Genomic DNA, 57,671 nt, shown 5'->3' with positions numbered 1-57,671 from the left:
ATAACCCCCAGAGATTGGGTAAAGTTGAGGACGCTGGTACAGACGCGCCATGGCGCGTCTCTACAGGGGATGGGGGGAGTAAAATCGGGACAACGAGATTAGCAGCGATTTTTAATCGTTGTAAAAGCTGTTTGTAACAGGGTGCAAGGGGTTTAGCTGCGGTATCTTCAATGAAGCTAATCTGTCCTTGGCGATAGAGGTCTACCCATTTGGCTTGAAAACAGGGATCGTAGATCAGTTGTCCGATAATCGGTAAGGTTTCAGAGCTAATGGATTCTTCTGCTATGACGGCATCGCCTTCGGGTAAAAAACGATAAATCAAAGCCCGATCACATCCCAGTATTTCCCTAATTCCTTTGACCGTCACATCTAAAATATCACCTAATTCCAGAGGTCGGTGAATTTGTTGCGTAATTGCCATGATTTGATTCAGGGTTTGCTCTAAAGCAATTGCAGACATTGGTAGATGACCAAAGAGCATGGGAATAGCAGAAGATTAATATCTGTATTATTGACTACCTAACTTGCTTTTGGATCGGTTTCATTGAAAATGCGATCAAAAGGAATCATAACTTTATCAAAAATTTACAATTGTTTATTGAAAATTTAAAATTTCTTAAGGGTTTAACCCTACAGAAATCAAGCTTGACTACCACTTTGGCTCCGAATAATAGCGGCTCCAATCAAGTGCGCTAATCGTAATGCTTCTGGGACATTTCCGCAATCTGTTATCCGAGATAAAGCGAGCCCAATAATATCAGGATTTTCCCCACAAACTTGAAAGAAAAAAGGGGGATAAGTGTAGATTGTTCCAGCTTTTTTTAAATAGTGAAGTCGTTTTTCAGGTTCGGATAAATGATAAATTGCCTGTTCAATTTTATTAAAATTAGGATAATGTCGCATGACAGTAACACAGGGTTTTTGTAAACGATCAGCTAATTCAGGTAAATCAATTAAATTGAATCCGCCAAATCCAATCCCATCAATTAAAACTAAATGTAATTGAGGTAAAAATTTTTTATTAATTAATAGCTGACAAATTTGATCCGTTGCATCCCAACCATCTTGTTTGACTTGTCCCCAAACCATACCTTCAAAGCGAGTTCCTCCACAAACAACTCCGGCAATATAAACAGTTTGATCAATTCCCCGTTGAAAAGGGGCATCATCAAACCCAATCACCCGAATCACACGGTTGAGTTTCAACAGAGATTCTAATTGCATATCTGAATTAAAATACAGTTCAACTAGAAACTGTAAACTGTATTTTAATTCGGAGCAACGGCAGCTTTTTGTTGTGCCACTTTTTGATTATTTGCGTATTGAACGGCTCTATCTTCAGCAACGGTAAACTTCGGATGAGATTTGGGAACTTTCTTCATCAATTCACTGGCTTGTTGCCAGGCCGTTGCCACTTTTGTCCAATCCGCTTTGGTTTGAGCGGTTTGTGCTAAATTTGCTGCATTAGTCGCTGTTTTAACTGCTTCTGCAAACGGATCAGCCGGTGTTGCTGGAGGTGTACCCGGTTTTGGGGAAGCCGATGGGGTGGGTGCAGAGGATGTGTTAGAGGGTGCAGACTCTGAAGACGGGGAAGAAGCGGACGGGAGGAAGGGAAGGCGGAAAATTCCAGTCAAATGTAATCCGGCCAAGATCACCAAAAGTCCTAACCCACCTAACAAACCTAACAGCAAAACCTTACTTTTTGGCTGATTGGGTTCCACCTCTCGCGTCGTTTGATCGTGATCATCATCATCATCGGGATCATCATCCTCTTCAGGATTATAATCTGATACTGGATTACGATTCCCTGGAGGCAGGTAATCTTCTTCATCAACGATATCGTTATCGCCGATAATTTCGTCATCAATCTCATAATCTTCCTCTACATCTTCGTCATCCACTAGGGGAACAGAAGATTCATCTAAATGGACATCATCCACTGAATGAATAGAGGGAGGGGGTGGAGTTCTTAGAACAATTTCTTCTTCCCAAAAAGGTAAATCATCTCCAAACTGACGTCCATATACTTTAATCGTGTAAATTGTTTCAACGCCGAGGCGATCCATGCCATTGCGGACAAAGTTCACTAACTCTTTTTGATGGTTAGGAACTTGATCGCCTTCGAGCATGACATGGAGATAGCCGTTATCCCGCATGACATCGGCATTGATTCCTTTGGCTTTCAAGGAATGGTTAATTGCGTCTGCGATCGCTTTAGGATCACCGCTTTTCGCAAGTTCCCGTCGGCTTTGATCTTGGGGTGACATAGCTAAACCTCTTTTGGGGTAACGGTTCAAGCATTTCAATGATACTATCACTCATCAATCGCTGTGCAACTATTTTGTTGAAATCCAACAGCAGTGTTGTCCGTTGACCGTTGACGGTGCAATAGTCACGAAAGGAACTTTTAAAATTACTTCAACGGCCACCAGGAGACTTTATCACGGGTCGCACTATAAGTTTCTTTGAGTCCTTCGGGGTCAATGACTCGAATGGTGTCTTCTGAAGCATCATTAGATTTAGCTGCTTCAATTAATTTCACTTTTTGCATTCCTTTGAGGACTTGTTCAACAGTGCGGTGGTTTAATTGACAGGAACGGGCAATCACATCAATGGGTAAATCAAACGTATAAACGCCATCAGAATGAGGTTGATTTCCTAAACTGCGTTCTTGATAAACTAAGCCTCTTAATAAAGCAGCAACAGCTTGAGGCGGATAGGAACTGCAATTGAGTAAATGATACTGAAATTTTTCCCGCAGTTCAAAGAATTTATCATAACGCTCCCGCACGACTTCGCTATTTTCATAAATGGCTTTGAGGGTATCGAGGGGAAGCTTAATCACATCGGTGGTTTTGTAAGCTTCTACTAAGCTGGGAAATGCTCGACTCATCAGACCAAAACTAAACGGGAGATTTCTCATCCCGAAACATCCCCCCGGATAGCTAATGGTAATAATCCGGTCTAGGGGGGTACTGCGGATAATAATTGGCCCGCCACTAATAATAATGTAGAGAACATCTAAAAAAATATGAGGACGAAAAGCCGTATACACAGGACGGTTGGAATAAAGCTTTTCTACCGTGAGGTCTGGAGGAAGATATTGAGCCAACCATTTAATCTCTAAGTCTTTGAAGAGGTAGTTACTCTCAATCAAAAGTTTTGCTAACTCGATTGCTGCTGAAGGTGCTTGTGCTGCCATATTGTCCTTTCTTACTGCGACTTCACCGGATTGATCACCTATATCTGGCCTAGGGGTAGCAATGCTGGGTGTGCAGTTTCTTCCACAGTATTTCGGGGTTGAACATCACACCAAGAGGGCTGATTAGACATCCTCCGATTGCACCACTGGATCAACCTACTATTTATCTTGACATGGCAAACGCATTGACTGATAAATTCAATTTTTTAATTATTGTAATGTAAATGTATTGAAATTCAAACCGACTTACTATAGAATTCGAGTACAGTCAAAAATGAAAGGCTGTGTAAATGAATTCCAGCCTAATCTCAGGAGTATGATAATGCAAATCCGTTCATCGTTGTCCCCAAAACGTTCCTCTGCTAAATTCTTTGGTTGTGTCCTTACTGGATTGGCACTCAACACGATGGTGGTTGCTTGCTCTTCACCCAACACCGCCACTAATTCATCTCCTAACACTGCCAATAATCCAGCAACACCCCAAGCTCAATCGAATAAACCGATTAAACTCACCCTCGTATCCTACGCTGTCACTAAAACTGCCTATGAAAACATCATTCCCAAGTTCGTAGAGCAGTGGAAAGCTCAAACCGGGCAGACTGTAGAGTTTGAACAAAGTTATGGCGGCTCTGGCTCCCAAACCCGTGCCGTGATTGATGGACTTGATGCCGATGTGGTGGCTTTAGCTTTAGCTGGAGATACCGCCAAAATCGAGAAAGCCGGACTCATCCAACCGGGTTGGGAAAAAGAACTGCCCAATGATTCCATCGTGCATAAATCCGTTGCAGCTTTGGTGCTTCGGGATGCCAATCTGGGTGTCAAGGGATGGTCTGATTTGACCCGTGATGATATTCAAGTGATTACCGCCAACCCCAAAACTTCCGGTGGAGCCAAGTGGAACGTTCTGGCTTTGTGGGGTAGTGTTACCCAAGCCGGAGGAACGGAATCAGAAGCTCAAAGCTTTCTTGAAACTGTGTTTAGTCGTGTTCCTGTTCTGCCGAAAGATGCTCGTGAAGCCAGTGATGTGTTCTACAAACAAGGTCAAGGGAATGTCTTAATTAATTATGAAAATGAAGTGATTTTAGCATCTCAAAAAGGAGATAAACAACCTTATATTGTGCCGACGGATTATAACATTTCGATTGATAATCCTGTGGCTGTGGTTGATGCCAATGTAGACAAACATGGAACCCGCGCAGTGGCAGAAGCCTTTACCAAATTCTTATTTACACCTGAAGCACAACGAGAGTTTGCCAAAGTCGGATTTCGACCCGTTGAACCAACCGTTGAAGCGGAATTTGCCAGCCAATTTCCTAAAGTCGAAAAACTGTTTACTGTTCAAGATTTAGGTGGCTGGAAACAGGTAGATACTCAATTTTTTGCGGATGGAGCATTTTTTGATCAAATGCAATCTAAAATCGCTCAATCTAAATAGAAAATGGCACAATTTTGCTCCCCTGTATCACTCTATACTTCTTGATTTAAGGAGAATAAGATGTCTTTAAATTCAACAAAATTCGAGTCCGATGATACTAATTTATCTGTGTTTACTGCCAGAGAAAAGTATCAATTTATTTCTCGAATTCGAGTCAGAATTCCTAAAGAATACCATCAAGAACCCGTGATTTCTCGTCTAGCTTCTAATTACGGTTTAGAAGTGAATATTAGGGGAGCCATTTTAGGTCAGAATGCCCGGGAAGATGGTTGGTTTGATTTAGTCCTGAAAGGAACCCCCCAACAAATCGATAGTGCCATGATTTATCTTTCTGATCTCGATGTTGAAGTTTGGCAAGACTCAAAAACAGAAGTAGATGGCTGGTAAATAGTCAAGTATTTGTAGAGTATTAAGTATTTATGAGGATTCCTGTAGCCCAGTTTAACACTCAAAAACCCGCTTTCAATAACGCCTTAAAAAAACTTTGGAGGCGGTTTTCTTTTCCGTGGGTTTTTACCTTTTTCTATCTGATTGTCATGTTAATTCTGCCCTTTACAGCATTAATTAGACAATCCCTAATGGTATCTCCCCAGGAATTCTGGAATATTGCCTTTAGTCCCGTTGCTATTTCGGCTTATAACGTTAGCTTTGTAACGGCATTAGCCGCAGGGGCAATGAATGGACTGATGGGGACTTTAATCGCTTGGGTGTTAGTTCGTTATCAATTTCCAGGGAAAAAATTAATCGATGCTGCCGTTGATTTACCCTTTGCTTTACCGACTTCCGTTGCGGGTTTAGTTTTAGCAACGGTTTATAGCGATAAAGGGTGGATCGGACAATTTTTTGCCCCCTTTGGGATTAAAATTGCCTTCACCCGTTTAGGGGTTTTCGTTGCCATGTTGTTTATTTCGTTGCCTTTCGTGGTGCGAACTTTACAACCTGTTATGCAAGAAATGGAACGAGAAACAGAAGAAGCAGCTTGGTCATTAGGTGCATCTCAATTTCAAACCTTTTTAAGAGTTTTACTCCCCCCCTTAATGCCTCCTATTCTAACCGGAATTGCCCTCGGTTTTTCCCGTGCAGTAGGAGAATACGGTTCAGTGGTGATTATTTCTTCGAGTATTCCCTTTAAAGATTTAATTGCCCCTATTTTAGTCTTTCAACGCTTAGAACAATATGATTATGTCGGTGCAACCGTCGTTGGTGCAGTTTTATTGATCATTTCATTGTTCTTATTAGTGTTAATTAATACACTGCAACATTGGGGACGTCGTTATTCTCTCAAAAGTTAAGATTTTTTCCCTGATGATTCTTGTCTAATATTCATTGATGATTTACTCTTTATGTTATCCCGTTCATCCATCAAACCTGATAGTTCTCATCCTCTCCCTTGGGTTCAATGGCTTTTAATTGGCATTGCTTTACTCTATCTGGCTTTGGTTTTATTTATTCCAGCAATAGCCGTTTTTTATGAAGCCTTTCATAAAGGAACCCAAGAGTTTATCACCGCCATCAATACCCGCGATTTTCAAAGCGCAATGCAACTGACTTTAATCATTGCATTGATTGTTGTTCCTCTTAATACTTTATTTGGACTCTGTGCCGCTTGGGTGATTGCTCGAAATCAATTTCCGGGTCGTACCTTATTAATCAGTATTATTGACCTACCCTTTGCCATTTCTCCCGTGGTAGCCGGGTTAATGATTGTGCTGTTATATGGTCGTAATGGTTGGTTTGGTGCAGCGTTACAAAATGCTGATATTAAAGTATTATTTTCTCTCCCCGGAATGGTACTGGCTACGCTATTTGTTTCTTTACCTTTTGTCGCTAGAGAAGTGATTCCTGTTTTAGAAGAAGTGGGTTCAGAACAGGAAGAAGCCGCCCGAACTTTAGGAGCTCAAGATTTCCAAATCTTTTGGCGTGTGACCCTTCCCAATATTAAATGGGGTTTACTTTATGGTGTTCTATTAACCAATGCTAGAGCTATGGGTGAATTTGGAGCAGTCGCCGTTGTTTCTGGATTAATTGCAGGTCGAACTTTAACCTTACCAACCTTTGTGGAACAAGCCTACAAAAATTATCAAACCGAAGCCGCCTTTGGTGCCGCCACCATTTTAGCGCTACTCGCCTTAGTCACTTTAGTTCTCAAAGAAATCTTAGAGAGAAAAACCAGTCGTCGTTAACCTGTTTTATCACAATTAAAATTTCACTTTTTTTATTTTGAGGTGCTATGAGTATTATCATTAAAAACGTTTCTCAAGTGTTCGGTAATTTTCAAGCTTTAGACGATATCAACTTGGAAATTAAAGATGGAACATTAGTTGCCTTACTAGGGCCTTCGGGTTCGGGAAAGTCAACTTTATTAAGAGCGATCGCCGGATTAGAACCCCCCAACAGTGGACAAATTATTATCAATGGTAACGATACCACCCATTTAGATGTCAGAAAGCGAAATATTGGATTTGTATTCCAACATTATGCCCTGTTTAAACATCTGACTGTTCGCCAAAATATCGCTTTTGGTTTAGAAATTCGCAAACATCCTCGGCAAAAAGTTAAAGCCAGAGTTGAAGAATTGTTAGAATTAATTCAGTTAACCGGATTAGGAAATCGTTATCCATCTCAACTGTCTGGGGGTCAACGTCAACGGGTAGCTTTAGCTCGTGCTTTAGCGGTTCAACCCGAGGTTTTATTACTTGATGAACCCTTTGGAGCCTTAGATGCCAAAGTGCGCTTAGAATTGCGGAGTTGGTTACGACAATTGCATGATGAAGTTCATGTCACTAGCGTTTTTGTGACCCATGACCAAGAAGAAGCAATGGCGGTAGCCGATGAAATTGTTGTCATGAATCAAGGCAAAATAGAACAGGTGGGAACCCCCTCAGAAATTTATGATCAACCAGCGACACCTTTTGTGATGCAATTTATCGGAACTGTTAATGTATTACCCAGTCATGCTTCCCTTTTCCAAGATGTGGGCTTAGTGGCTCCTACTACTTCTAATATTTTTATTCGTCCCCATGATCTTGAACTTCACATCACCAATCACTTAGATTTGAGGTCTCCAGCTTTAGTTAAACGGATCACTCATTTAGGATGGGATATTCAAGTGGATTTAATCTTAGCTGATGAGCGTCAAATTGTTGCCCATTTAACGAAAGAACAGTTTACCAAACTACAACTTCAAGCGGGCGATGAAGTTTTTGTGGAACCGAAACGAGGATATAACGGTGAAACCTGCGAAATTCTACTAGCGGGACTTCAACAAGCATAAGGACTGCTATAGATGATAATGATTATATAGCAAGCAAATAACGTTAAAGAATGAATATTGAATTGGGTGATCGCACTGATTTATGAACCCAAATAACTGGAGTGCGATCACTATTCAAACAAAAAGAGGGGGTCAGAGGAAGAAGCCAGAAAAATCTAGCCCTAACATGAAATCACCGAATCTCAATGGCTGGACATGGATTCTGGTTATGTCATTGACCCCAATTGTTTAGCTGATAGAAACCGGCTGAGATTCCCGCTCAAAAAAGAGTTCCTTAGCGGTTTTTTCTGCTTTTAAAGCTCCATAAAAACCCGCTTCGGCTTCAATTTCATCTACCAACTCCCACGCTTCAGCCGCAGCTTTAGAATCATTACCAGAGGTGGCGGAAATAGAACGAGCATTCGAGATGGCTTCCTGAAGCTTTTGTTGGAGATAGGCTAATTTAGGATTTTCCAGGAAATCACCTTGCATTAAAATATCGGTGACTGAAATAATCCCCAATAATTCCCCTTGAATAACCGGAGCTCGCCAAATTCCTGTATTGGCAAATAAGCGGGCTACATATTCCAGATTCAGATCAGGATTGACCACAATACAAGGTTTACTCATAATTTCGTAAACTCGCACCTGTTTGGGGTCTTTTCCGTAAGCCACGACTTTAGCAATAATATCCGTTTCCGTGACAATGCCATAGGCATCTTCTGGATGACGAGCTTCAACAATCAGTGCCCGAACTTCTTTTAAGCGCATCAGTCGAACAGCTTCGGCTACGGTTGCAGAACCTCGAATTATGGCGACTTCTTGTGTCATAATATCCTTGGCTTTCATAATTTCCTCCTTGGGTTGTTCTAAGCCAAATTTAGGAGTTATGAGTAGCTGCAATAAACGGTTCTCAATTTGAGAACAAACTTGACTTCGATTCAATCAGATTGATTAGGAATCTCACAATAATCCCCATCCAACTAGCCTTGGATTGGGATTATTTCTTAAGTCTGATTGGATCATTTTTTCTGAAATACTGAGGAAGCTTGATATTAATAGCCAGGTTGAAAAAAAGTCGATTTTTCTTTCAGATAAAAATTTATGTCAAGCATTTAAGGCAACACTTTAACTTTAAAAACAGAGTATCATTAAAACTCCTAAGAAACAAGCCTTAAATTGTGAAATAATCATTAAAAAAGCATCAATAAATAAAAACAATAGAATTTCAATTATTTTCATAAATCTCCCTTACTTTACTAAAATAAAAAATTGGAACAATACTGAAGTAAATTCAATTAAACCTAAAGGTAGACACGCGGATCTGTCCCCAACTAAATCTTAATATTTTATCAGAGAATTTTATGGATAAAATCTCTACATTCTTTTAACCCCTTGTTAGAGATTAAACTTCTTTATTCCGACATTAAAAATAACCGTAAAGAATGTAACTGCACCAACCAAGGAAAAGGACGATCTTTTAAAGTTGCCCATTTTTCTTTAAAAACTTCAGCTTGTAAATGATAATCTTCCAAATTCTCCGGTGGAGAAGCTAACTTAAGATATAACGTGATCCGATGTTGGGTTTCATTGGTATTAGCTAACCAACAGGGAAAAGTATTGTCTAAACTTGGATCTGTAGGAAAACTTAATTGATGGGCACGAATTCCCACATAAGCTAGAGGTTCTTGAATGGGTTCAATTACTCGTAACCTACACCCCCAATCTAACGCTTCTATAGTTTGAAAATCGTGGCTAATTGCTCGAGAAAAGTTTTTACATTCAGTGAGTTGAGCCGTGCGAAAATTAGGAGGATGCTCAAAAATGTTTTGTTTAATATCAAATGCGATCGCTTTTCCCTGATCCATGACTAAAAGATTCTCACAAATTCGATAAGCCTCCTCTAAATTATGAGTAACAAATAATGTAACTCCTCGATAAAAAGATAACAGAGAAATTAATTGATGTTCGAGTTGACTTCGTAAATAGGTATCTAGGGCAGAAAACGGTTCATCTAATAATAATATTTCCGGTTGACTTGCTAAAGCTCTGGCTAATGCAACTCGCTGTTGTTGACCCCCCGATAGTTGGCGAGGATAACGATTTCCTAATGCTTCTAAATGAACCTGAGCTAACAAGGTTCCAACAGCAGCCTGAATTTGATTTTTAGACATTCCTTTGGGTAAGCCAAAGGCAATATTTTGAGCCACTGTCCAATGGGGAAATAAAGCATAGTTTTGAAATAAAAAACCCACCCGGCGCTCACAGGGGGGTAAATTAATTCCGTTTTCAGAATCAAATAAAACCTGTCCATTCAAAATAATTTGACCTCGATCCGGTGTTTCTATCCCCGCAATACACCGCAAAACCATGCTTTTTCCTGCACCCGATCCCCCCAACAATCCTAAAGGACGATCATCACTATTAAAAGCAACTTCTAACTCAAAACCTGGTAATTTCTTCTGAATATTAATCGATAAATAGGGAGGTGTTGAGGAATCGGAAATCAGGGAAGAGATCATAAATTCGTGATCAAGCTCTGATCTGAAATCCGACCTTTGGAAAGATGGGTTAGAATAGGGCCCTATCCCTTTCTTTTTCGTTCCATTTTCCCACAGGTTAACAACTGTAATGGCTGAGAAAGAAACGGTGAGAATCACTAACACCCAAATCCAAGCTTCTTTCATCGCCCCTGCTTCCACTGCGAAATAAATCGCCATCGGAATCGTTTGAGTTTCCCCTGGAATATTCCCCGCAATCATTAAGGTGGCGCCAAATTCCCCTAATGCCCGACAAAATGCCAAAATGGTTGCAGCTAGAATACCGGGTAAAGCCAAGGGTAAAGCAATTCGCCAAAAAATAGTAATTTCAGAACCGCCTAAAGTTCTAGCAACTTGTAAAAGGGTGCGATCAATTTGTTTAAAGGCCCCCAATGCGGTTTTGTACATTAAGGGAAACGCCACAACCGTTGCGGCAATTACGGCGGCATACCAAGTAAAAACCAAGTTGATATTAAAGGGCGATAATAGTTGTCCGAGGGGGCCGTTTTTACCACAAAATAGTAGTAATAAAAAACCCACAACGGTAGGCGGTAAAATTAAAGGGGAAATAAAAACCCCCTCAATAATTGATTTCCCCTTTCCCCGGTAGTTCAACATCCAATAAGCCGCCAGGATGCCTAAAAAGAAGGTAATGAATGTAGCAATTGAAGCGGTTTTAAGGGAAATCCAGAGGGGAGAAAGATCTAAAGACATGGGTTTAGGTAAATCACTTTAACTAGCTTTGCTAAATCCGTATTTTTGAAAGATTTTCATGCCGCGATCGCTCGCTAAAAACTGCACATATTCTTTAGCCGAGGCTGGATCTTTACTACTTTTTAAAACTGCAACTGGATAAACAATTGGGGAATGGAGATTGGCGGGTGCAGTTACCACAATTTTGACCTGATTTGAAAGTTTAGCATCCGTTGTATAAACAACCCCGGCATCAGCATTTCCACTTTCTACTGCCGCCAAAACATTTCGCACATTATTCCCTAAAACCAGTTTAGGTTTAATCGCGTCTAAAATCCCTAAATTTTTAAACACTTCTTCAGCATATTGTCCGGCGGGTACACTTCTCGGTTCACCTACAGCAATTCGCTTAATTTTAGCATCGGTTAAATTTCTAAAACTGGTAATACCTGTGGAATTTTTGGGAACAATTAAAACGAGGTTGTTGGTTAAAACATTACGCCGAGTTTCGGGAATAATCAGATTTTTTTCCTGTAAAGCATCCATCTGTTTTTTAGCAGCTGAGAAAAAGATATCCGCAGGGGCACCATTTTCAATTTGTTGTTGCAATGTTCCCGAAGCCCCAAAATTATAGTTAACAGCAACCTTGGAGTGAATTTGCTGATACGCGGGCTTAATTTCTTCTAGGGCTTCTTTTAAACTAGCCGCCGCCGATACGAGTAAGCTAGAGTGCGTTTGAGCTAACAGAGGCGTTTGGTTAATGACTCGAATCCCCATCGTTAGGATTAACGTCATTAAAATTGTGGCTAGAAACGTTACAAGCCGTCTTTTTTTCATTTTAGTAAAATATTAGAAACTGCTGGATTTGAAGAATAAAAACTGAGATTTTGAAAGCCGTTTTTAATTCTACAATTGATTATAGTATATTGATTTTAATCAAAAGATGTATAAACCAATACAATTTTATATCTTGTTTGTTTTTTTTATTTAAAATACCTTTTAAATAAAAATATATAGATTGGCAAAAACGAGGTGTTATTGTAGAATTATAATCGAGTAAGAGATCATCATCAATAAACGAAAAGTCCTAAAAGCTAGTATCCAGATAGGAACACGAAACTTTAACATAAGGATATTAACTTTACTGTTGAACACTTACTTCAGATTAATACAATATTTAGACTCAAGAGGTTATACCCATGAAAATTAGTGCTCGTAATTCTCTCAAAGGAACTGTCAAACAATTGACAGTCGGGGCAGTGAATACGGAAGTTGTAATTGAGATTTCACCGGGAGTCGAAATCGTCTCTATTATTACAAAATCCTCGGCTGAAAGTTTAGGGCTTACAGATGGAACAGAAGTTTATGCCCTCATCAAATCAACTGACGTGATCGTGGGTATTGAATAAAGGTTAAGACTTTAAATAGTCCTCAAAGCTCCCTGAAAACGGGGGCTTTTCAACGGACTTTAGAAAGGGGAGATAACTGAATGGAGTTCTAACCATAACCGAGGATAATCTTGTTTAATTTTAGAAAGCGGATCTCGGAGTAGGTTATTAGATTTAATAAAAACAACATCCATCAATCCCATATTTTCAGCAATTTCTTTGAACAAATGGGATTGCGATCGCAATTCAGAAATTAAAGTTTTAGGGCAATAAACTGCAACGTAGTAGAATCGTTTTTCTAGCCGTTGCACTGAAAAATCGAGAACTTTAACATAACAGTTATCCAAAAGTTGTCCGGTGTTAGGATATTCACGCTTCACAACTTGAATAAATTCTTGGGTAATTAGCTCTTGACTAATCATGGGAAGTTAGAGATTGAGAGTAATTTGAGATTGTAGGGGTTGAGTTTTTTAACCCAGATCCCCTAGAGGGTTGGGCAACCCAACCCCTACAAACTTAGACTAAATACGCTTCCTGATGGGTACGAATGGTACAATTTGAACGAGGATATGCAACACAAAGGAGAACAAATCCTTTTTCTATTTGTTCATCATCCAGAAAATTTTGTTCAGATTGATCAATTTCCCCTTCAATGACTTTTCCCACACAACTCGAACAGGAACCCGCAGAACAAGAGAAAGGTAATTCTATTCCGTTCTCCTCAGCAGCTTTAAGAATATAAGTATCCTCATCGACATCAATCACAGTATCCAATCCATACTTTTTGCTTTGTAAGCGAACTTGATAAGTTGTTCCCATGTTTTTACACCTTATAATGTATGTAGAAGTACCAAAAAATTAACTGCAAGGAACCGCAGCAGGGGTACAATCCCCAGCTTTGAAAGATTTGCCACAGCCACAACTACCAGAAGCATTCGGATTAGAAAACTTAAATCCAGACTCCATTAAACCATCAATGAAATCAATCTCTAATCCTTCTAATAAAGGGGAACTCTTCAGGTCAATATAAAATAGTACAGAATCCTCTTCAATTACCAAATCATCAGAGTGAGGTTGACTGGTAATATCCATTTTATATTCATAACCGCTACATCCCCCATCAGCAACAGAAAGCCTTACACCTCTACGAGTAGCAGTTTCATCTGAAGAGCCTTTTGCTCTTAGAAAAGCCCGAAGCCTGAATGCCGCTTTCTCCGTTAAATTAATCATGGTCAAATCTCCTAAATTGAATCAATAGATCAACTATTTTTGTGTGCCACAAACCGGACAATGGCGATCATGATAGGTATGAAGTTTAGAGAAATTCAAAGTCCCTAAATCCATCATTAACAGGTGAGAAAATAAGGGTTGTCCAAGCCCTGTAATCACCTTAATTGCTTCTAATGCAGTTAAACAAGCTAAGGTTCCAGAAACCGCACCTAACACCCCAAAACCCCGTTTATCCCATTCCGGTTTTTCAGGAAATAAACAAGATAAGCAAGGCGTTTTACCGGGAATAATTGTTGTTAAATACGCTTCCATTCCGTTCATGGCTGCTTCCACCATAGGTTTTTGCCAACGGACACAAGCTGCATTTAATAAATCCCGTTCTACAAAGTTATGGGCACAGTCTAAGGTGATATCAGCTTGTAACACTAACGAATCAACATTAGATGCCGTTACATATTCAGGAATAGCCTCAATTTCCACATCCGGGTTAATTGCAGCCAGGCTTTCTTTCGCTTTCTCAATTCGAGGTTTCCCCACCCAATCTTCTGTCATCAGAACTTGGCGGTTCATGTCATCTCGGCGTAAATTACCACCTCGAACTAATATTAACCGTCCAATTCCTGCAACTGCTAAATAAAGGGCTGCTGTTCCTCCTAACCCTCCCACACCTGTCACTAAAACAGTGCTGGTACGAAGTTTATTTTGGGCTTCTTCCCCAAAACCGGGAAGCATGATTTGGCGTTGATAACGTTCTAACTCAGTGGGTGTTAGGCTGAACATTTCAATCCTCCTTAATCTGACTCAATTTCTGAGAGTAAAACTACATTTTTGGGCTTTTCGTTGAAAACCTTGAAGAGTTTTTCCTCCACTGCGGTTGAAGTTAAAAATACGTTGTAGGCTTGTTGCAGTGCTTCACGATACTGATTGAGTTTTTCTTCAGGTTCGATATCGGGAAAAGCTGCATCAATTTTAGCCACTAATTGAGAGAATTTCTTCAAGATATGAAGACGGTTAACATTGACAATTTGCTCGTCAAAGGGGAGTTGGAAGAATTGGAAATATTCTTCTGCATCCATTAACTTTTTAAAGTCAGATAAGGCTTGGGTCATGATTAGGGTGGGGGTGAAAGATTTTCTATTGAGATTCCCGTGCTTTTAGCTGCTTTTTGAGAGCGTCTAACTCTCGATAAAGTTGATAGGTTCTGCCCGCAACTTCCATAATATTCTCGAAATCCGTTGGCAATCCTTCAGCTAAATCATGAAGTTCCATTTTTAATTGTCCACCTTGACTATTAAGACGCTTAATTTTTGTCTTTAATTCGTCAAGGGTTAAATCAGCTTGAACCATGTCAGTTACCAGTTATCAGTTAACAGTTATCAGTTACCAGTTATCAGTTACCAGTTATCAAATGTCATGAAATAGTTTGTTGTATTGGGTTTTTCTTCAAAAACTTATCAACCTTCACTGATGACTGATAACTGATAACTGAACACTGATTTCAAGCGTTAGTGACTTCTCGATATTTAGTCGCTAATTCAACAGCAGATTTCGTCAGTTTTTCGCCTTCTGCTGCTAATTTTTCCATAGATTCATAGCCAAAACGTTGAGCATCTCTGAGGGTTTTAGAAACGACTAAAAGATGACCGGAAAAAATTAATGCCCAACCGAATCCTTCATGGCTTAAGTTAATCACAACTTGGCATAATAATCCAGTTTCTTGTTCTACTAAAGTTGCGATCGCCCGATAAAACGCAGTAATTCTTAATTGGGTGATGGGTTCTACATCCCCTTCTACAGAAATTTTACGTTTTTGTTCTTTCGTTAAAATTAAGGGTTTCAGAATTAATTCATCTGACCAACTCCGATAAACGCCCATACTATCTTGAGCCCGAATTTGGCGAACTAATTCTTTCAAAAATGGAGTGTTTGTGATGGATATGATGGTTTCTGTTGTCATTGTTATTTTCTCCTGTGTTGTGTTGGATATTGCAAGTCAAGTCGAGGTTGTTCTATTTTAGGGTAGGGGTTGGGTTTGCCTAACCCTCTAGGGATCTGGGTTGGATAACCCAACCCCTACAGTTATTTTTCATCCCTCAAAAAAGCTTAATGTCTAATTATTCCTCCTCGAAATCCTCAAACGTTTTTTCCTTTTGCTGGAGTGCTTTTCGCAACCAAGGGGGAGGATTACCCTTTAAAGTTTGGACTAATTTATTGAGGATATCGGTAATTAAATCTTCTTCACTTCTAGCTTTTACGGGTGTAACTTTTTTGCGAATTAATCGCGCTGCGGCACTGCCTCCGATCGCGGAAACATAAACAATTGTACAATCCGATAAAGCTTCTAATTTAGGAACTAATTTATCCTCATTACCATCCTCTTTGAGGTCGCCATCAAAGGTTAAAGTATTAACAAATTCATATCCTTCTGTGGAAACCTCATAAACTGCCAGTTGTTTTGCCCAACCAAAATGAGCATTAATATGAACAGAATCATTGGTAGCAAAGGCAATTTTCATGATTTTCTCCTGTGTATAGCACGATAAGGGTTAACCTAAAACTTCTGTTTTTACCTTAGACTTGATCCCCCTAAATCCCCCTTATTAAGGGGGACTTTGATTGTTCTGTTTCTCTTCTTTCTTAAAGAAGTTTAGCTGTACAGTTCCCCCCTTATTAAGGGGGGTTAGGGGGGATCAAACCCCAACGAATGATGGCTGTTTTCTTCCTGTTCCAGAAGCAGATTCCCTAAATTGAATAAAAATTCTTTGGTTCCCCGATAACCTACGGTTGAAAAGTAACCATTTCCTAAGCGATCAAAGATGGGAATTCCTAGCCGATAAAGGGGAATGTGTAGTTTTTCACTCACGCCTTTAGCATTAGAATTAGAGATTAATAAATCAGAAGCGATCGCTAAATTTTCTAGGTCTTCTAAGTCACCAATTATAACAGATTCAACGGGAATTTTGTCAAGTAAAGGGGATTGAGTTGTGGTAATTGCAGCTTGAATTTCTGCCCCCATTTCCTGTAAAAACAGACTCGTTGAATACAGTAAATCTGGTTCAAGAGCTAAACAAACTCGCTTCCGACCAAAATAGAAGTGAGTGTCTAACATGGCATCCTGTAATTGGCGACGTTGACGACAATATTTTTCAGGAACCGGAGATGAACTCAACTGAGATAATTTCATTAAAAATTCATCAACCGCTTTTAATCCAGTAAGCCGAGGAAATACCTGATATTCAGTACCAAAACGTTGATGTAAAATCTCCGCCGCCCCCCGCATACTTTCTCCCAAAGCCAGGGTAAAATTCGAGGAACCAATACGCTTTAAATTCGTTAAAGTTGTCCCCCCCGTTGTCGTTGCGGTATAGCCTCCATCTGATAAGTGACCGTCTAAAGATGTGGAGAGGTCAGGAACAGCGATCGCATCAAATCCAAAAGCAGTAACAATTTCTTTAATTTCCTCAACATCTCCCGGCGTAAAAGCAGAACTTACTAATAGCGTTACTTGATTTTTTTGAGTTTCTCCAGCTACCGGAATTTCCCGAATAATACTTTCTACTGTAGCTGCATAACCATCTTGTAATGCTCCCTTAAAATCAGGTGTTGAAACAAAAATAATCGGAAAATCTTTTAATTCAGGATGTTCTTGTTTCACGGTTCTGAGGATACCCTCCATATCATCTCCCCGTGTTTCTGTTAACCCAGTTGTACAGAGTCCGATAATTTCTGGTTTTGCCTTTTCTAAGAGCGTTAAAATGGCAATTTCAACATTTTCTTCTCCGCCTAAAATTGTACTTACTTCCGTCATTGCCGTTGTACTTAACGGAATCGCTTCTCGGAAATGTCGCACCAGCAAAACTTTAGCAAAGGCGGTACAACCTTGGGAACCATGCAACAAAGGCATTGTTCCTTTTAAACCTAAAAATGCCAACGCTGCACCCAAAGGTTGAGATTGTTTAAGCGGATTAACCGCAACCGGTTTTTTAGGGGAGATTACAGTAGCCATAATACAGTTATCAGTTATCAGTTATCAGTTATCAGTTATCAGTTATCAGTTACCAGTTATCAGTTATCAGTTACCAGTTAACAGTTGTCAGTTATCAGTCATCAGCTATTCGTAATTCATAATTCCCAAGGGGCGGGTTGGCGAATTTGTTCCCAAATGGGGCTATATAAAGCTTCGTCTAATTCCCTTGCCATTTCCACCATTCCGACATAACCGGAATAGGGATGATGGCGTTCTTGGTTAATATCTAAAAAGGGAATTTTGGCTTTTAAAGCAGTGTATTGATTCCGACCTCCTGCAATTAACATATCTGCTTTTGTTTTGTCAATTACTTTCAGTAATTCAGCCGCATTTCCTTTTTCCAACATGATGCCATCTTTGCCCAGTAAACCTTTAATTTTTGCCTTATCTTCTTCCGTACTTTTCTTTGTGCTGGTGGCGACAACTTCCATTCCTAAATCTTTAGCGGCGGAAATAATCGACCAACTTTTAACCCCTCCTGTGTACAGAACTACTCGTTTTCCTTTTAAACGAGCTCGATAAGGCGCCAGTTGTTCATCTAACTTGGCTGTTTCCTCAGCAATTAATTGTTCGGTGCGGTTTTGTAAGTCTGCGTCCCCAATTTTTTGAGCAATGTTTCGCAAACAGCGATTCATGTCATCAATTCCATAAAAGGATTCTTCCAAATAGGGAATCCCATATTTTTCTTCCATTTTTCTCGCCATATTAATCAACGCCTTAGAACAAATCATGACGTTGAGTTTGGCTCGATGGGCGGTACAGATTTCTTGGTAACGACTATCCCCTGTAATTTTAGCCAGAACCCTAATTCCTAACTTTTCAAATAAGGGAAGAACGCCCCACATTTCCCCAGCAATATTGTATTCCCCGATTAAATTAATATCATAGGGTGTCGTATAATCGGGTTCGGCTGTACCAACAACATACTCTAATAAAGTTTCTCCCCCAATCCGATTTCCTAAGTTTTTACTCCCCACAAAACCCGGAGAATGAACCGGAATCACAGGAATTCCAACTTTTGTACTCGCCGCCTCACAAACCGCATCTAAGTCATCACCAATTAAGGCCGTTACACAAGTGGAATAAACAAAAACGGCTGCGGGTTGATAACGGTTTTTAACTTCCAAAATGGCTTTATAAAGCTTTTTCTCACCCCCAAAAATGACATCATTCTCACTTAAATCAGTGGTAAAGCCAATTTTGTACAGATTGGAACCGGAGGACAAACTGCCGCGACTGCCCCAGGCGTTCCCAGCACAGGCAATGGGGCCATGTACTAAATGAGCCACATCGGTAATCGGAACCAGGGCAATACTAGCACCATCGAAGGCACAACCCCCTTGGGCGGCACCGGGTTGGGCTTGTTGCTTACACGCTTTATTCTTCTTGTCGCCATCTTTTTTGTGATTGTGTTCGCAAGCCTTTTCCGCCAGCAATTCAGCAATTTTCGCGCTTGTGAGTTTCATAGGACAGGGGTGTGTTGTCGGTTGTCTGTGATTGCAAAAGGCAGAGGTTTCATTGATTCCCTGCCTCAATCTTTAACTGGCTTGTTCGCCACAAACATCAGCGAGGTAGGTGAGGGCGCGGAACCGCAGGGCAACGAATTCATCGTATAAAGGGTTGAGCTTACACAGGGGAGGGATGTGTAGCGTCCATCCGAGTAATAACGTGATGTTTCGTTCAAAGGGACATTGACCGGGGATAAGTTGACAGATCAGGTGGGCGAAGTTGCGATCGTGAATTTCTAATCCATCTATCCATTGACGCAACGGCCAGAGGATATCCAGCTTCTTATGAAGGGAGAAAGTAATCATAGCAGGAAGTCCAGAGTGAGAAGCTGTTGACTGTTAAGTGTTAGTAGAGACGCGCCATGGCGCGTCTCTACAGTGAGCAGTGACCATTAACGAATCAAGTCGTAAGAGATATCAGTTTTGGAAGGGATAATTGTGTTGCGATCGAGTTCGTCAAGGAGGGTATTGACAATCCAATTTAAGAGGTTGATCGTACCTTGGTATCCAAAAGTAGCATACCGATGCAAGTGATGACGATCAAAGATCGGATAGCCAATGCGGACGAAGGGGGTTTTAGTATCACGCCACAGATATTTTCCGTAGGAGTTGCCAATCAGCAAATCAACGGGTTCGGTGAAGAGGAGTGAACGCATATGCCATAAATCTTTACCCCCCCAGATCGTCGCTTCTTGACCATAGGGACTGGAATCTAACAACGCTTTTAACTCAGCTTCAAATTCTGGGTTGCTGTTGCTAACCACAATATGCACTGGTTCAGCCCCTAACTCCAGCAAGAAGCTAACTAAACCATAAACTAAATCAGGATCACCATACAGGGCAATGCGTTTACCATGAATCCAAGATTGAGAATCTGTAATCGCGTCTACTGCCCGTCCCCGTTCAAGTTCCAATTCTTGGGGGATAGGATTACCCGTCAGTTCAGATAAAGCCATCAAGAATTCATCGGTTCCCCGAATTCCAACAGGACGGGAAACGGAGGTTTTTTGTCCCCATTCTTTAGCAATATAATCCCGTGTTTTTGAGGTGGAATAAGCTTGTAATGCGATCGTTGCTTCTGCATTAATAGCATCGGCTGCATCGTCTAATTTGGTTCCCCCTTGATACATCCGATATTCCCCATCATTGGGCGAGTCGAGATAATCAGAATTATCCGCCAACAGGGTATAATTTGCCCCCATTAAAGACGCCATCCGTTTAACTTCCCGCAGGTTGCCAATATAGGTTTCAAAACCAGGGATTAAGTTAACTTTGCCATTGGTGGTTTCTTTCTTCTGACCTGCGGTTAAGTTAGACAGAATCCCCTTCATCATATTGTCGTAACCCGTGATATGGGAACCGACAAAGCTAGGAGTATGGGCATAAGGAACCGGGAAGTCTTTAGGCACAGAACCCGCTTCCTTGGAGTTGGAAATAAACGCCCCCAAGTCATCCCCAATTACCTCTGCCATACAAGTCGTACAGAGGGCAATCATTTTAGGTTTATATAGGGCGTAGGCATTCGCCAACCCATCAATCATGTTGTTGAGTCCACCAAACACGGCAGCATCTTCGGTCATGGAAGAGGAAACCGCCGAGAAGGGTTCTTTAAAGTGGCGAGTGAAGTGGGTGCGGAAGTAAGCCACACACCCTTGAGAACCGTGAACGAAGGGAAGGGTAGACTCGAAACCTACGGCGGCTAAAATCGCGCCTAACGGTTGGCAAGCTTTCGCGGGGTTGACGGTTAAGGCTTCACGGGCAAAGTTTTTATCCCGATATTCCCAGGTTTTTGTCCACTCAGCAATCCGGGCGACTTCATCCGGGTCGTGTCCACCTTCAAATTCTTTCTTATTGGTGAAAAGTTCCTGATATTCTTGTTCTTGGAACAGCGTTGCGTGATCTTTAATATTCTCTACATTCTGAGCCATTGTCTTTCTCCACTAATTGTTGAGGTGGTGGAACAGGCGAGATGCCTGTTCTTTTTATTAACTTATCTAGTGACAGGCAAGATGCCTGTTCCACTTTTATTTCTTCCAAGGGGCTTTGACTAAATCCCAGGTGGGGCTATTGAGGGCTAAGTCCATGTCACGGGCGAAGATCGCGAAACCGTCATAACCGTGATAGGGGCCGGAATAATCCCAGGAGTGCATTTGGCGGAAAGGCAGTGCCATTTTCTGGAAGACATATTTTTCTTTAATTCCAGAGGCTACGAGGTCAGGTTTTAAGGCTTTAACAAATTCCTCAAATTCATAACCTGTTACGTCGTCATAAATGAGTGTGCCACCTTCGACATAGTGGGTGGTGCGTTTGTAGTCGTCATTATGACCAAACTCATAACCCGTAGAGATAATTTCCATCCCCAGATCTTTGAAGGCAGGAACAACGTGGCGAGGACGTAAGCCTCCGACCATGAGAGCCACTTTCTTCCCTTGCAGACGGGGGCCGAATTTCTCAATAATGGCATCCGCTTGGGCTTGATAACGAGCAATAACTTCTTCTGCTTTCGCTTGGATGGTTTCGTCAAATTTAGCGGCAATGGCTCGTAAGGAGGCAGCAATTTCCGTAGGGCCAAAGAAGTTATATTCTAACCAGGGGATTCCGTAAGCTTCCTCCATGTGACGGCTGATATAGTTCATTGACCGATAGCAGTGAATCAGATTCAGCTTCACTTGAGGGGTGAGCATCATTTCTTGCAGTGTGCCATCTCCAGACCACTGAGCCACAACCCGCAAGCCAATTTCTTCTAATAAAATCCGGCTCGACCAAGCATCACCCCCGATGTTATAGTCCCCAATAATTGCCACATCATAAGGGCCAGGTTCAAAGCTGATGGTTCCTTCTTTTTTGGCTTTATCGGCTTTCGGGAATACCCAGTCGCGGATGGTGTCATTGGCGATATGGTGTCCGAGGGATTGAGATACACCCCGGAATCCTTCGCAGCGCACAGGAACAACAGTTTTGCCTGTTTGTTTCGATTTTGTACGGGCGACGGCTTCAATATCATCCCCAATTAACCCGATGGGGCATTCAGATTGAATACTAATCCCTCGATTTAAGGGGAAGAGTTCTTCGAGTTCATCAATCAGCTTGGAAAGTTTTTTGTCACCCCCGAAGACGATATCCCGTTCTTGGAAATCTGAGGTAAATTGCATCGTGCCAAAGGTGTCGATACCCGTTGTCCCGATGTAGTAGTTGCGACGACCTGACCAAGAGTAATAACCGCAACCAACGGGGCCATGACTAATATGGATCATGTCTTTGATCGGCCCCCAGACCACCCCTTTCGATCCGGCGTAGGCGCAGCCTCTAGTGGTCATCACACCTGGAAGAGATTTGATATTGGACTTCACACCACAATCCGATTTACCTTCTTCATAGACATTGAGGTGTTTTTCCCGTTTTTTACGGCTTTTTTCGGGATAGGAATCTAGGACTTCTTGAATCAGTGCTTTTGTATCAATTGGTACAGACGTGCCATGGCGCGTCTCTACATCAACCGTTGCCTCAGTTGTGGCTTCAGTGGTGGTTTCTGGATAGGTAATGGTTTCTGGAGGTGTCATAGGATTTCAGTATTAGAGAGTAGAGAATAAATTGCTGTTAGGAGGTAGGAAACAGGAGGAGATAGGAGGGAGATATCAACGGCTAATCCAAAGTTTCCTGTTTCCTGTTTCCTGTTGCTTGCTGTTAGACGGCTGCAACTTCTTTGGCAGTTTTGCCAACGAGATGCTCGTATTCTTTGTCGTCGCCCAGAATACCAAACTCGACCAGTAATTCTTCTAACTCATCCATCGATAAGGGGGTAGGAATGGTGAGTTTGGTATTTTCGTCAATTTTCTTCGCTAAAGCCCGGTATTCATCGGCTTGAGGGTGATCAGAGCTATATTCGATCACTGTCATCCGACGCAGTTCAGCGTGTTGCACCACATTATCACGAGGAACAAAGTGGATCATTTGTGTGCCGAGTTTATCAGCCAGGGCTTCAATCAGTTCGATTTCTTTATCAACTTTACGGCTGTTGCAGATTAAACCACCGAGGCGGACACCACCGGAGTGAGCGTATTTGAGAATCCCGCGAGAAATGTTATTGGCAGCATACATTGCCATCATTTCACCGGAGGTAACAATGTAAATTTCTTGGGCTTTGCCTTCCCGAATGGGCATGGCGAAACCACCGCATACAACGTCCCCTAATACGTCATAGCTGACATAATCTAAATCTTCATAGGCGCCATTTTCTTCAAGGAAGTTAATGGCGGTAATAATTCCCCGTCCAGCGCAACCGACACCAGGTTCTGGGCCACCCGATTCCACGCAACGGACACCACCCCATCCAGTTAACAACACTTCATCCAGTTCCAGGTCTTCAACGGCGCCGCGTTCGGCTGCTAGATGCAGAATTGTGGTTTGGGCTTTGCTGTGCAGCATTAAGCGGGTCGAGTCTGCTTTGGGGTCACAACCCACGATCATGATCCGCTTTTTCATTTCTGCTAACGCTGCGATCGTGTTTTGGGAGGTGGTGGATTTACCGATACCGCCTTTACCGTAGAATGCGATTTGTCTGATTTTGTCGCTCATGATAGTCTCTCTGTAGGATTAGTTAAAAGGTTTGTTTGGATCGAGTGGTTTGTAGGTGGGTTCTTGTCAACTGCAAACCAAGCTAGGGATTCTGTTTTGGATATAAGGAACGTCACCCGGCGGCGATCGCCCTTTCGATGGATAACTCATGGCTTTTAGACTTAATAAGGGTTAACGGCTTCAACGATTAAGGTGGGTAGTACCCGTTCTCGCAATTTGCCTTCAATGGCAACTTTTAAGGTGACTAAGCTGCTGGAACAGGAACCACAAGCTCCTTGCAGAATGACTTTTACTTTGTCTCCCTCAACGTCGTATAGGGCGACATCACCGCCATCCAAAGCGAGGAAAGGTTTAATTTCGGTATCTATCACCTGTTGAATTAAGGTGATTTTTTGTAAATTCGTCAGGAGGGGTTGAGGGCTGATTTCTGGGGTAACTGGAACTTCAAAATCAGGGTTTTGCCAAACCGCAGCAATTAAATCATCAATGTCGGCCAGACAAGACGTACATCCGCCCCCCGCTTTAATGTAATTTGTCACCTGTTCGGCATCGGTGAGTTTGTTTTCATGAATCACCTTTTTAATTCGGGTTTCGCTGATTCCGAAACAGCGGCACACCATAGCACTTTCATCTTCTTCATGGTTAGCCAGAGGGATGCCTTTGTAGGAGAAAATCGCCGCTTCTAAGGCTTCTTGTCCCATGACCGAACAGTGCATTTTTTCTTCGGGTAAACCTCCGAGATATTCAGCAATTTCACGGTTTGTGAGGTTTAACGCTTGATCAACGGTCATGCCAATGATGATTTCGGTTAAGGCGGAAGAAGAAGCGATCGCACTAGCACAACCAAAGGTTTGAAACCGAGCGTCTAAAATTTTATCGGTCTGTTCATCAATTTTGAGATGGAGTCTGAGGGCATCTCCACAAGCAATGCTTCCAACTTCTCCAGTGACAATTTTTAATCCAGGTTCGTTGCAATCTTCTATGGTTCCCTGATGTTGGGGATTATAGAAGAGATCCATGACTTTTTCTGTATAGTCCCACATAAGAATTCAGTTATCAGTTATCAGTTGACAGTTGACAGTTGACGGTTGCCTATTGCCTATTGCCTGTCTTTAACTTTGGGCAGTAGCAATTGCTTTTTCTTGTTCTTTTAACCAGGCTTCTTCGTCACTCTTGAAGGGAGATAATGCCCTTAACCGTTCTACAATTTCTGGCATTACCTTTAATACGGTGTCAATTTCTTCATCTGTTGTATATCGAGAAAGAGAGAAGCGAATCGAACCATGTAAGACAGAATAGGGTAGACCTAATGCTCTTAAAACATGGGAGGGTTCTAAGGAACCAGAGGTGCAAGCAGAACCCGAAGAAGCGCAGATTCCGTATTGATTGAGGGAGAGTAAAATTGCTTCACCTTCAATATATTTAAACCCGATATTGCTGGTATTAGGTAAGCGTTGAATCGGATGACCATTGACTTCACAATTGGGAATTTTTGCGAGTAAACCTTGTTCTAAGCGATCGCGCAATTGCTGTTCTTTTTTCACATCTGCCAAATGAACTAATGCTAATTCGCTGGCTTTACCGAGGGCAATAATTCCGGGTACATTTTCCGTACCCCCCCGTCGTCCCCGTTCTTGGTGTCCCCCTAACAATAACGGCCGGAAACGTACCCCTTTTCGTACATACAAAACCCCAATTCCTTTCGGTGCGTGTAGTTTGTGACCCGATAAGGTGAGTAAATCGATGGTGCTATTTTTTAGATCTAGGGGAATTTTACCAACGGCTTGCACCGCATCCACATGAAAGATTGCGCCTTTAGCTTTAACAATTTGCCCAATTTGTTCAATGGGAAAAACAACGCCTGTTTCGTTATTCGCATACATAATCGAAACAACTGCCGTACCACCCGTTAAACTAGCTTCTAATTCATCTAAGTCTAATTGTCCTTGACGATTAACTGAAAGATAGGTAACTTGATAACCTTGACTTTCTAATTGTCTGCACTGACTTAAAATTGCAGCGTGTTCAACTTCAGTCGTAATAATATGTTTTTTGTTGGGATTTGTGGCTAAGGCGGTGCGAATTGCCGTATTATTTCCTTCTGTACCACAACTATTAAAGATAATTTCTGTGGGTTCTGCTCCTAATAAAGCAGCAACTTGTTCTCTGGCTTGTTTAATGGCTTTACCCACTTGTCCGCCGAAGGTGTGCATTGAAGACGGGTTGCCATAATATTGTGTCAGGAAGGGTAGCATTGCCTCAGCAACTAAGGGATCTACCTGGGTGGTGGCATTGTTATCAAGATAAATAACAGACATGAGACGACTCCAATAAAGGGCGGCTGATGGAAGTTAAGAAATTACGGATTGGCTAAGATAGAATCGCTACAAACTTGCAGAGAAAACCATTTGTGGTAATATTCTGTGACTGCTTTTTCAATCACATCGTAGACTTCTATCGCTTCAATTCCGGCTTGTTTCAATTGTTCTTGAGGACAGTGACCAATCTTAGAAACCAGAACCGCCGTGCAACCTTCTAACATTTTTAAAATATTGTCGAGAGAATCTTCCTCGCCATAGCCTCCATGACAATATTGTTCAACTTTACGGTGTCCGACAAATTTAGCTTCGTTGGCATCCACTTCATAAATCATGAATTCTCTGGCATGACCGAAGTGTTGATTCACTAAACCACCGCCTTTGGTGGCAATAGCAACTAAAATTTTAGGAGAATTGGCAACTTTCTTGTGGGCTTTTGCAGTTTTGACTGTTCTTTGTTCGGCTTGAACTTGATCAATGGCTGCATGGACTTCTTGCCGTGTTTCTAAATTATATTCGGGTGTCATGTCTAGGAATTTGTCTTTGGTAAATTCCTGGCTGCGGTCTTCCCCTAAAAGTCCAACGGCATCAGCGCGACACTGGCGACAATGGCGCATCATCTTCATGTTGCCGGAACATTGATCTTGAACTGCCTTCAGTTCTTTAGGGGTTGGCCCTCGTTGACCATTTAAACCAAAGTAAGTGCCATGTTCGGGTGCGGAAATCAGGGGCATAATATTATGGAGAAAGGCTCCTTTTTCCCGAATCACTCGGTTAACTTCGGGGAGATGTTGATCATTAATCCCCGGAATCATAACAGAATTAACTTTACAGAGAATATCTGCTGCTTTTAAGGCTTCTAAGCTTTCCATCTGCCGTTCGTGCAGAATTTTGGCGGCTTCAATGCCTGTATAGCGTTTGCGATTATAACGAATCCAAGGATAAATTTTAACCCCAATTTCTGGGTCAACCATATTAATGGTTAGAGTTACATGATCAATATTCAGTTGTTTAATTTGATCAATATAGTCAGGTAACATTAAGCCATTGGTTGACAGACATAGCTTAATATCCGGGGCTTTTTCGGCAATGAGTTCAAAAGTGCGGAAGGTGTGCTTCGGGTTTGCCAAGGGATCGCCAGGGCCAGCAATGCCTAAAACTGTCATTTGGGGAATTTTTCCCGCAATTACCAGCACCTTATGGGCGGCTTCTTCGGGGGTCAGCAGTTCACTAACAACACCAGGGCGGCTTTCGTTCGCACAGTCATATTTGCGGTTGCAGTAGTTACATTGAATATTGCAAGCTGGAGCAACAGCAACGTGCATTCTAGCGTAATGATGGTGTGCTTCTTCGCTATAGCAGGGATGCTTGGCGATGCGCTGTTGGATTTTTTCGTCTACGGTCGTTTCAGAAGAAGATGAACTGCAACCACAGGAGCCGGACTTTTGGGATGTGGGAAGGGCATCGGGTTGCGCTTTCGCTTCTAGTTTCGAGAGAAGTTCTGTAGTAGGTGACATCGAAATCCGTAAGTCTAATAACGAACTGATTAATCGACGTAAGAACACTTATCGGTCAAGAAGCTAAGGTTGCCTTCTGAGTCGTGGACTTAAGTGCCTGACGTTATTGGATTTATAGCAGCCACCGTTTTAGGGGTTTGAGTTGTTCCCCCAGTTCAGATTTATTGAAATAATTGGAATTCTACTCAAGGCTTCAAAGCCCCTCTATATCAGGATCGAAAAAATATTTTGGGTATGGGGTACGAGTATTTTTTAGGGGGGGGATGAGTATTTTTGGCATTAGGGACTGGAATTCTCCCTACTCACACCCAAACCCAATCTAGGAGTAGCTTTGAGGACATTTACACCCCCCTTTTTTTGAGTCGGAAGTTTGTACTCAAAAACTACTCAATTAAGCTGAAATAGTTGGATAACTATCCCAACATTTCTGAAGACTATTAATTTTGTATCTAAGTTATCACTTTGATTTTTCAAATGGTAGTTATCGTAACAAAAATTTTATATTTGCTTAATCTCTTATCGCTCTGATTATGTCAGCTTATCAATGTAAAACTACTCAAGCTAAAATAGCTGAACCCTAACTATAGAAAGGCTTTCAATGAGTACAAAAAAATACTCAAGCCCCCCTAAAAAAATACTCACCCCTAACCCGAAAAATACTAGCACCCCTATCCCCAAAAGATTTTTTTTAGCCTGATTTCACTGGGTTTAAAACACTTGAGTACAAACTTAATAAATTATAGTAATTTCAACCTGGGGATTAGGGCTGATTATGGCAAAGAGCATCTGCTATAAGCAGGAAAACAAATGGTATTGCTTCCGCTCTCTCCTCCACCAATGCTGCAACTTCTAACTCGTTTACCTCCTGAGAAAGTGTTCCCACTCCTTCCTTTGCAGACCCAGGGAGCCCGGAAATCAGCCGTTAACAGTAATCCGAAATCAGAAACAAACTTGATAGCAAAAGAACCTGGTTCTGAAAATCTGTTAACAACCCTATGGGCTGATTTCCAAATTATTTTTGAACGTGACCCCGCCGCCGAGAGCAGATTAGAAGTGCTATTTTGTTATCCGGGTTTTCACGCTCTGTGTTTATATCGCCTAGCCCACAGTTTGCATCAATACCAAGTTCCTTTTCTTCCCCGGTTCATTTCCCATATTGCTCGATTTTTAACTGGAATTGAAATTCACCCCGGTGCGGTCATTGGTAAAGGAGCTTTTATTGATCATGGTTTGGGGGTTGTCATTGGTGAAACCGCAATCATTGGAGAGAATGTCCTGATTTACCAAGGTGTAACTTTGGGGGGGACGGGGAAAGAAACGGGTAAACGCCACCCCACTTTAGGCAATCAGGTTGTGGTCGGTGCAGGGGCAAAAATTTTAGGCAATCTTCACATTGGGGATCAGGTTCGCATTGGTGCGGGCTCAATTGTGTTACAAAACGTTCCGGCGGACTGTACTGTTGTGGGTGTCCCTGGACGAATTGTTTCTAAACCCGGTAAAGGCTGCCCTTTGGAACATGGGATCTTACCCGACCCAGAAGCTGCTGCCATTCGTTCCCTTATAGTGCGGATTGAGAAATTAGAACAGCAAGTTCAGCAGTTTGCTCCCACAGGCAAGATGCCTGTTCCACTTTCAAAATTTCCCATTCCCTAGGGGCTTGTGTCTCACCTCGCCCTAAAGAAAACCGTCAACGATTAAGGAGCTATTGATTATGATTAGTGTTGCTTGTTCAGCCGCTTATCTACTGTTTTGGGCGTTCATCTATGAACGGATGGTTGCAAAAATCATGAATGATCTTGAGCTTCCCATTAAAAAGCCGAAATCTTCTCCAAAGCCGACGCACATTTAATCGAGATTGTACCCGAATCGAAGTTAGTATCGGGTGAGGATTTTTCGAGCAAAAAGCTTCATCCTTTCCGACCGAGTAAATCCAAAATCTAAAGTCTAAAATCTAAAATCTAAATGACCATGAGGAGCAGAATTAATATGAATCAAGTTATTATTAATGACACCACACTCCGAGATGGTGAACAAGCGGCGGGTGTTGCCTTTACCCTAGAAGAAAAAATCCTGATCGCTTTGCTGTTGGATATGATGGGAGTCCAAGAATTAGAAGTAGGAATTCCTGCTATGGGGCAGGAAGAACAAAAAGCGATTGCTCGGATTTTAAGCTTAGGTTTAAATGCTCAAATTCTAGGCTGGAACCGTGCAGTTATAAGTGATATTGAAGCATCAATTGCTTGTGGTTTGAAGCGGGTTCATATTTCAATTCCGGTTTCAAACATTCAAATTGATGCTAAATTTCAAGGGCAATGGCGACGAGTTTTAGCTCAACTTCGAGATACTGTTAGCTTTGCGGTTGATCAAGGGTTATATGTATCTATTGGGGGAGAAGATTCTTCACGGGCGGATGAAAATTTTCTCCTAGATGTTGCCCTTTATTCAGAAGAATTAGGCGCTTCACGGTTTCGATTCTGTGATACTGTTGGAATCTTAGATCCCTTTGGCACTCACAGAAAGGTTAGTGAACTGGTTTCACTATTAGAAATTCCTGTGGAAATGCACACCCATAATGATTTAGGGATGGCAACCGCTAATGCGATCGCCGGAGTAATTGCGGGTGCAACTTCTGTGAATACAACTGTAAATGGATTAGGTGAAAGATCGGGTAATGCGGCATTAGAAGAAGTCGTTATGGCACTTAAACAAGTGTATAATCTTGACTTAGGAATCGATACTCACCATTTCCAAGAACTCTCACAATTTGTTGAAAAAGCATCGGGCGGTGTTGTTCCTCCTTGGAAAGCGATCGTTGGTAAAAATGCCTTTGCTCATGAAGCTGGAATTCATGCTCATGGGGTTCTCAAAAATCCCTTTACCTATGAACCGTTTGCACCTCAAGAAGTTGGCGGAGAACGACGGTTAGCGATCGGTAAACATTCAGGACGACATCTACTGTTTGATGTTCTAGAAAATCATGGGATTTATCTTAATTCCGATGAAACCCAAGGGATTTTAGAACAGGTTAGAAATTTTTCTGTACAAGTGAAACGGGATTTAACTGTACAGGAATTAGTGAATTTAGCAACAGAACGGAGGAGTGCTTAATGCAGTTAGATGAACTGGAGTTAAATTGTCCCCCTGTCTTTGAAATTAACCAAAAAGTCCGAACTCGCAAATTAATTCGGAATGATGGCACTTTTCCCGGTCAGGATATCGGCGCAACCCTTGCCAAAAAAGGTGAAATTGGTTATGTCGTTGGGATTGGAACTTATTTACAAACCTCTTATATTTATGCTGTGCATTTTTTAGAAAGAGGGTTTATTGTTGGTTGCAAAAAAAAAGAATTAGAAGAGGTTGAAGAAGTTTCATGAAAGTCATGTTGCGTCGTCATACAAATGGGCATTTAATGGTTTATGTTGCTAAGAAAGACTTAGAAGAAGAAGTTGTCAGTGAACGTGTTGAATCATCGGGGAAAATTTTAACGTTAGCCAATGGTTGGGAGTTGGAAATTTCTAATTCACAAGAACCGTTAAAACTCCCTCAAACTGTTGAAGCCAAGCGCCTAAATTAAACAGGTGCAAACGGAATTTTAATTCCTTAAAAACAGGGATTAAATTGTTTTAATTTTTGATTGTAGGGGTTGGGTAATCCAACCCAGATTCCTAGAAGGTTGAGTAACCCAATCCCTACAGGTTGTTATACAAAGTTGAAAATAAATTGAAGAGGAGGCAATATCAATCACAATGGTTCATATCATTTTCTATGAAAAACCGGGTTGTATTAATAATACGAAACAGAAAACCTTGTTAGTAGAAGCTGGTCATCAAGTTGAGGCGCGTAATCTTTTAACAACACCTTGGACTGCGGAAAGTTTGCGCCCGTTTTTCGGGAGTTTACCTGTCAGTGAGTGGTTTAATTTGAGCGCGCCTGGGATTAAGTCGGGAGAGGTGATTATCGATGAATTGGATGAAATCACAGCCCTAGAATTAATGTTAGCTGACCCATTGTTAATTCGTCGCCCTTTGATGCAGGTAGGTGATATATTTTCTGTTGGGTTTAATCCTGAAAAGATTGATGCTTGGCTGGGTTTGACCCCCATTGCTAAAACGATAACAAACTTAGAAACCTGTCCCCGTAGTCATACTGAAAAAACTTGTCAATCTTCTCAGTAATTGAAGCGATCGCAATTCTAAATTTTTCAGGTAGAGACGTTGCATACAACGTCTCTACACAATATGGATGTGTAGCAAACATTTAAAGATTTCATGTTGGATTTCTCTATAAATTATTATCAAAAATCTCTTTACTTTTTTAAAGAAGTGGATTAAAATAATTCAATAGTTTGATCTGATCAGTATTTAAACAATTCAACCCTTTATCTATTGTGAATCTGAGGAATCATTATGGCAACATTAACAGGATTAACACGCGGGGGTAAAACCTGGACACCTCAATTTATTACTGCCATCAATTATGCAAAATGCTTAGGTTGTGGCAGATGCTTAAAGGTTTGTGGTCAAGATGTTCTAGGACTACAAGCACTGAATGAGGAAGGAGAATTTGTGGAGGACGAGGAAGACGAAGAATTTGAACGTAAAGTGATGACGATTGTTAATCTTGATAACTGTATTGGCTGTGAAGCTTGTTCACGGGCTTGTCCTAAACAATGCCACACTCATAGTGCTTACGAGCAAAACTAAGGAGGGAGACGAATCAAATTGCTAAAAATCTATGTATGATTTGTGGCAAAAAAAATTGTAGGGGTTTCCCAACCCCTACGATAAAATAAGCAGTTCAACACAAGAATTGTGATAAGCAGTCAAACAAAATAAATTGCTTACTGATAAGGGGGAGATTCTTCATTCCACTATCGCTCCATTCACCAATGACAGTGCCAATAATTTTGTATCAGTGCTTAATAACTTGTTATTGCACTTTAGCCCTAAAAATAAGTGCTGAATTCGCAAAAACGCACTTTTTTATGAGAATTTGAGCTTGATCTTTTTCTATATACAAATAATAAATGATTAACTGAAAAATCGTGCTGGGGGCTGTTTTAAATCTTCGTCAGCAGCCGCCTATAGAAAAGCGTAAAAATGCTTACCATGAACACAAATTATCAAATAATATTGTTACTTTACTAAAAATCATAAATAGCGTTTTTTTTGCTTAACTTTTCCAGCAAGAAAAAAAAATTCCGAGTTTGATCTCATATCCTAAAACCCAAATATTTCAGATTGGTTTATGGCTTATAAAATCCCTGGTCATTGTCTGGCTTGTGATACCTGTCGCCCTGTTTGCCCAACCGGTGCAGTTAAAATCGAGGATAATCATTATTGGATCGATCCCGACCTTTGTAATAATTGCGAAGGCTATTATTCTGAACCTCAATGTTTAATGTTGTGTCCAATTTCTTGTCCTCTACCCTCTGAATCGAAAAAAGGGAGATATAAAGCAGAACTCAGACCAGTAACTAGCCCATCTTTATTTGCGAATGGGAAAAATCATCCGTTTGCCTCTTCCATGGTGATGTGGGAATTGTGTAACTTATTAACCCAGCGACAATCCTTGGATTGGAAATTTGATGAGGTTGGAGAGCCTTATTATGAACGACGAGTCAATGGCGGACGGGGAATGATTACCCTACGGATGAGTGATCATTCTATCGGAGAACTCGCACTGACTGGGATTCAATCTTTCGATATTCGAGCCGCTTGTATGCACTTAATTTATGCGGCTCATGCAACCGCGTTAGAAAAGCCTTGGGAAGAAGAATTTATCATTAGCGATCGCCAAATTGAAGAATATTTAGAGTTAGATAAACGGAAAGATCTCAGCAAAGCCACTAAACTTTCCCTGATTCGTAAAATTGCGGAACAACCTTGTTTTATTACCGGGTCTATTAACTGGCCAAAGCAAGGAAAAGTGAATAAATTTTTAATTGTCAATAGTCCCTTATGGCATCTCACTGAAGTTCAACATCATTTTCAAGAAGATGAGATGGGATGTAAATATTTAGTGGGTTTAACCTTCAAAATCAAAGCTGGAATTTGGGCAAAATATTTTTTAAACCAACAAGGTTGTAAAGAACAAACTGCCTTTTATCAATATGGCATTCTACCCCAATCCCTTTTAAGTATTGTGATGAGTATTTGGCAACAACATGAAGGGGCTGTTCGGATGATGCTGTGGCTGTTATTTAAAACCAAAATGGGCAAAGAACAACGGATTACTGTCCCCAAATTAATGCGAGTTGCTTACGGAGAAGAGAAATTAACCTTTGCTTCCCAAAGACGAGAAGAGCGCAAGCGGCTTTTACGAACCTTTGAAAGAGATTTAGAATGTTTAAATCATTATGGATTAAAACCCGTTTTTGATTCAGTGACTTATCCCCCTGAAATTCAACCGTTATGGGCAAAGTTAGGCGAACTTCCCGATGATGCTGATGCCGCCCTAGATTTTTGGATTCAGGATGGAAGTAATGAAACCCGAATTACTGATGCTAGTCCTCGCGGTAAATGGAATTTATTGATGAATGCCCGGATTTTATGGTTTGAACTTCCTGTAGATTGGGAACAACGAATGAAAACCCCAAAACAGCAACAACGAGGGACTCAGACGCGAAAAATTAAGTTAAAGCCGGAGTTGAATCTTTTACCTGAACAAATTGTTACGGCTCGTAAAAAACAAGGGATGAGTCAGAGGGAGTTGGCGAGAATGACAGGTAAGAGCCAAAGTTGGATTCGCGATTTAGAGAACGGTCGTTTATCCGCAAAATTTTCAGATCAAACCCTCTTACGAAAAGTATTAGGGTTAAACAAGAATCATTAAAGCGTTGATGGGATTGAAAGAGTATTCCATATTCTCTTTCTAAATTCCCTGAAACTCCTTTCTGGCTTCAAAATTCCCCTCTCCCTTCCCTGATCCAGAGAAGGTTTTTTTATTTGAACAAATAAAATTTAAACCCAGAAATTTTACGAAAAATAACGCTGACCGTAAAACCACTTGTTGAATTGTCACATCCGTTACATAATAGAATCCGTCTTTCCCCTTAATCGAGGACAGACTTTGGGGACGGGGAAATAACTGGAACAATCTCCCCGGTGAGAACCGACTTTAATAGAGATAGTAATGATATCAAGATCATTCTCATCCTACCCGCGCCCAAACCTTCCATCTAAATCATCAACCCAGAGGAGAGGTTGACATGAAAATTATTCAAGGATACAACCCATTACAACCTGTTTCCCTGACGAAAATCCGTAAAGTCAGTGGCGTAACTATTGTTGAAAAATCTGGTGATCATCTTTATATATTACCTGATGAAAATCATGCTAAACCTGTACCAGAGTTTAATAAAATTAGATCTTTTGATATTAGTGACTGGGCAGAAAAGGCAACGGATTTAGATGGATTCTACTTTATTAATGCCATTACTCAAACAGGAAACTATTTGGGATCAGAATGGAATGATATTATTTTAGGGCTAAAATTTAGAGGATTAGCAAGCTACGTTTCTGCGGAGCAATCCTAAAGAGACTGTTCATCCTTAAACTCTTCACCTCTCTGATTTTTAACTTTTTGCAGGTCATTTACATCAAAATCATCCTGATAGGGAGTCAGAGGGGTGTATTAATTAGTATTTGCTCAGAGGGGAAAGGATGAACAAGGTATCTTTAGGTACATCTACTGATATTCAGCGCATTGTTAACAAAATTTACGCCACAGGTCAAATTACTCGCGCTGACCAACAAGGTTTAATGGCTTTAATTTTCTCTGACCAAGTTTTAGGTTTAAAAGAATGTCAACAAATTAGTGAAATTATTAATCGGTTACATCGGGGATGGTTAAGAGTAGTTGATTAATATAGAAAACCGGGTTTCTCAATTTAGGAGTATAATTAACAGGATGCGTTCTTTGCAGGAAGGCTAATTTTTTGAATAGGCAGGATTTCCAGGACTTAGCAGAGACTCGACGTAAAGAAGCAAAAGTGCTATTGGACAACCATCAATATTCCGGGGCTTACTATCTAAGCGGTTATGTGATTGAATGTGCTTTAAAGGCTTGTATTGCAAAAAAAACTCGGAAATATGATTTTCCTGACCTGAAAAGTGTGAGGGAAATTTACAATAACCGTATTCAAAGCCCACGTCTTTCAAGCGTGGGATGTAGAATACCCGCCTTTAGGCGGAGTGAAGGCTAGTGAGAGTTTTGGTTAGCAATATACTTTTTGATAGTTTCACTAGAAACAGAACCAGCCGTCCCACAATAATAGCTTCGACTCCACAAAGAAGGTAGTTTAAGTAAATGAGGAAATTCTTTTCTTAATATTCTTGATGATGCCCCTTTGATTCTGAACATAATTTGATGTGGAGCAATCAAAGGGTGACAACTAATAAATAAATGCACATGATCAGGCATTATCTCCAGAGCTAGGACATCACATTCTAGCTCTTTTGCTTTTTGGTAGATAATTTCCTCTAATCTTCTGCTCACTCCGTTAACCAACACCCTTTTCCTCCTTTTTGGGCAAAAGACAAAATGATAGTTGATCAGACTAACTGATGTGTTTTTTCTTCTATATTGATTTTCTGTCATTGTCGATACACACGATTCATCAACCTTATGTTATCATGGATGACATGACAAAAATAACTCGGACGATTAAATTGAAATTCGTGGATCTCAACCGTTGTAAAGCTCAGGTGTTTGAGCAAATGACGGCAGAAAACACACGGGTTGCCAACAAGCTGTTGTCATTGCCGATTAAAGAACGGCGTAAAATGACAACAGCTAAAATTATGTCCGAGTTAAAATCTGCCCTTGTTAACCAAGTAATCCGACATACCACATCACCCACAGGTCGTAAAACCAAACAATATAAAGTTCTTCCTGTGGAAGTTAACAACCAAAACTGGAAGTTAACCCTAAAAGGGAATACTTATTCAATTAGTTTTCCAACCCTTAAAGGTGAAAAAAGAATTCCCATTGAAGTTGCATCTCCCCATTGGCAACCTGTTTTAGACGGATTGTTAGAGGGAACAATTCAAGGGGGTTCTTTTAAATTAATTAAACATCGAAATAAGTGGTATGCCTATCTGTCAATTACTGAGGATGTTCCAGAAGTTAAGACGGAGAAAAGATTAGGATGTGACCGAGGACAGAATAATTTAGCGGTAGTTGCACCTAAACAGGGTTTTGGTAAGTTCTTTAATGGTCAAAGCGTTAAGCATCGGAGACGTTATTTTCAACAACGAAGAAAACAACTTCAAGAAGCTAAAAAGTTTCGAGCATTAAAGAAATGGGACAAAAAAGAACGACGATGGATGGATGCAATCAATCATACAATCAGCCGTCGAATTGTTCGTTTTGCCGAATACCATAATGCTGATGTTGTTATTGAGGATTTAGAAGGATGTCGAAGCACAATGAAACAGAGCCAAAAATCTCGTTCTGATTCCGGTGAATCTCGACATAATTGGTCTTATTATTCTTTGGAACAGAAACTTAATTATAAGTTGGCTCTTAAAGGATTGAAATTAATTAAAAGACCTGCGCCATACACTTCCAAATCCTGTTCAACCTGTGGTTTTATTGGTAAAAGAAATCGACATGATTTCAATTGCCCTAATGGTCACTACCATAACTCTGATTTGAATGCTGCGAAAAACCTAGCTCAATGGGACGGTTTTTCTTGTCAGTTAGACCTACAGAGAGATGCTTCTGTAATGGATTCATCCGGTTTAACTGATGGGGTGCTTGGCACACCCCTGAACTCGGTGAATACAGTCAAACAAGAGTAGTGCGATTCGTTTAACCTAAAATAAGCCGAAAAGCTTATGGGACGGTTAACCCAGTAGTTAAGACTGGTGATAACTGATTACATTTATGGGTGAACTGCCGTGCGGTAAGTCCCATCCCTCAAGTGCTGAGGTGAAAGCATAACCCCTAGTTTGTGAGGGTAGCATCCAACAGGCTAAAGCGGGATTAAAAGGTAGAACTACTGGAAGCCAAATCTGGTAACTATCGAGCAAGAAGTCCATGTGTAGCGCAAGCAAAGATGTATCTGAACCATCGTCATTTGAAATGGTGTAATGGCTGAATCAAGATAAAACTTGATTAACACCAAGCCAAAAGGCAAGGCTAGGGCATAAGCGATTTACTCTTCGACTTATTAGCACCGCCCAATAAACCCGGTGGAAAGCATCACGCTAAAGACTTCAAACAAATATGTAATCGGAACGAAGTAACCCCCATATATCTCTGGAGAGGTCGAAATCCAGTAAGTAGCTAACGAATGATAGGTAGGGGAGGGATGGTATCAAAAGCGAATGCCCTTGGTAATGCAAGGGATATGCTGACAGATACTCGGTAATTCCAAAGAAATAGAACAAGTAGCAATGAATATATCTAAAACGCTGAATAAAAATCAGACGGTGGAGTGGAAAGACCTTAACTGGCGCAAGCTAGAACGGGTGACTTTTAAGTTGCAAAAGAGAATATTTCAAGCGAGTGAACGAGGCGATGTTAAAGCAGTTCGCAAACTTCAGAAGACCCTGATTAATTCCTGGTCGGCAAAATGTATTGCAACACGTCGGGTAACACAAGATAATCAAGGTAAAAATACCGCAGGTGTGGATGGAGTTAAATCTCTGACCCCAAAGCAACGAATGAACCTTGTAGGACGATTAAAGTTAACAGGTAAGGTTAAGCCTACTCGTAGAGTAAGGATTCCCAAACCTGGTACAACAGAAACCCGTCCATTAGGAATACCCACAATAGACGATAGAGCATTACAAGCGTTAGTCAAACTAGCATTAGAACCAGAATGGGAGGCACAATTTGAGCCAAACAGTTATGGTTTTAGACCAGGACGTTCCTGTCATGATGCAATCGAAGCAATATTTAACAATATCAGATATAAAGCTAAATATATACTGGATGCTGATATTGCTAAATGCTTTGACCGTATTAACCATAAAGCATTACTCTCAAAAATACATACTTACCCAAACTTAAACCGACAAATTAAAGCTTGGCTCAAAGCAGGGTATATGGACGGAAAGAAAATCTTTCCAACAAATGAAGGTACACCACAAGGGGGGATTATCTCACCCTTGCTTGCGAATATTGCCTTACATGGAATGGAAGAAAGAGTAATGCAATATGCAGAAACTCTACAAGGGAGAAAAAGGGATAACCGTTACGCCCTTAGCCTCATCCGGTACGCTGATGACTTTGTAATAATCCACGAGGATTTGAACATCATCAAAAGAGTTCAAGAGATAATTGCTGAATGGTTAAATGATATGGGACTGGAATTAAAACCTAATAAAACAAAATTAACCCACACCCTTAATAAAATAGAAGGAAATGTTGGGTTTGAGTTTTTAGGGTTCCATATACAACAGTACAAAGTAGGTAACTACCGAAGCGCAAAAAAAACGAATGGAACACCACTAGGTTTTAAGACATTAATCACACCCTCAAAAACCAAAATCAAAACTCACCTCGTCAAAATAGCTGAAATAATAGATACCCATAAAACCTCGCTTCAAGCTGCTTTAATTAGTAAGCTGAATCCAATTATAAGAGGCTGGTCAAACTATTACTCAACGGTAGTCAGTAAAGAAACCTTTAACAAGGTTGACTATCTAACTTATGACAAGTTGAGAGCCTGGGCAAGAACGAGGGGAAAAGGGAACATCAATAAAAACAAATACTGGCGAACAGTAGGCGACATAAATTGGTGTTTCAGTACAGAAAATGGATTAGAATTACTCACCCATGCTAGTACACCAATCGTCAGGCATACAAAGGTTAAAGGCAAGGCTAGTCCGTTTGATGGAAACTGGATTTATTGGAGTAAACGACGAGGTGAATATCCTGAGACTCCTAACAGGGTTTCCCAATTAATTAAGAAACAAAAGGGTATTTGTCCTCACTGTGGTTTGTATTTTACAAGTACAGACATTGTAGAAGTTGACCATATCAAACCCAAATCGTTAGGTGGAAAAGATACTTACGATAATCTGCAACTTTTACACAAACATTGTCACGACACAAAAACGGCTAGTGATGGTTCCTTAACTAAAACTGTTGAGAATTATGACAATCAACCGTTTTGAATCGTACCTATAACAAAGGTGGAATTATCAAGGAGCCGTGTGAGGTGAAAGTCTCATGCACGGTTCTGAAGGAGAGGTAGGAGTGGTAACGCTCCTATCGACTCTAACTATTCAACTGTCTCTGTTTGACTGGACTAGATACGAGAATCCCACCCCTTTAGCGTAGCGCAGGGGTGGGAGTGTCAAACACATGATTTAGAAAAGCTTGTGGAAGTTGCTGGTCTTAAGCTCGAATTAAAATCTCTCCTAAATGATCCAGATTTTTCATTTCAATGGTTAATAGTTAAAGACTGGTCAGAAACAAGCCGTTATCAAACACATGACCAAGAAAAAGCTCACCTGATTTACTCAGCAATTACCGATACCAATCACGGAGTTTTAAAATGGCTACAGCAACATTGGTAAATCAAGAGATAGAAGAAGGTCAAAGATTAATAGATGCTCTCAATACCGCAGGTGTATCAGTTCACTCGGCTTTGTGGCTGTATTCGTCAGAATCGGAAACATGGCGTCTGATGCTTGCTTTACCTCTCTATGATGACGAAGGGCTACTTAAAACTTACAAGAAGATCCTATCAGTTTTTCGCCAAGTCAAACCTGATTTAAAAATTGATTGGACAGGGATTGTAGCTGTTAGTCCTAACGATGAATTAATTCAAGGCTTAAGTCAAGAGCAACAACATTGGAATATCAACTTATCAGGGAGACGGATGACCAATAATATAGTTAATAGAATGTTGATTGAAGATGCTTATATTTATCACATTGGTCTGAATTTACAATTGGGAATTTTACCTCAAGAACAATAAAAGGTTCCTAATATTCCCTAAGCGTGGGGTGGGTGATACTAGAAATCCTGTGATTTTGAATGTTAAATTATAGGTTATTACCTGTTCTACAACTCATTAGAGTTTAAACTGTTTACGCCAAGCGGTCATTCCTCCTTGCAAAACCATTAAATTTAATCCGGTTTTTTCTAATTTCTGATAGGCTTTGATGGAACGGGGGCCTAATTGACAATAGAGAATTAAAGTGGGTTTATCGACATGAGAAACGCTATAAGTTTTAGCAATTTCTTGGATTTTTTCAATTCCTTTTCCCTGTTCGATTTCAGTGATCGGAACTAAGATACTATTAGGAATATGATCTTCTTCATATTCTTCAGGCGACCGCACATCAATAAAAATCACAGATTTCAAATCTTTTTTGCTCAGTTCTTCTACCGTTACTTCAGGGGTATTAAAACTTTTTACAAACGTCACAACATCTAAATGGTTCATTTTAGCAATCAACGTTAATGAAATCATACCTGCTCCTAAAATTATTAATGTTAGAACAAAAGGATAAAGCCAGCGTTTATTCGTCTTAATGTTAAAGTCAGGATTCATTGTCATGTCTCCGAAACGGATAAATTAACTGTCCTAAATATCCCCTAGGAATTGATTGTTTAATTCCATAGGAATTAGGAATTTTAGATTGAGAAAAATACAGAGTTCCAAATAACCAGTCAATTAGGGGTAATTGAGCCGCTAAATTTCTGGTTTCCATTTTGTATTCTTGAATATGATGCCAATGATGAAATTGAGGAGTTGCAATTACCCATTTTAGTCCTGCAATTTTTAAGCGGATATTGGCATGAATATAAAATGCAATTATCGCAGAAAATAAAGCATAAATTCCCCAAGTTTCAGCACTAAACCCTAAAATAGCTAAAGGAATCACTTGAAAAAATTTGGTAAATATTTGATCTACTGGATGGACTCGCACCGTTGCTAACCAGTCAATGGATTCAATACTATGATGCACAGCATGGAATTTCCACAATTCAGGAACCGTATGTAACAATCGGTGAGCAAAATAATACCCTAAATCTGCAATCACAATTGCTTCTATCAGTTGGAATAAAATGGGTTGAGCCGAAATTATATCTTGCCATTTGAGATGTAAGAAAGGACTGACTAAAATAGTTGCTATTCCTAAGCTCAAAGACAATCCTACTTTTCCCACAAAATGACCAATAAAAAAATAGGTGAGATCCGTTAACCAACCCAGTCTAAAAATTCGTTGACGGTGCAAATAAAACAACTGTTCTAGGGGGATAAAAATCAGACCCAGAATCAGTAACCCCTTTAAAAGCTCAAGGATTAACATAAAGCTTTATTTATTAATATTAACTGAAGGTTCAACACAGGTAGGAATCCCATTTTTTAAGATCGGTTCTGGGACAAGTTGACGTTCACTGCGAGGAACTCGACAAATAATTGATTGGGTTGTCCCTAAATCAGAATGATTGGTTTTGGAAGGAGGAGAAATTAAAAAAACAGCACCTATGTAGCCACTGATACCTTTCGCTTCAGGAAGAGGTTGAGCATAACTAAAGGCTGCATTCTGGGTGGTGTGAACTGAATATTGATAGTAATTTGTTTGGGTTTTAATGCCTATTCCCAAAGGCTGAATCTGATTAGAAAAGCGACTATTTTCGATAAAAAAAGCTTGTTGTCCCTTATTAATAGAACTCAAATATTGTTTAGCTTCGCTGCTTTTAGCTGTATTGGCACAATTGCTAACGGGTGTTATCATCACCGCCAAGGTAATTAAGGCTAAAATTGCTAAAATTCCCATCAATGGACAAAAGACAAGCCATTTCATCAAAAATAAGACAAACTTTAGAGTTTTTTGACGGGATGTTACAGTTGAATTTTCTAGTATTTTTTCTTCAGAAGTGGTTAAGGGTTCAGATTTAGAGGGTTTGGATTTAAGTTGCATCGTTTCGTCTCCCTTAATAGTCTATTTCGTGTTGACTCTAGCAAATGGTCAGGGAAATTTTGACAATCTCTGCAACTTGTTACAAAACTTTACATTTCAACTTTAAATATTAGATAATTACGATTTACCTTGTTAATACCGTAATCCTCAATCACAATATTGTAAAAATTGTTTAGGAAATAAAACTAATTTTCCTGACTTAAAATCTTCTAAGGAAACCCATAATGCTTTTTTCGAGCGTTTCTTTTCCACAAATTCTAGTTCTTCCAGTTGATAAAATTTGATATCAACAAAATCACATCTATACAGTTGAATTAATTCATGTTGAATCTTTTTATCATAAACAAAAATATTTTCTAAACATCCTAAATAATGAATATTCGTTAATTCCGCTTGAATTTCTTCTTGAAATTCTCGTTTTAAGGCATTAAAGCTCAATTCTCCAAAATCAACCCCTCCTCCTAATGCTCGATAGAAGGTTTGTTTTTTAATGGGATCATAGCCTTGGGAAACAAAAATGCGATCGCCATTTTGAATCAATCCTAGTGCTAAAACTCGAATTTTACTTGATTTAGACATAGCGGAAGAAAGAGTTTACTCAAAAATAGCCGATAACATCCATTTTTTCAAGGAGAACTCTTAAAGTCATCACAAATATTTTTATTTTTACCACTAATATTAGGGTTAGTTTCTAAATAATCTTTAAGCTGAATACAAGCCTGAGTTAGCAAGCTATCAGTGTCTTGATTGATTTGATTAGTATCAATTTTCCAAATACTAATTCGACTAGGTTCGGATTTCTGAAGTCCTACTAATGTTTGACCATCCGGGCTAAAATTAACGGATAAAATAGGTTCTAAACTTGGCTTTAAAGTCGTAATTAAACTTCCATTAACATCCCAAAGCTTAATTGTACCATCTGCACTAGCAGAAGCTAAAATTTTACTATTAGGACTAAAATTAACTTCATAAATTGCTTTCCAATGTTTTCCTAAAACAACAGAAGTTTGTAAAGGTTTCCACGCCGAATTTTGCTTTTTCCAAATGGCAATCGATTCTCCATCTTTAGAGGCTGCAATCCATTGACCATCGGGACTAAAACTCACAGAATTAAATCGAATTTGTGCGCCTGTTAACGGCGGAATCAAATTTTTATGATTAACATCCCATAATTTCACGGTTTTATCTTCACTGGCTGAAGCCAAAATTTGACTATCGGGACTAAAACTTAAGTCATTAATTGCGCCTTGATGACCTTTAAACGTTTGTTTTAAAGTTCCGTGAATATCCCAAATCTTAATACTCTGGTCATCACTAGCCGTTGCAATTAACTGACTATCAGGACTAAAAACCACACTCCAAACCGGGGACTCGTGAGGGAGAGTTATAAATTTTTCACTATCTACGCTCCAAATTCTAACCGTTTTATCTTGACTAGCGGATGCAATGCTTTTACCATCAGGACTAAAACTAACATTATTAACAGTATCCTGATGACCCCTGAATATTTTTTGTACCTCCCCATTTAAAGTCCATAAAACAACAACATCATCTTTGGTATTGTCTTTTATGCGTAAATCTCGACCCGGAGAAGCCACTAAATTACTATTTTGACGGGAAAAACTACTGCTATAGATTTTATAGTCCTTCAATTGAATAATTTTAGGTAATGTTTTTAAATCCCAGATTCTGACAGTACCATCTTTACTGGCAGAAAATAACCTTTCTTCCTGCTTAGAAAAACTGACTTGATTAATACTATCCTTGTGTCCTTGAAGGGTAGAAATCAATGAGCCTTCTTTTGTCCAAATTTTAATCATTTCATCGGTACTTCCCGTTGCAATTAAACGACTATCTTGACTAAAAGCCACACTATTAACAGCCTGTTGATGTCCTTCTAAAGTTCTAATTAATTGACCGTCACGATTCCATAATTTCACGGTTTTATCATCACTCGCAGATGCCATAATTTGACTATCTGGACTAAAACTAATACTCCAAATTGATTTAGAATGAGCCTTAATGGTTTTAATCAGTTTCCCCTGACGAGTCCAGAGATTAATGATACCATCTTCACTCGATGAAGCAATCTCTTGACCATCGGGACTAAAAACAACACTAAGAACAGGCTTTTGATGTCCTTTTAAGGTTTGAATGAGGCGACCATCTAAACTCCATATTTTAACCGTTTTATCTTTACTTGCAGAAGCAATCTCTTGACCATCGGGACTAAAACTAACCCATTTGACTTCATCAGTATGTCCTTGTAATGTTCTAATTAAAATTCCATTTTTTGTCCATAGTTTTATGGTATTATCCTTACTGGCAGAGGCAATGATTTGGCTATTGGGACTAAAGGTAACAAACCAAACAGATTTTTGATGTCCTTCTAAAGTTTTGATACATTTCCCTTTAGGAGTCCATATTTTAATAGTTTTATCATCACTCGCAGACGCAATCAATTGATTATCAGGGCTAATACTAACACTTAAGACACTATTTTTTTGGTGTCCATCTAAAATATTTTGTTCTTGAATGACTTGAACAGCAAGACTTAATTTACTCTGGGTTTCTTGTTCAATGGCAGATTTAGGCCTTTGAGGGGATAAAAGCTTTCCTGCGGTGACTAAAGTTAATAAGGCTTCAAGCTGGTTATTTTCGGTTGTTAAAGCCGTATATTTAGTATTTTCTAACGCTAAATTAACTTGTTTATTTTTGCCTTCAGAAATTCTCCAAAATCCTAATGCGAGAGTAAATAAAAGTGCCATGCCACTGCCAATAATAATTGAACGAATAAACAATTGCCAAAGTTCTTTATTTTTGGCTTCCGCTTGTTTGCGTTTTTTCCGCTCTATATCTAATTCTTCTAAAATAACTAAACTGCGATTTTGACGAATTAAACTGACTAAATAATCATGTACCAGTTGATATCGTTCAGCAGGAATTTCTGGTAAAATAAAGACTAAACCTGACAAAACAAAAATCTTGAGAACCGTATCTAAGTTTTCATTAATATTTTCAAAATGGTTTGCCAGTTCTTTAATTTCTCTGACTAAATCTGCACGGGTTTTTAAAGGACGAGTATTATTTTCATCGGTTAATAAATAAAGCACTAACTCAGCTAAACTTTTATTGGTTGAACCACAATCTCGAATCACCTCATCTAAATAATCTTCAACTAGCTTTTGTTTTCGTCCTGCTTGTTGATATTGCTTTAAGGTGGTAATTCTTTGCGCTTGAAGTTGAGAACCTACCACTTGTAATTCTATGGGTCGAATATCTCCTGAGTCTTCCGCTAAATCTTCTACTAATTCCTCAATTAATGCAGATTCGAGGACAAATTGTGTTCTTTCGGTTAAACTTTGAATCACAGATTTTGCTTCTTCCCGTGTAAAATTACCAATATAAGCCAGAATATTTCGATCTAAAATATTATTTCCAATAATTTCTAAATATCCTTGACGAGTACATTCTAATAAATATTGGATATAGTCTTCCCGCAAAGATAAAACAACTTTAACATAAGGAATATCTAAACACTCTTTAATAAATTGGTAACAGCTTTGTCGTTGTTGTTGATCTTTACAAGCAAAGAAGAATTCCTCAAACTGATCAAAAATAATGACTACCCAAAAGTTTTGATTAACTAAACTTCTAATTTGTTCCAATATTACGGCTTGACTATTCAGTTCTGAGGAATCTAAGTCAATATTTTTAACCTCTCTAATGCCTTTGGTGAAAGCACGAGAAAAGTCTTGATTCAAATTAGTATAAACTTGCAGTAAAACCGGAATAAAACGACGAGTATCCAAAGATGCTTTCCGCAACTCTGGAATAAAACCGGCTTGTAAAATTGAACTTTTACCCACTCCAGACTGTCCATAAATCACCGTTAGTTTACAATCATTTCGGCTAATCCGTTCATATAACCAATTCACAACTGATAAACGACCCGATGCGGTAATTTCAGGATTAATAATTTTTTCGTTTTTCATAGGGGGTAAACCAGGATTACTAATGGTTTGAATATGTCCAAGTCGTCCGGCTCCAATAAAGGCTCTTAATCTGAATTGTTGCTCAATTTCCCGACGTTTTTGTTTAATTTCATAGGCTTTTAAATATTCCCTTTTTTCAAAATAAAAATCATGTAATAGTTGTAAAATCTGAATATAAAGGTCGGGGTCATATTGGGGTTTGGTTCGAGCTTGAGCTTTTTCTAGGATTTTAATGGCATCTTGAGATTGCTTTAATTTTTGATTGGCTTGCGCTAGAGCAACCAAATACCATCCCTGATGATAGGAGGTTTCCCAATCTAAAATCAACTGTTCATCCGAGGTTTTAGGATGATAATTAGAGGCGGTTTGAACCAATAAATTTTGTGCTTTCTCAGCTAAATTTTTAGCTTCCTGCCAACAACTTTTAGCGAGATATACTTCTGCTAAAAAATGATATCCTCGCGCTTCTCGAAAAGGATAAGTATAGATGCGGTTATAATAAATAGATTCTTTGGCTACGGTTTCTAATTCTTGCCATTTTTTTAATCCAAATAATACATCCGCTAAAGCATTAATAAATTTAGCCACTAAATCCCAACGATTTGCCCGTTTAAAGGTTTGAATAGATTGAGTATAATAAGAATTAGCTTGCTCATAAGCATATTCTTTTTCGGCTCGATGTAAAATGCCATAGCTGTGCCACCAAAAGCCAATATAAAATAATAATTGACCATAGCGAATTAAATTATTAGTTTGTTGCCAAAGTTCTAAACTTCGTTCATAATGTTTGAAGGCGACTTGATCAGAATGCTCAGAAACTCGACCCAATACAAATTCTAAACTCGCTTCTAATTCAATATTTAAAGGTTCTCCCCGTTTCTGTAATTCTTGATAAGCGGCTTCTAATTCAAATCTTAATGGAGAACCCAACTCTAAATTAAAATAAGAATTATTTAAAAAAATACCCGCACCACTATCTAACACTTTAGCAGAAACTTGATCTGCGGTTTCTTGAATAAAATTTAATAAATCTTCTGTACTAATTTCAAACTTAAGTGCTGTTGACCAACTATAAAAATCAGGAGCTAACCGAATTAAAGCGTGTAACAGAGAATCCGTTACCCAAAATACTAAAGGACAGCGAAACCGACGACGAAATTCCTCCCGCATTTGGTTCATAATTTTAATCAGCAGATCTAATTGTTCGTTAGATTCTAAACCGGATATCATTAAACCTTGAGGTGGTATTGGTTCTGCGTCAATGACTTGTACTAGAGCGTTATAAACATTAATAACCTCGGAATCTAAAACCACAGATTTAATTAAGTTAGGATGTTGATGTTGCAATTGTTTAATAATTCTTTCTTTAACAATCCCATGATTGCAGTGAGCTAAAATCACAGAAAAATTATCATTAAATCTTTCAAAAATACGATTTAAAGTTTTAAAAGAATTTTGATTTATTTGTTGTATTTCTTTCATAAATTTTGGGTTTTTTTCTTCCTAATTATGATCATGACTATACTCAGTCTTTAAATAGGGAAGTTTAAGTTCTGTAAATGACCTAACCCTTTTCTTGTAGATCCTTACACCCTAAAATTATTGATTCTTTTAGGTTTATTTATCCCTATTTACTGAGTACAGCGATTGATTCTTCAAGTCAGGAACTGAAATGCACCCAAAATTACAATCCCAGTTTGTTCATAAATGCAGTGGTCTTGATTGTTCTATTCTAACGGGTGAGGGGAAATAATGACATCTCCTTTAACTCCCGATGGGTTTGATTAGAGTGCATCTAATTCTTCTGTAATAACACGACGCATAATTTCTGTGACTTCTGCGGCCATCCGAGCATCTAACTGCAATGCTTCTGGGGTACAATCATTAAAATTAGCTACGGGGTGCGAGACGTTCCTGCCAAAGTTTAGGTTTAAACACCGAAACGTAAGCAGGGAGATAGGTTCAGACAATTGGTAATTGATGCTAAATCAATAGTAAATCCAATTAAATCTATCTTAACTTTGAAAATGTGACCTTAAAGGAAGGTCAATCTCGGAGTCAATGGTGCGGCTTTCCGAATAATAAAGTACGGTAGCCTATTCCAAAGAGATTCGGCAATTCCCACAGTGTCAGACTGATTATCAAAACACTGAAGCTGGGAGTAACGGGAAAACGGATTTAAGTCAAAATCTAAGAATTTCTCTAGCCAATTGCCCAAGAATAACGAAAGTAAACATCCGGCTTGAACTGTCGTAAAAATTAAGTAGCGAAATTGACTTGATTACGCTGCGTTCAAAAGAACAAGGGGAAAAGGTAGGGGGCTCAACAAACCCTCTATAAAAGGTAAGGTTAATTCCGTATAACACTTACTTAGACTCCCAAAAGTACCCCGGCAGATAGGATGATTCTAAAGGCAATAAACCCATTTTCAAGGAACGTTAAAACCCCTCATATACTCCTACAGTGGTCGAATACTGTTAGGTAGCCACAAATCTATGGCGGATGTTGTGAGGGTGAGAGATGGAGTCAGAAGCTAAAGCCTAGATGTAATATTTAGGATACGCTGATAGATTCCGGTTTAGTTGTTAGGTAAGGTTTCAATTAGCAGTAAAAACGGTGAAAACGAGTATAACCAAGACTACGGAAGCATGGAATTCTATCAATTGGGCGAAAGTCCAACGGGTAGTATTTAAGCTGCAAAAGAGAATTTACCAAGCATCATTATCGGGACAAAATGCGAAAGCTCGAAAGCTCCAAAAACTTCTAGTTAAGTCATATTACGCCAAACTCTTAGCAATCAGAAGGGTTACTCAAGATAATCAGGGCAAGAAAACAGCCGGGGTTGATGGCATTAAATCCATCACACCCAAGCAACGACTAGAACTTGCTCAAAACCTGAGTAAATACCAAAAGGCGAAACCACTCCGAAGAAAATGGATACCCAAACCTAACGGAGAAAAACGTCCTTTAGGAATCCCAACTCTACAAGATAGAGTCAGGCAAGCCTTGGTGAAATCTGCATTAGAACCTCAATGGGAAGCCAGATTCGAGGGTGAAAGTTACGGGTTTAGACCCGGACGTTCAGCCCATGACGCAATGTCACGAATCTTCCAAAGCATCAACAAAGGTGAATATTACATCTTAGATGCTGACATCTCAAAGTGTTTTGACCAGATTAATCATGATTACCTACTGTCCAAAATTGATTGTCCATCAATAATAAAAGCTCAAATCAGACAATGGTTAAAAGCTGGAGTAATGGACAATGGCATATTTGAAGCAACAGAGGCAGGCACTCCGCAGGGGGGGGTCATCAGTCCTTTACTTGCTAACATCGCACTGGATGGAATGATTGAGTTAATTAAACACAAATTCCCTAAAAAGAATAACCGCGTTCAAGCTCAAGTCATCAGATATGCCGATGATTTCGTGGTGATAAGTCCACAATTAGAAATCATACAACAGTGCCAAATTGCTATCGAAGAATGGTTAAAACCCATCGGGTTAGAACTGAAACCAACTAAAACCCGAATCTGTCACACACTGAGAGAAATCGAAGTAAAAGACGAAAAGGTACAACCAGGATTCGATTTTCTAGGTTGGAATTTCCGACAATATCCAGTTGGTAAACACCATTGTGGTACAACAGGAGGAAACACCAAACAATTAGGATTTAAAACCCTAATTAAACCTAGTAAAAAGGCAATTAAAGCTCACGCGGATAAAGTGAAAGAAGTGATTAAAACCCACAAAACTGCACCTCAATACGCATTAATCAAACGCCTAAATCCAGTCATAAGAGGATGGTGTAACTACCATTCCAAAGCTGTTTCCAAAGAAACATTTTCCTTTTTAGACCATAATACATGGCTGAGATTAAGAGCATGGACAGTTAGCCGATGTGGTAAAGCAGGTTACAAAAATCTGAAACATTATTTCAAAAAGAACGGTAATAGAACATGGAATTTTGAAACCCAAAAAGGTTACAGATTACTTACCCATGCAGAAACACCTATTACTCGTCATGTAACTGTAAGACCTGAAGCATCACCGTATGACGGAAACTGGATGTATTGGAGTACAAGAAAAGGAACATCTTATGATGTCCCAAAACGAGTAGCAATTTTGCTCAAAAAGCAAAAAGGCAAATGCAATTTCTGTGGACAATATTTTACCCCAGAAGATATTGCAGAGATCGACCATATCATCCCCACGTCACTAGGCGGTAAAGATGAATATAAAAATCTGCAATTATTACATCGCCATTGTCACGATACTAAAACGGCAACCGATGGGTCGTACAACCCAAAAGAAACCGGATGTTCTGATGATAACAGACAATTAGACTAGGAGCCGTGTGCGATGAAAGTCGCAAGCACGGTTCTGAATGGGAGTTGGGGGTTGTAAAGCCCCCCTCGACCCCTAATAATTACCCCTCTTAAGGTGAGTGCTAAAGTCCGAAATTGAGCCGATTTTCCGTTCCCCAAAGCTAACGGGTCAATAAACTGTACAAATGCCATATAACAAGCTTCTACAGTTTGCCGAGTTTCACTATTTCCATAACCCATTTTAGAAAGAATAACTGGAGCAGTAATCGCTTCTTGAATTCCCAAGGTTTCTAACGCAACATCTACATAACGAGCCGTATCTTGACCCATGGCTAAAATCAAAGAATTTAATGTTTTTTGTTGCAGGTTGGGAAGTTGACATTCCGCAGGAAGATAAGCGTGCCACCCTATCAAAGAAATCAAACGAGTCAAATCATAAGCTGAAACAAAATTGTCCCCTTTAGGACTGTCTGTAACGGCTTTAATGAGTGTGTTTTGAGTAACCCGATCAAAAATGATAGGGTTTTGAATTGCAGGTTGTTCTCCATAATCTCCTTGAAATTTTAAAGTGGAATTTCCTGTAAGTTTTTGAAACCAGGCTTCTAAATTAGAACGGGTTTCAAACCGTTTAAAGAGGGCTGCTAAGGAGTTAGACGTTGCCAAGTTTTCTTGATAGCTGACAATATCTTGAATAGCTAAATCCAGGGGAAATTTAACCGTTATATTTTTGGCATCTTTCACATCTAACTTTTTAATATCCCCTTGAGGAAAGAGTTGATCAATTTTACTTAAAGTATTCACAACCGGAATAATTTTAGTAGAACTCCAAAATTGTACGGTTTTAAGCGGATTTCTCCCCATCCAAATCGTCTTGAGTTCTCCAGCTTCAAATTTTCCTAAACTAATACAAGCTTCTTCAATTTGAGGATGGAGAAAATCTAAACCTTGTTCATCAATATAAGGAATTTTACCTAAAACGGGATAGGAGGTATATTGTAAGGGTTTTCGTGTTAAAGATTGAGGATAATTTGGAATACTATTTTTATATTTAGATTGTTCAATTCCCCGATCTAAAAAAGCAAGTTTATCGGCATTTGCTCCAACTTTTTGTTCAATTTGAAGAAAATTATCAAAGACTTGTTTTCTATTGTTAGCTTGTTCTAAATGATCGTTATTCATCAATGATGTTTCCTTAGTTAGTTTTAGAGTAGTTGTCAGAACTCTGAGAATATAACCATGATGAACCGTTAACGCTTCAACATCCCGTTCACAAAGTTCACCTTTCACAATATCCAGATTATCCTTTTCTGTTTCTCAGGTTTCAGGGAATTAATCTTGATCATATTCATCCCTACCCCAAATTGACAATAAAAAAACCCCGGAGGGGGTTTGAGGATAATGTTGATTTGATGAAGATTTACAACAAATACAACAAAATAAACAGAATAATCCAAACCACATCAACAAAGTGCCAATATAATTCCGCCGCTTCCGGGCCAAAATGGGATTGTTTGCTGTAATGAGTGGCTTTGCGTCCCCGCCAAAGAACGGCTAAAATTAACAAGACTCCAAAGGTGACGTGCAACCCGTGAAACCCGGTTAACACATAGAAAGAACTGGCGTATAAATTGGTGGTTAATCCAAAACCTAACTGACTGTATTCATAGGCTTGGCCTGCTAAAAAGGTTAACCCCATAATCGCCGTAGCAATAAACCAATTCCGTAACCCCGCAACATCATTTTTCTTAATAGCGGCAGTTCCTTGGTTCATAACAAAACTACTCGAAATCAGAACCACCGTGTTAATCGCTGGAAGCAATAATTCTCGTTCAGTGCCTTCCGGGGGCCAAACGGGAGACATGGCTCGATAAATTAGATAAGCAGAGAATAAGCCTAAAAAGATCATACTCTCTGCAATCAGGAAGACAACAACCCCTAACATTCGTAAATCGGGGTGTTCTTCGTGTTCATGTCCAGAGGCGGTGGCCTCCTGTTCGTATCCAAGAACGGTTTGAGACTCGTTAATTGCTGAACCTTGCATGAATTGACTTAATAAGAGGGAACAGGGAACAGGGAACAGGGAACAGGGAAGAAATTGATTCCGAGTTCCCGATGTTGTTTAATGACTGGGATCGTTGATGTCTTTTTCGGGTTCAACAACCGTTGTTGAACGGTTGTCTGTAAATACTGTAGAAGATTTGGCTTGAGACAGGGGAACACCGACTTCTTTGGGACGGCTTCCGGTCATTTGTTTTAACCGTTGACGAATGGCTAGGGTTTTGCGACTTCCGTAGTCATAGGGCCCGGTTTTGAGAACGGGAGTCACGAGGAAGTTTTCTATTGGGGGAGGAGAAGATGTCATCCATTCTAGGGTTAAAGCTTCCCAAGGATTATCAGGCGCTTTAGGCCCTTTGAACCAACTCCAAGCCGCATTAATCAGGAAGGGGATAGTCGAAACAGCCAGAATATAACTCCCCAGGGTACAAACTTGATTCAGTGTTGTAAATTGGGGGTCATACATGGCCACCCGACGGGGCATTCCTTGTAATCCTAAAGCGTGCATGGGCATAAAAGTTAAATTCGTACCCACGAACGTGAGAACAAAGTGAACAATTCCCCAAGGTTCGTTCATCATCCGTCCCGTCATTTTCGGGAACCAATGATAAATCGCGGCAAACACCCCAAACACGGCTCCCCCAAACAGAACATAGTGGAAGTGCGCCACGATGAAATAGGTATCGTGAACATGAATATCAAAGGGAACCGAAGCCACCATAATTCCGGTGACACCGCCCATCACAAAGGTGGAAATAAACCCCATCGCAAACAGCATGGCGCTATTCAGACGCAGTTTACCCCCCCAAATCGTCGCTAACCAGCCAAACACTTTGATTCCAGTGGGGACAGCAATGATCATGGTGGTGATCATAAAGAACATCCGTAACCAACCCGGAGTTCCACTGGTAAACATATGGTGCGCCCAAACAATTAAGCCTAAAAAACTAATAGCTAAACTGGAATAGGCGATCGCTTGATACCCAAAAATGGGTTTACGAGCATGAACAGGCAGAACATCAGAAATCACCCCAAAAAAGGGCAAGACCATGATGTACACCGCCGGATGGGAATAAAACCAAAATAAGTGCTGATAAACAACGGGATCACCGCCGCCTGTGGGGTTAAAGAAACTGGTTCCGGCGAGTAAATCAAAAGACAGCAAAATTAACGCCGCAGCGAGTACCGGAGTTGATAGAAGAATTAAAGCAGAGGTGGCGATCATTGCCCAACACAATAGAGGCATATCGTTGAGCCCCATAGTTGGAATTCGCATTTTAAAAATCGTCACCGCGAAATTTAATCCCCCCAAAATCGAAGAAGTTCCCAACAATAAAACGCTGAGAATCCAAATTTCTTCCCCAACTTTACCCGACAATAAACTCAGAGGCGGATAGGATGTCCAGCCTGCTTTGGGAGATTCAAATAAGAAACTTGCCAATAACAAAGTACCGCCGGGAGGAATTAACCAAAAGGCAACAGCGTTTAACCGGGGAAACGCCATGTCTTTAGCCCCAATCATTAAGGGGATCAAATAGTTGGCTAATCCTGCACCCGCCGGAACGATCCACAAAAAGATCATTACGGTTCCGTGTACCGTAAATAAGCTGTTGTAGAGTTCAGGACTGACAAAATCAGGATCGGGAGTTGCTAGTTCCGTGCGAACCGCCGTTGCTAAAGCACCCCCAACTAAATAAAAGAAAAATGCCGTCACGAGATATTGAATCCCGATGACTTTGTGATCGTGACTAAAACCAAAAAAATCTTGCCAACGTCGTTCCTGCTCATGATGAGGTTTCGGAACATTAGCCGTGAGATCTAGTTGTGCTTGTGCCATTTTATCAGTTATCAGTTATCAGTTATCAGTGTAAGAGTTAAGAGTCTCAATCAGTTATCAGTGTTAGAGCCATCAGTCTAATCAATAAAATCAAGATTTTGTTGATTAAAACTGAGTGTAACGACTGATTACTGATTACGGGCGAGGGAACCCCGCCCCTACTCCTGATTACTGATGATGAATTTGACCGATTACATCAGAATTGATGCCCATTTCATCGGCGTAGGGTGCTAGAAATTCACCATCGGGTAATTCTGCGGGATTGACAGCAACGGCTTGTTGTAGGTTGGTTGCACTGGCGACAGCATTTTCAGCGACCCAAGCGGCATAATCTTCCGGGGTATCGACAATCATTTGCGATCGCATCGCCCCATGATAACCGCCACACAACTCCGCACAGACAACGGGATAGGTTCCGACCTTAGTGGGTGTAAATCGCAGTTCTGTGATCCGACCGGGGATTGTATCTTGCTTTAAGCGCAATTGCGGAATCCAAAAGGCATGGATTACATCTTGGGCGGTCATGTTTAACTGCACTTCTTGACCCACAGGTACATGAAGTTCCCCAGAGGTAATACCTGTCTCTTTGTAGTTAAAAATCCAGGCAAACTGCAACCCGGTAACATCCACATTAACAGCGGCGACTTTCCCTTCTTTATCGGGAGATGCCCCAATTCCCAAGGCGATTTGGGTAAATTCTGGGGGTTGTTGATCGTCGATTAATGGGGCTGCCATCGCCGATCCATTCATTTTGCTGTGGGCGTGCATAGAATGTTGGGACATCGCCATCGGATCAAGGCCACCCATGTTGTTATAGATTTCAAAACTATAAATACCAATCCCCAACACCACAACCGCCGGGATCGCTGTCCAGACAATTTCTAGGGGAATATTGCCGTGAATGGGTGCAGCATCGGTGGTGTCATCTTTTTGGCGACGAAATTTAATTAAAGAAACCAGCAGCACGCCTTCAACGAGAAGCACTAACCCAAAGCTGATGGTCATCATCAGGTCAAATAATCCATCGACTTCAGCCGCTTCTGCGGAGGCTGCAACCGGTAATAAATTATGGTTTTGACCATACCAGAGACTAACGAGAGTAATCCCGATCCCCACCAGCAAAGTCAAAATTGAACTTGGAATGATCACGCCTAGTCCTCCTTATTAAGCATTTCCAACACAGAGATCGGATAGGAAGATGCTGTCATTTACACGCTTGTTTAATCTTAGTAGGTGGTTGAGAAACCTGAACACCAGGGTTTATTTTCTGTCTAAAACCCTCCTTCTACCGTAAAGCACATCACAAATCCCTAGAAGGATAGGAAGTCAGATTCACAGATTTTCTTAAGAATTTGGTGAATAGCCAACAGTCAATGGTTAACCGACACCCCTAAAATCAGAAAACTTTCTAAAAGTCTGTTCATCTAGGGATTGCATCGTTAACTTAGATAGGTAGAATCAACCATCATGTTTTAATAATTGCAATCTCAAGTTAAATGGGTAGAACTCATGGCCAATACTGTCCTTAACAATGCCAGTTTATCAACTGTAGAGACGCAACAGAGCGGATCTCTGCCGCAGGATATAATCCGGCGTTTACTTTGGAAACTGAGTATTGCCACGTTACTGCTAATGGCGGTTGGGAGTGCCACGCGAGTCATGAATGCTGGGCTGGCTTGTCCTGACTGGCCGTTGTGTTATGGGGAGTTTGTCCCCGCAGCCCAGATGAATTTTCAAGTCTTCTTGGAGTGGTTTCATCGTCTTGATGCTGCTGGCATTGGACTGGGTACAATCGCCCTTGTGGGGTTATCCGGGTGGTACAGACGGGAGTTACCTTCATGGTTGCCTTGGGCTTCCCTGTTTGCCTTAGCGTTAATTGTATTTCAAGGGGTTTTAGGCGGACTCACGGTGACAGAATTGTTGCGTTTTGATATTGTTACCGCCCATTTAGGAACCGCCTTATTGTTTTTCTCAACCTTGCTCGTTATCGGTTGTCTTCTCTTACCCTATCAAGGTACGGGTAATGTTGGAAAGCTAACCGGGATCAGTATGACCGCAGCAATTTTAGTTTACTTCCAAAGTATTTTAGGGGCGTTAGTCGGTTCTCAATGGGCTTTACATCAATGTTTGGGGTCTTCTCAACCGTGTACCGTGATGAATAGCCATATTATTGGGGTGGTTCCTCCTACCCTAGCCACATTAACTCTAGTTATTTTCGCTTGGCGGACATCTGCCTTGCATCCCCTACTCAGAAAATTAGCCAATATGGCAGGAGCTTGTTTAGTGGCTCAAATTCTTTTAGGGGTGGCAACGTTTTACTTGCGTTTACAAGTAGAACCCCTCACGGTTGCCCATCAAGCAATGGGAGCTACACTCCTCGGAACTCTCATCTGTTTTAGCACTCTAGCCCTACGGGATCAACAATTATCAGTTATCAGTCAACAGTAATCAGTGAGCAGTTTTTAGTTAAAAGTGATTAGTTAAGAGTGAGTTAGTTAAGCGTTATTCGTCATCATTTTTACTGAATATTCAATAAAAATTCACCATTAACAATTAACAGCCAACTTTTCACTAATGACTGATAACTGATAACTAATAACTGATAACTGATAACTAATAACTGATAACTGATAACTGTCAACAAATTTTATAGGTCAGAATTCATGCAAGAAGTGATTCAAACTAACGTCTCCCGACACCATGATAATGTTTTACAAGTGGTGCAAAGTTATTATCAACTGACGAAACCCAGGATTATTCTGTTGTTGTTAATTACAACGGCTGCTGGAATGTGGTTAGCCGCCAAAGGAGAAGTTGATCCATTATTGTTATTGGTAACATTAACCGGAGGGGCTTTAGCGTCAGGTTCTGCC

General features: G+C 40.2%; 58 protein-coding genes (2 of these 58 only partly in view). 23 read left to right on the top strand and 35 right to left on the bottom strand.

The annotated features are described in order from the left end of the window. The 4 genes from NMK36_RS13175 to NMK36_RS13160 form a co-directional block, all read right to left on the bottom strand. Positions 1-460, bottom strand: partial view of a diguanylate cyclase domain-containing protein gene (locus tag NMK36_RS13175; RefSeq protein ID WP_254173931.1) — the beginning only. 3,593 nt of this gene lie to the left of the window's left edge; only the first 460 of its 4,053 coding nucleotides appear in the window; the start codon lies at positions 458-460; its stop codon lies beyond the left edge, outside the window. A 179-nt stretch (positions 461-639) separates the two neighbouring features. Then, complete coding sequence (locus NMK36_RS13170) at positions 640-1,224, bottom strand: DUF99 family protein (protein ID WP_254173930.1); 585 nt, start codon at positions 1,222-1,224, stop codon at positions 640-642. A gap of 44 nt (positions 1,225-1,268) precedes the next feature. Next, positions 1,269-2,267 (bottom strand): hypothetical protein, encoded by a 999-nt coding sequence (locus tag NMK36_RS13165; protein WP_072721241.1) that lies wholly within the window; start codon positions 2,265-2,267, stop codon positions 1,269-1,271. Positions 2,268-2,413: 146 nt separating this feature from the next. Next, complete coding sequence (locus tag NMK36_RS13160) at positions 2,414-3,202, bottom strand: cAMP-binding protein (protein WP_072721242.1); 789 nt, start codon at positions 3,200-3,202, stop codon at positions 2,414-2,416. A 322-nt stretch (positions 3,203-3,524) separates the two neighbouring features. On the opposite strand from NMK36_RS13160, the gene NMK36_RS13155 reads away from it, so the two are divergent. From NMK36_RS13155 to NMK36_RS13135, 5 genes are read left to right on the top strand one after another with little or no spacing between them, the layout of a single operon-like run. Further along, the gene (locus NMK36_RS13155; RefSeq protein WP_072721244.1) at positions 3,525-4,637 is read left to right on the top strand and encodes a sulfate ABC transporter substrate-binding protein; all 1,113 of its coding nucleotides are present in this window, start codon (positions 3,525-3,527) and stop codon (positions 4,635-4,637) included. A 60-nt stretch (positions 4,638-4,697) separates the two neighbouring features. Next, complete coding sequence (locus NMK36_RS13150; protein ID WP_083580148.1) at positions 4,698-5,024, top strand: NIL domain-containing protein; 327 nt, start codon at positions 4,698-4,700, stop codon at positions 5,022-5,024. A gap of 32 nt (positions 5,025-5,056) precedes the next feature. Beyond that, positions 5,057-5,929 carry a sulfate ABC transporter permease subunit CysT gene (cysT, locus tag NMK36_RS13145; RefSeq protein ID WP_072721246.1) on the top strand — a complete coding sequence of 291 codons (873 nt, stop codon included), beginning with the start codon at positions 5,057-5,059 and terminating at the stop codon, positions 5,927-5,929. Between the two features lie 51 nt (positions 5,930-5,980). Then, positions 5,981-6,820 carry a sulfate ABC transporter permease subunit CysW gene (cysW, locus tag NMK36_RS13140; protein ID WP_072721248.1) on the top strand — a complete coding sequence of 280 codons (840 nt, stop codon included), beginning with the start codon at positions 5,981-5,983 and terminating at the stop codon, positions 6,818-6,820. A gap of 47 nt (positions 6,821-6,867) precedes the next feature. Beyond that, positions 6,868-7,911 (top strand): sulfate/molybdate ABC transporter ATP-binding protein, encoded by a 1,044-nt coding sequence (locus NMK36_RS13135; protein ID WP_072721249.1) that lies wholly within the window; start codon positions 6,868-6,870, stop codon positions 7,909-7,911. Positions 7,912-8,139: 228 nt separating this feature from the next. On the opposite strand, the gene NMK36_RS13130 is transcribed toward NMK36_RS13135, so the two are convergent. From NMK36_RS13130 to modA, 3 genes are all read right to left on the bottom strand, one after another. After that, positions 8,140-8,739: a CBS domain-containing protein gene (locus NMK36_RS13130; protein WP_072722301.1), complete on the bottom strand. Its 600-nt coding sequence runs from the start codon at positions 8,737-8,739 to the stop codon at positions 8,140-8,142. Positions 8,740-9,305: 566 nt separating this feature from the next. After that, positions 9,306-11,144: a molybdate ABC transporter permease subunit gene (modB, locus tag NMK36_RS13125; protein WP_254173929.1), complete on the bottom strand. Its 1,839-nt coding sequence runs from the start codon at positions 11,142-11,144 to the stop codon at positions 9,306-9,308. A gap of 18 nt (positions 11,145-11,162) precedes the next feature. Beyond that, positions 11,163-11,960, bottom strand: a complete 798-nt coding sequence (gene modA, locus NMK36_RS13120; RefSeq protein ID WP_254173928.1) for a molybdate ABC transporter substrate-binding protein — start codon at positions 11,958-11,960, stop codon at positions 11,163-11,165. Between the two features lie 362 nt (positions 11,961-12,322). Here modA and NMK36_RS13115 point away from each other — a divergent pair, with 362 nt between their 5' ends. Then, the gene (locus tag NMK36_RS13115) at positions 12,323-12,532 is read left to right on the top strand and encodes a TOBE domain-containing protein (protein ID WP_072721254.1); all 210 of its coding nucleotides are present in this window, start codon (positions 12,323-12,325) and stop codon (positions 12,530-12,532) included. 59 nt (positions 12,533-12,591) lie between these two features. On the opposite strand, the gene NMK36_RS13110 is transcribed toward NMK36_RS13115, so the two are convergent. From NMK36_RS13110 to nifB, 17 genes are all read right to left on the bottom strand, one after another. Next, positions 12,592-12,933 (bottom strand): hypothetical protein, encoded by a 342-nt coding sequence (locus NMK36_RS13110; protein WP_254173927.1) that lies wholly within the window; start codon positions 12,931-12,933, stop codon positions 12,592-12,594. 94 nt (positions 12,934-13,027) lie between these two features. After that, positions 13,028-13,330, bottom strand: a complete 303-nt coding sequence (locus NMK36_RS13105) for a 2Fe-2S iron-sulfur cluster-binding protein (protein ID WP_072721257.1) — start codon at positions 13,328-13,330, stop codon at positions 13,028-13,030. Between the two features lie 39 nt (positions 13,331-13,369). After that, positions 13,370-13,741, bottom strand: a complete 372-nt coding sequence (locus NMK36_RS13100; RefSeq protein ID WP_072721258.1) for a HesB/IscA family protein — start codon at positions 13,739-13,741, stop codon at positions 13,370-13,372. Between the two features lie 33 nt (positions 13,742-13,774). Further along, a complete protein-coding gene (locus NMK36_RS13095) occupies positions 13,775-14,521 on the bottom strand; it encodes a HesA/MoeB/ThiF family protein (protein ID WP_072721260.1) in 747 nt (248 codons plus the stop codon). Between the two features lie 11 nt (positions 14,522-14,532). Next, entirely contained in the window at positions 14,533-14,850 is a 318-nt protein-coding gene (nifW, locus tag NMK36_RS13090; RefSeq protein ID WP_072721262.1) for a nitrogenase-stabilizing/protective protein NifW, read from the bottom strand. A 25-nt stretch (positions 14,851-14,875) separates the two neighbouring features. After that, positions 14,876-15,088: a CCE_0567 family metalloprotein gene (locus NMK36_RS13085; protein WP_254173926.1), complete on the bottom strand. Its 213-nt coding sequence runs from the start codon at positions 15,086-15,088 to the stop codon at positions 14,876-14,878. A gap of 151 nt (positions 15,089-15,239) precedes the next feature. Beyond that, on the bottom strand, positions 15,240-15,698 hold the full coding sequence (locus NMK36_RS13080; protein WP_072721265.1) for a NifX-associated nitrogen fixation protein: 459 nt from the start codon (positions 15,696-15,698) through the stop codon (positions 15,240-15,242). A 157-nt stretch (positions 15,699-15,855) separates the two neighbouring features. Next, the gene (gene nifX, locus NMK36_RS13075; protein ID WP_190522542.1) at positions 15,856-16,257 is read right to left on the bottom strand and encodes a nitrogen fixation protein NifX; all 402 of its coding nucleotides are present in this window, start codon (positions 16,255-16,257) and stop codon (positions 15,856-15,858) included. Between the two features lie 164 nt (positions 16,258-16,421). Then, a complete protein-coding gene (gene nifN, locus NMK36_RS13070) occupies positions 16,422-17,747 on the bottom strand; it encodes a nitrogenase iron-molybdenum cofactor biosynthesis protein NifN (RefSeq protein WP_254173925.1) in 1,326 nt (441 codons plus the stop codon). Positions 17,748-17,863: 116 nt separating this feature from the next. Further along, complete coding sequence (nifE, locus tag NMK36_RS13065) at positions 17,864-19,234, bottom strand: nitrogenase iron-molybdenum cofactor biosynthesis protein NifE (RefSeq protein WP_254173924.1); 1,371 nt, start codon at positions 19,232-19,234, stop codon at positions 17,864-17,866. Positions 19,235-19,306: 72 nt separating this feature from the next. After that, positions 19,307-19,582, bottom strand: a complete 276-nt coding sequence (locus tag NMK36_RS13060; protein WP_254173923.1) for a Mo-dependent nitrogenase C-terminal domain-containing protein — start codon at positions 19,580-19,582, stop codon at positions 19,307-19,309. Between the two features lie 86 nt (positions 19,583-19,668). Next, positions 19,669-21,204: a nitrogenase molybdenum-iron protein subunit beta gene (nifK, locus tag NMK36_RS13055; protein WP_072721273.1), complete on the bottom strand. Its 1,536-nt coding sequence runs from the start codon at positions 21,202-21,204 to the stop codon at positions 19,669-19,671. A 96-nt stretch (positions 21,205-21,300) separates the two neighbouring features. Further along, on the bottom strand, positions 21,301-22,836 hold the full coding sequence (gene nifD, locus NMK36_RS13050; protein WP_072721275.1) for a nitrogenase molybdenum-iron protein alpha chain: 1,536 nt from the start codon (positions 22,834-22,836) through the stop codon (positions 21,301-21,303). 124 nt (positions 22,837-22,960) lie between these two features. Continuing rightward, positions 22,961-23,839: a nitrogenase iron protein gene (nifH, locus tag NMK36_RS13045; protein ID WP_186440468.1), complete on the bottom strand. Its 879-nt coding sequence runs from the start codon at positions 23,837-23,839 to the stop codon at positions 22,961-22,963. Positions 23,840-24,012: 173 nt separating this feature from the next. Continuing rightward, entirely contained in the window at positions 24,013-24,894 is an 882-nt protein-coding gene (gene nifU, locus NMK36_RS13040) for a Fe-S cluster assembly protein NifU (RefSeq protein ID WP_072721278.1), read from the bottom strand. 69 nt (positions 24,895-24,963) lie between these two features. After that, a complete protein-coding gene (gene nifS, locus NMK36_RS13035) occupies positions 24,964-26,169 on the bottom strand; it encodes a cysteine desulfurase NifS (protein WP_254173922.1) in 1,206 nt (401 codons plus the stop codon). Positions 26,170-26,210: 41 nt separating this feature from the next. Next, positions 26,211-27,686: a nitrogenase cofactor biosynthesis protein NifB gene (nifB, locus tag NMK36_RS13030; RefSeq protein ID WP_072721282.1), complete on the bottom strand. Its 1,476-nt coding sequence runs from the start codon at positions 27,684-27,686 to the stop codon at positions 26,211-26,213. A gap of 981 nt (positions 27,687-28,667) precedes the next feature. Here nifB and cysE point away from each other — a divergent pair. The 10 genes from cysE (at position 28,668) to NMK36_RS28985 (ending at position 35,892) form a co-directional block, all read left to right on the top strand. Further along, positions 28,668-29,339: a serine O-acetyltransferase gene (gene cysE, locus NMK36_RS13025; RefSeq protein ID WP_222425287.1), complete on the top strand. Its 672-nt coding sequence runs from the start codon at positions 28,668-28,670 to the stop codon at positions 29,337-29,339. A gap of 333 nt (positions 29,340-29,672) precedes the next feature. Continuing rightward, positions 29,673-30,794: a homocitrate synthase gene (gene nifV, locus NMK36_RS13020; RefSeq protein WP_254173921.1), complete on the top strand. Its 1,122-nt coding sequence runs from the start codon at positions 29,673-29,675 to the stop codon at positions 30,792-30,794. Next, the gene (locus NMK36_RS13015) at positions 30,794-31,060 is read left to right on the top strand and encodes a nitrogen fixation protein NifZ (RefSeq protein WP_072721287.1); all 267 of its coding nucleotides are present in this window, start codon (positions 30,794-30,796) and stop codon (positions 31,058-31,060) included. The genes nifV and NMK36_RS13015 overlap by 1 nt, the downstream gene beginning before the upstream one ends. Next, positions 31,057-31,260, top strand: a complete 204-nt coding sequence (gene nifT / locus NMK36_RS13010) for a putative nitrogen fixation protein NifT (RefSeq protein WP_072721289.1) — start codon at positions 31,057-31,059, stop codon at positions 31,258-31,260. The genes NMK36_RS13015 and nifT overlap by 4 nt, the downstream gene beginning before the upstream one ends. Positions 31,261-31,432: 172 nt before the next feature. Further along, complete coding sequence (locus NMK36_RS13005) at positions 31,433-31,861, top strand: ArsC/Spx/MgsR family protein (RefSeq protein WP_254173920.1); 429 nt, start codon at positions 31,433-31,435, stop codon at positions 31,859-31,861. Between the two features lie 231 nt (positions 31,862-32,092). After that, entirely contained in the window at positions 32,093-32,389 is a 297-nt protein-coding gene (fdxB, locus tag NMK36_RS13000; protein WP_254173919.1) for a ferredoxin III, nif-specific, read from the top strand. 544 nt (positions 32,390-32,933) lie between these two features. After that, positions 32,934-34,520: a helix-turn-helix domain-containing protein gene (locus NMK36_RS12995; RefSeq protein WP_254173918.1), complete on the top strand. Its 1,587-nt coding sequence runs from the start codon at positions 32,934-32,936 to the stop codon at positions 34,518-34,520. A gap of 376 nt (positions 34,521-34,896) precedes the next feature. Continuing rightward, on the top strand, positions 34,897-35,223 hold the full coding sequence (locus tag NMK36_RS12990) for a hypothetical protein (RefSeq protein ID WP_254173917.1): 327 nt from the start codon (positions 34,897-34,899) through the stop codon (positions 35,221-35,223). Positions 35,224-35,350: 127 nt separating this feature from the next. Next, positions 35,351-35,554 carry a hypothetical protein gene (locus NMK36_RS12985; protein WP_254173916.1) on the top strand — a complete coding sequence of 68 codons (204 nt, stop codon included), beginning with the start codon at positions 35,351-35,353 and terminating at the stop codon, positions 35,552-35,554. A gap of 71 nt (positions 35,555-35,625) precedes the next feature. Further along, a complete protein-coding gene (locus NMK36_RS28985; protein ID WP_367997183.1) occupies positions 35,626-35,892 on the top strand; it encodes a HEPN domain-containing protein in 267 nt (88 codons plus the stop codon). On the opposite strand, the gene tnpA is transcribed toward NMK36_RS28985, so the two are convergent. Further along, a complete protein-coding gene (tnpA, locus tag NMK36_RS12980; RefSeq protein ID WP_072717176.1) occupies positions 35,889-36,287 on the bottom strand; it encodes an IS200/IS605 family transposase in 399 nt (132 codons plus the stop codon). The genes NMK36_RS28985 and tnpA overlap by 4 nt on opposite strands. Positions 36,288-36,331: 44 nt before the next feature. Here tnpA and NMK36_RS12975 point away from each other — a divergent pair, with 44 nt between their 5' ends. From NMK36_RS12975 to NMK36_RS12960, 4 genes are all read left to right on the top strand, one after another. Then, positions 36,332-37,492, top strand: coding sequence for an RNA-guided endonuclease InsQ/TnpB family protein (locus NMK36_RS12975; RefSeq protein WP_254173915.1), 1,161 nt, complete (start codon positions 36,332-36,334; stop codon positions 37,490-37,492). Positions 37,493-38,089: 597 nt separating this feature from the next. After that, on the top strand, positions 38,090-39,817 hold the full coding sequence (ltrA, locus tag NMK36_RS12970) for a group II intron reverse transcriptase/maturase (RefSeq protein ID WP_254173914.1): 1,728 nt from the start codon (positions 38,090-38,092) through the stop codon (positions 39,815-39,817). A gap of 207 nt (positions 39,818-40,024) precedes the next feature. Next, positions 40,025-40,222: a hypothetical protein gene (locus tag NMK36_RS12965; RefSeq protein ID WP_254173913.1), complete on the top strand. Its 198-nt coding sequence runs from the start codon at positions 40,025-40,027 to the stop codon at positions 40,220-40,222. Then, on the top strand, positions 40,201-40,626 hold the full coding sequence (locus tag NMK36_RS12960; protein WP_254173912.1) for a hypothetical protein: 426 nt from the start codon (positions 40,201-40,203) through the stop codon (positions 40,624-40,626). The genes NMK36_RS12965 and NMK36_RS12960 overlap by 22 nt, the downstream gene beginning before the upstream one ends. A 96-nt stretch (positions 40,627-40,722) precedes the next feature. Here the strand turns inward: NMK36_RS12960 and NMK36_RS12955 are convergent, their stop codons facing one another. From NMK36_RS12955 to NMK36_RS12930, 6 genes are all read right to left on the bottom strand, one after another. Further along, the gene (locus NMK36_RS12955; RefSeq protein ID WP_254173911.1) at positions 40,723-41,124 is read right to left on the bottom strand and encodes a rhodanese-like domain-containing protein; all 402 of its coding nucleotides are present in this window, start codon (positions 41,122-41,124) and stop codon (positions 40,723-40,725) included. Positions 41,125-41,194: 70 nt separating this feature from the next. Beyond that, complete coding sequence (locus tag NMK36_RS12950; RefSeq protein WP_254173910.1) at positions 41,195-41,968, bottom strand: sterol desaturase family protein; 774 nt, start codon at positions 41,966-41,968, stop codon at positions 41,195-41,197. Positions 41,969-41,974: 6 nt separating this feature from the next. Continuing rightward, entirely contained in the window at positions 41,975-42,583 is a 609-nt protein-coding gene (locus NMK36_RS12945; RefSeq protein ID WP_254173909.1) for a type IV pilin-like G/H family protein, read from the bottom strand. 147 nt (positions 42,584-42,730) lie between these two features. Then, complete coding sequence (locus NMK36_RS12940) at positions 42,731-43,162, bottom strand: NUDIX hydrolase (RefSeq protein ID WP_254173908.1); 432 nt, start codon at positions 43,160-43,162, stop codon at positions 42,731-42,733. A gap of 47 nt (positions 43,163-43,209) precedes the next feature. Then, positions 43,210-48,060: an nSTAND1 domain-containing NTPase gene (locus NMK36_RS12935; RefSeq protein ID WP_254173907.1), complete on the bottom strand. Its 4,851-nt coding sequence runs from the start codon at positions 48,058-48,060 to the stop codon at positions 43,210-43,212. Positions 48,061-48,362: 302 nt separating this feature from the next. After that, on the bottom strand, positions 48,363-48,548 hold the full coding sequence (locus NMK36_RS12930) for a hypothetical protein (protein WP_254173906.1): 186 nt from the start codon (positions 48,546-48,548) through the stop codon (positions 48,363-48,365). A 646-nt stretch (positions 48,549-49,194) separates the two neighbouring features. Here NMK36_RS12930 and ltrA (NMK36_RS12925) point away from each other — a divergent pair. After that, positions 49,195-50,928 carry a group II intron reverse transcriptase/maturase gene (ltrA, locus tag NMK36_RS12925; RefSeq protein WP_254173905.1) on the top strand — a complete coding sequence of 578 codons (1,734 nt, stop codon included), beginning with the start codon at positions 49,195-49,197 and terminating at the stop codon, positions 50,926-50,928. On the opposite strand, the gene NMK36_RS12920 is transcribed toward ltrA (NMK36_RS12925), so the two are convergent. The 4 genes from NMK36_RS12920 to NMK36_RS12905 form a co-directional block, all read right to left on the bottom strand. Next, entirely contained in the window at positions 50,925-52,193 is a 1,269-nt protein-coding gene (locus tag NMK36_RS12920) for a hypothetical protein (RefSeq protein WP_254173904.1), read from the bottom strand. The genes ltrA (NMK36_RS12925) and NMK36_RS12920 overlap by 4 nt on opposite strands. Before the next feature lie 130 nt (positions 52,194-52,323). After that, entirely contained in the window at positions 52,324-52,947 is a 624-nt protein-coding gene (locus NMK36_RS12915; RefSeq protein ID WP_254173903.1) for a cytochrome c oxidase subunit 3, read from the bottom strand. A gap of 78 nt (positions 52,948-53,025) precedes the next feature. Beyond that, positions 53,026-54,798: a cytochrome c oxidase subunit I gene (gene ctaD / locus NMK36_RS12910; protein ID WP_254173902.1), complete on the bottom strand. Its 1,773-nt coding sequence runs from the start codon at positions 54,796-54,798 to the stop codon at positions 53,026-53,028. 168 nt (positions 54,799-54,966) lie between these two features. Beyond that, positions 54,967-55,947, bottom strand: coding sequence for a cytochrome c oxidase subunit II (locus tag NMK36_RS12905; RefSeq protein ID WP_254173901.1), 981 nt, complete (start codon positions 55,945-55,947; stop codon positions 54,967-54,969). A 360-nt stretch (positions 55,948-56,307) separates the two neighbouring features. On the opposite strand from NMK36_RS12905, the gene NMK36_RS12900 reads away from it, so the two are divergent. Together NMK36_RS12900 and NMK36_RS12895 are read left to right on the top strand one after the other, a co-directional pair. Further along, on the top strand, positions 56,308-57,246 hold the full coding sequence (locus NMK36_RS12900) for a COX15/CtaA family protein (protein WP_254173900.1): 939 nt from the start codon (positions 56,308-56,310) through the stop codon (positions 57,244-57,246). Positions 57,247-57,461: 215 nt separating this feature from the next. Next, positions 57,462-57,671 carry the 5' portion of a heme o synthase gene (locus NMK36_RS12895; RefSeq protein ID WP_072721310.1) on the top strand. The gene runs 756 nt beyond the window's last position, so the window shows 210 of its 966 coding nt (coding positions 1-210); it begins with the start codon at positions 57,462-57,464; its stop codon lies off the right edge, out of view.

The sequence above is a fragment of the Planktothrix pseudagardhii genome, from assembly GCF_904830925.1.
Lineage (GTDB): Bacteria > Cyanobacteriota > Cyanobacteriia > Cyanobacteriales > Microcoleaceae > Planktothrix > Planktothrix tepida.
The sequence above is the reverse complement of the archived record's forward strand: the minus strand, read 5'-3'. Positions and strand labels throughout refer to the sequence as shown.

Excerpts from the sequence above, each read along its gene's own strand:
- NMK36_RS13170 (WP_254173930.1), bottom strand. The coding sequence starts at position 1,224 with ATGCAATTAGAATCTCTGTTGAAACTCAACCGTGTGATTCGGGTGATT.
- NMK36_RS13165 (WP_072721241.1), bottom strand. The coding sequence starts at position 2,267 with ATGTCACCCCAAGATCAAAGCCGACGGGAACTTGCGAAAAGCGGTGAT.
- NMK36_RS13160 (WP_072721242.1), bottom strand. The coding sequence starts at position 3,202 with ATGGCAGCACAAGCACCTTCAGCAGCAATCGAGTTAGCAAAACTTTTG.
- NMK36_RS13155 (WP_072721244.1), top strand. The coding sequence starts at position 3,525 with ATGCAAATCCGTTCATCGTTGTCCCCAAAACGTTCCTCTGCTAAATTC.
- NMK36_RS13150 (WP_083580148.1), top strand. The coding sequence starts at position 4,698 with ATGTCTTTAAATTCAACAAAATTCGAGTCCGATGATACTAATTTATCT.
- cysT (WP_072721246.1), top strand. The coding sequence starts at position 5,057 with ATGAGGATTCCTGTAGCCCAGTTTAACACTCAAAAACCCGCTTTCAAT.
- cysW (WP_072721248.1), top strand. The coding sequence starts at position 5,981 with ATGTTATCCCGTTCATCCATCAAACCTGATAGTTCTCATCCTCTCCCT.
- NMK36_RS13135 (WP_072721249.1), top strand. The coding sequence starts at position 6,868 with ATGAGTATTATCATTAAAAACGTTTCTCAAGTGTTCGGTAATTTTCAA.
- NMK36_RS13130 (WP_072722301.1), bottom strand. The coding sequence starts at position 8,739 with ATGAAAGCCAAGGATATTATGACACAAGAAGTCGCCATAATTCGAGGT.
- modB (WP_254173929.1), bottom strand. The coding sequence starts at position 11,144 with ATGTCTTTAGATCTTTCTCCCCTCTGGATTTCCCTTAAAACCGCTTCA.
- modA (WP_254173928.1), bottom strand. The coding sequence starts at position 11,960 with ATGAAAAAAAGACGGCTTGTAACGTTTCTAGCCACAATTTTAATGACG.
- NMK36_RS13115 (WP_072721254.1), top strand. The coding sequence starts at position 12,323 with ATGAAAATTAGTGCTCGTAATTCTCTCAAAGGAACTGTCAAACAATTG.
- NMK36_RS13110 (WP_254173927.1), bottom strand. The coding sequence starts at position 12,933 with ATGATTAGTCAAGAGCTAATTACCCAAGAATTTATTCAAGTTGTGAAG.
- NMK36_RS13105 (WP_072721257.1), bottom strand. The coding sequence starts at position 13,330 with ATGGGAACAACTTATCAAGTTCGCTTACAAAGCAAAAAGTATGGATTG.
- NMK36_RS13100 (WP_072721258.1), bottom strand. The coding sequence starts at position 13,741 with ATGATTAATTTAACGGAGAAAGCGGCATTCAGGCTTCGGGCTTTTCTA.
- NMK36_RS13095 (WP_072721260.1), bottom strand. The coding sequence starts at position 14,521 with ATGTTCAGCCTAACACCCACTGAGTTAGAACGTTATCAACGCCAAATC.
- nifW (WP_072721262.1), bottom strand. The coding sequence starts at position 14,850 with ATGACCCAAGCCTTATCTGACTTTAAAAAGTTAATGGATGCAGAAGAA.
- NMK36_RS13085 (WP_254173926.1), bottom strand. The coding sequence starts at position 15,088 with ATGGTTCAAGCTGATTTAACCCTTGACGAATTAAAGACAAAAATTAAG.
- NMK36_RS13080 (WP_072721265.1), bottom strand. The coding sequence starts at position 15,698 with ATGACAACAGAAACCATCATATCCATCACAAACACTCCATTTTTGAAA.
- nifX (WP_190522542.1), bottom strand. The coding sequence starts at position 16,257 with ATGAAAATTGCCTTTGCTACCAATGATTCTGTTCATATTAATGCTCAT.
- nifN (WP_254173925.1), bottom strand. The coding sequence starts at position 17,747 with ATGGCTACTGTAATCTCCCCTAAAAAACCGGTTGCGGTTAATCCGCTT.
- nifE (WP_254173924.1), bottom strand. The coding sequence starts at position 19,234 with ATGAAACTCACAAGCGCGAAAATTGCTGAATTGCTGGCGGAAAAGGCT.
- NMK36_RS13060 (WP_254173923.1), bottom strand. The coding sequence starts at position 19,582 with ATGATTACTTTCTCCCTTCATAAGAAGCTGGATATCCTCTGGCCGTTG.
- nifK (WP_072721273.1), bottom strand. The coding sequence starts at position 21,204 with ATGGCTCAGAATGTAGAGAATATTAAAGATCACGCAACGCTGTTCCAA.
- nifD (WP_072721275.1), bottom strand. The coding sequence starts at position 22,836 with ATGACACCTCCAGAAACCATTACCTATCCAGAAACCACCACTGAAGCC.
- nifU (WP_072721278.1), bottom strand. The coding sequence starts at position 24,894 with ATGTGGGACTATACAGAAAAAGTCATGGATCTCTTCTATAATCCCCAA.
- nifS (WP_254173922.1), bottom strand. The coding sequence starts at position 26,169 with ATGTCTGTTATTTATCTTGATAACAATGCCACCACCCAGGTAGATCCC.
- nifB (WP_072721282.1), bottom strand. The coding sequence starts at position 27,686 with ATGTCACCTACTACAGAACTTCTCTCGAAACTAGAAGCGAAAGCGCAA.
- nifV (WP_254173921.1), top strand. The coding sequence starts at position 29,673 with ATGAATCAAGTTATTATTAATGACACCACACTCCGAGATGGTGAACAA.
- NMK36_RS13015 (WP_072721287.1), top strand. The coding sequence starts at position 30,794 with ATGCAGTTAGATGAACTGGAGTTAAATTGTCCCCCTGTCTTTGAAATT.
- nifT (WP_072721289.1), top strand. The coding sequence starts at position 31,057 with ATGAAAGTCATGTTGCGTCGTCATACAAATGGGCATTTAATGGTTTAT.
- NMK36_RS13005 (WP_254173920.1), top strand. The coding sequence starts at position 31,433 with ATGGTTCATATCATTTTCTATGAAAAACCGGGTTGTATTAATAATACG.
- fdxB (WP_254173919.1), top strand. The coding sequence starts at position 32,093 with ATGGCAACATTAACAGGATTAACACGCGGGGGTAAAACCTGGACACCT.
- NMK36_RS12995 (WP_254173918.1), top strand. The coding sequence starts at position 32,934 with ATGGCTTATAAAATCCCTGGTCATTGTCTGGCTTGTGATACCTGTCGC.
- NMK36_RS12990 (WP_254173917.1), top strand. The coding sequence starts at position 34,897 with ATGAAAATTATTCAAGGATACAACCCATTACAACCTGTTTCCCTGACG.
- NMK36_RS12985 (WP_254173916.1), top strand. The coding sequence starts at position 35,351 with ATGAACAAGGTATCTTTAGGTACATCTACTGATATTCAGCGCATTGTT.
- tnpA (WP_072717176.1), bottom strand. The coding sequence starts at position 36,287 with ATGACAGAAAATCAATATAGAAGAAAAAACACATCAGTTAGTCTGATC.
- NMK36_RS12975 (WP_254173915.1), top strand. The coding sequence starts at position 36,332 with ATGACAAAAATAACTCGGACGATTAAATTGAAATTCGTGGATCTCAAC.
- ltrA (WP_254173914.1), top strand. The coding sequence starts at position 38,090 with ATGAATATATCTAAAACGCTGAATAAAAATCAGACGGTGGAGTGGAAA.
- NMK36_RS12960 (WP_254173912.1), top strand. The coding sequence starts at position 40,201 with ATGGCTACAGCAACATTGGTAAATCAAGAGATAGAAGAAGGTCAAAGA.
- NMK36_RS12955 (WP_254173911.1), bottom strand. The coding sequence starts at position 41,124 with ATGATTTCATTAACGTTGATTGCTAAAATGAACCATTTAGATGTTGTG.
- NMK36_RS12950 (WP_254173910.1), bottom strand. The coding sequence starts at position 41,968 with ATGTTAATCCTTGAGCTTTTAAAGGGGTTACTGATTCTGGGTCTGATT.
- NMK36_RS12945 (WP_254173909.1), bottom strand. The coding sequence starts at position 42,583 with ATGCAACTTAAATCCAAACCCTCTAAATCTGAACCCTTAACCACTTCT.
- NMK36_RS12940 (WP_254173908.1), bottom strand. The coding sequence starts at position 43,162 with ATGTCTAAATCAAGTAAAATTCGAGTTTTAGCACTAGGATTGATTCAA.
- NMK36_RS12935 (WP_254173907.1), bottom strand. The coding sequence starts at position 48,060 with ATGAAAGAAATACAACAAATAAATCAAAATTCTTTTAAAACTTTAAAT.
- NMK36_RS12915 (WP_254173903.1), bottom strand. The coding sequence starts at position 52,947 with ATGCAAGGTTCAGCAATTAACGAGTCTCAAACCGTTCTTGGATACGAA.
- ctaD (WP_254173902.1), bottom strand. The coding sequence starts at position 54,798 with ATGGCACAAGCACAACTAGATCTCACGGCTAATGTTCCGAAACCTCAT.
- NMK36_RS12900 (WP_254173900.1), top strand. The coding sequence starts at position 56,308 with ATGGCCAATACTGTCCTTAACAATGCCAGTTTATCAACTGTAGAGACG.